This window comes from Candidatus Nitrosopumilus salarius BD31 (assembly GCF_000242875.2).
GTDB lineage: Archaea > Thermoproteota > Nitrososphaeria > Nitrososphaerales > Nitrosopumilaceae > Nitrosopumilus > Nitrosopumilus salarius.
In genome coordinates this window covers 1-43032 of sequence record NZ_AEXL02000098.1, presented here as the reverse complement: position 1 = coordinate 43032, position 43032 = coordinate 1, and the positions used below count along the sequence as shown (strand labels likewise).

At 33.7% G+C, this 43032-nt stretch carries 50 protein-coding genes; 23 read left to right on the top strand and 27 right to left on the bottom strand.

Annotated features, from left to right (window positions below; all coding sequences use genetic code 11):
* Positions 1-280: 280 nt before the first annotated feature.
* Complete coding sequence (locus BD31_RS05785; RefSeq protein WP_008299763.1) at positions 281-1909, bottom strand: collagen-like domain-containing protein; 1629 nt, start codon at positions 1907-1909, stop codon at positions 281-283.
* Between the two features lie 125 nt (positions 1910-2034).
* On the opposite strand from BD31_RS05785, the gene BD31_RS05780 reads away from it, so the two are divergent.
* Entirely contained in the window at positions 2035-3159 is a 1125-nt protein-coding gene (locus BD31_RS05780; protein ID WP_008299715.1) for a tetratricopeptide repeat protein, read from the top strand.
* Here BD31_RS05780 and BD31_RS05775 read toward each other — a convergent pair whose 3' ends face one another.
* Together BD31_RS05775 and BD31_RS05770 are read right to left on the bottom strand one after the other, a co-directional pair.
* Positions 3160-3957, bottom strand: coding sequence for a sulfurtransferase (locus BD31_RS05775; RefSeq protein WP_008299731.1), 798 nt, complete (start codon positions 3955-3957; stop codon positions 3160-3162). It abuts the gene before it with no gap.
* Entirely contained in the window at positions 3954-5762 is a 1809-nt protein-coding gene (locus BD31_RS05770) for a nitrite/sulfite reductase (protein WP_008299757.1), read from the bottom strand. Before BD31_RS05770 ends, BD31_RS05775 begins: the two co-directional genes overlap by 4 nt.
* Positions 5763-5953: 191 nt before the next feature.
* Here BD31_RS05770 and BD31_RS05765 point away from each other — a divergent pair, with 191 nt between their 5' ends.
* Genes BD31_RS05765 through BD31_RS05755 form a run of 3 tightly spaced genes read left to right on the top strand, consistent with a single transcriptional unit; the run spans position 5954 to position 8032 of the window.
* Positions 5954-6772: a sulfide-dependent adenosine diphosphate thiazole synthase gene (locus BD31_RS05765; RefSeq protein WP_008299716.1), complete on the top strand. Its 819-nt coding sequence runs from the start codon at positions 5954-5956 to the stop codon at positions 6770-6772.
* Positions 6773-6832: 60 nt separating this feature from the next.
* Positions 6833-7567 carry a site-specific integrase gene (locus BD31_RS05760; protein ID WP_008299721.1) on the top strand — a complete coding sequence of 245 codons (735 nt, stop codon included), beginning with the start codon at positions 6833-6835 and terminating at the stop codon, positions 7565-7567.
* 3 nt (positions 7568-7570) lie between these two features.
* Positions 7571-8032, top strand: a complete 462-nt coding sequence (locus BD31_RS05755) for a hypothetical protein (protein ID WP_008299752.1) — start codon at positions 7571-7573, stop codon at positions 8030-8032.
* 446 nt (positions 8033-8478) lie between these two features.
* Here BD31_RS05755 and BD31_RS05750 read toward each other — a convergent pair whose 3' ends face one another.
* Both BD31_RS05750 and BD31_RS05745 read right to left on the bottom strand, forming a co-directional pair.
* Positions 8479-9117 carry a Yip1 family protein gene (locus BD31_RS05750; RefSeq protein WP_008299771.1) on the bottom strand — a complete coding sequence of 213 codons (639 nt, stop codon included), beginning with the start codon at positions 9115-9117 and terminating at the stop codon, positions 8479-8481.
* Between the two features lie 197 nt (positions 9118-9314).
* Positions 9315-9863, bottom strand: a complete 549-nt coding sequence (locus BD31_RS05745) for a hypothetical protein (protein ID WP_008299789.1) — start codon at positions 9861-9863, stop codon at positions 9315-9317.
* 54 nt (positions 9864-9917) lie between these two features.
* Here BD31_RS05745 and BD31_RS05740 point away from each other — a divergent pair, with 54 nt between their 5' ends.
* From BD31_RS05740 to BD31_RS05685, 13 genes are all read left to right on the top strand, one after another.
* A complete protein-coding gene (locus tag BD31_RS05740; protein ID WP_008299742.1) occupies positions 9918-10904 on the top strand; it encodes a queuosine salvage family protein in 987 nt (328 codons plus the stop codon).
* Positions 10905-10942: 38 nt separating this feature from the next.
* Positions 10943-11242, top strand: coding sequence for a hypothetical protein (locus BD31_RS05735; RefSeq protein WP_008299764.1), 300 nt, complete (start codon positions 10943-10945; stop codon positions 11240-11242).
* 28 nt (positions 11243-11270) lie between these two features.
* Positions 11271-11591, top strand: a complete 321-nt coding sequence (locus BD31_RS05730; RefSeq protein WP_008299765.1) for a DUF6364 family protein — start codon at positions 11271-11273, stop codon at positions 11589-11591.
* Positions 11588-12253: a 7-cyano-7-deazaguanine synthase QueC gene (gene queC, locus BD31_RS05725; RefSeq protein ID WP_008299748.1), complete on the top strand. Its 666-nt coding sequence runs from the start codon at positions 11588-11590 to the stop codon at positions 12251-12253. Before BD31_RS05730 ends, queC begins: the two co-directional genes overlap by 4 nt.
* 4 nt (positions 12254-12257) lie before the next feature.
* The gene (locus tag BD31_RS05720) at positions 12258-12611 is read left to right on the top strand and encodes a 6-pyruvoyl trahydropterin synthase family protein (RefSeq protein ID WP_008299726.1); all 354 of its coding nucleotides are present in this window, start codon (positions 12258-12260) and stop codon (positions 12609-12611) included.
* 43 nt (positions 12612-12654) lie between these two features.
* On the top strand, positions 12655-12804 hold the full coding sequence (locus BD31_RS10080; RefSeq protein WP_008299772.1) for a hypothetical protein: 150 nt from the start codon (positions 12655-12657) through the stop codon (positions 12802-12804).
* Positions 12779-13066: a hypothetical protein gene (locus BD31_RS05715; RefSeq protein ID WP_008299791.1), complete on the top strand. Its 288-nt coding sequence runs from the start codon at positions 12779-12781 to the stop codon at positions 13064-13066. Before BD31_RS10080 ends, BD31_RS05715 begins: the two co-directional genes overlap by 26 nt.
* Positions 12984-14081, top strand: coding sequence for a DUF6884 domain-containing protein (locus BD31_RS05710; protein ID WP_048097498.1), 1098 nt, complete (start codon positions 12984-12986; stop codon positions 14079-14081). The genes BD31_RS05715 and BD31_RS05710 overlap by 83 nt, the downstream gene beginning before the upstream one ends.
* A 332-nt stretch (positions 14082-14413) precedes the next feature.
* Positions 14414-16330, top strand: a complete 1917-nt coding sequence (locus BD31_RS05705) for a hypothetical protein (RefSeq protein WP_008299710.1) — start codon at positions 14414-14416, stop codon at positions 16328-16330.
* A gap of 8 nt (positions 16331-16338) precedes the next feature.
* On the top strand, positions 16339-19590 hold the full coding sequence (locus BD31_RS05700) for a DEAD/DEAH box helicase (RefSeq protein ID WP_238536083.1): 3252 nt from the start codon (positions 16339-16341) through the stop codon (positions 19588-19590).
* The gene (locus tag BD31_RS05695) at positions 19583-21361 is read left to right on the top strand and encodes a hypothetical protein (RefSeq protein WP_008299776.1); all 1779 of its coding nucleotides are present in this window, start codon (positions 19583-19585) and stop codon (positions 21359-21361) included. The genes BD31_RS05700 and BD31_RS05695 overlap by 8 nt, the downstream gene beginning before the upstream one ends.
* Positions 21354-22214 (top strand): phospholipase D family protein, encoded by an 861-nt coding sequence (locus tag BD31_RS05690; RefSeq protein ID WP_008299744.1) that lies wholly within the window; start codon positions 21354-21356, stop codon positions 22212-22214. The genes BD31_RS05695 and BD31_RS05690 overlap by 8 nt, the downstream gene beginning before the upstream one ends.
* Positions 22215-22347: 133 nt before the next feature.
* Entirely contained in the window at positions 22348-22560 is a 213-nt protein-coding gene (locus tag BD31_RS05685) for a hypothetical protein (RefSeq protein ID WP_008299753.1), read from the top strand.
* Between the two features lie 26 nt (positions 22561-22586).
* On the opposite strand, the gene BD31_RS05680 is transcribed toward BD31_RS05685, so the two are convergent.
* Positions 22587-22976, bottom strand: coding sequence for a hypothetical protein (locus BD31_RS05680; RefSeq protein ID WP_048097496.1), 390 nt, complete (start codon positions 22974-22976; stop codon positions 22587-22589).
* A gap of 44 nt (positions 22977-23020) precedes the next feature.
* Between BD31_RS05680 and BD31_RS05675 the strand changes: the two genes are divergently transcribed.
* The 3 genes from BD31_RS05675 to BD31_RS05665 are packed head-to-tail and all read left to right on the top strand — an operon-like array spanning position 23021 to position 24097.
* Positions 23021-23458, top strand: a complete 438-nt coding sequence (locus BD31_RS05675; RefSeq protein ID WP_008299786.1) for a ribonuclease H-like domain-containing protein — start codon at positions 23021-23023, stop codon at positions 23456-23458.
* On the top strand, positions 23415-23675 hold the full coding sequence (locus tag BD31_RS05670) for a hypothetical protein (RefSeq protein ID WP_008299736.1): 261 nt from the start codon (positions 23415-23417) through the stop codon (positions 23673-23675). The genes BD31_RS05675 and BD31_RS05670 overlap by 44 nt, the downstream gene beginning before the upstream one ends.
* A gap of 14 nt (positions 23676-23689) precedes the next feature.
* Positions 23690-24097 (top strand): RusA family crossover junction endodeoxyribonuclease, encoded by a 408-nt coding sequence (locus BD31_RS05665; RefSeq protein WP_008299728.1) that lies wholly within the window; start codon positions 23690-23692, stop codon positions 24095-24097.
* Positions 24098-24252: 155 nt separating this feature from the next.
* Here the strand turns inward: BD31_RS05665 and BD31_RS10075 are convergent, their stop codons facing one another.
* Positions 24253-24408: a hypothetical protein gene (locus BD31_RS10075; protein WP_008299784.1), complete on the bottom strand. Its 156-nt coding sequence runs from the start codon at positions 24406-24408 to the stop codon at positions 24253-24255.
* Positions 24409-24554: 146 nt separating this feature from the next.
* Between BD31_RS10075 and BD31_RS10070 the strand changes: the two genes are divergently transcribed.
* Complete coding sequence (locus BD31_RS10070) at positions 24555-24698, top strand: ribbon-helix-helix domain-containing protein (protein ID WP_008299738.1); 144 nt, start codon at positions 24555-24557, stop codon at positions 24696-24698.
* A 100-nt stretch (positions 24699-24798) separates the two neighbouring features.
* Here BD31_RS10070 and BD31_RS05660 read toward each other — a convergent pair whose 3' ends face one another.
* Complete coding sequence (locus tag BD31_RS05660; RefSeq protein ID WP_008299708.1) at positions 24799-25842, bottom strand: sialidase family protein; 1044 nt, start codon at positions 25840-25842, stop codon at positions 24799-24801.
* 109 nt (positions 25843-25951) lie between these two features.
* Positions 25952-26395, bottom strand: coding sequence for a nucleoside deaminase (locus BD31_RS05655; protein ID WP_008299769.1), 444 nt, complete (start codon positions 26393-26395; stop codon positions 25952-25954).
* 101 nt (positions 26396-26496) lie between these two features.
* Between BD31_RS05655 and BD31_RS05650 the strand changes: the two genes are divergently transcribed.
* A complete protein-coding gene (locus BD31_RS05650) occupies positions 26497-27132 on the top strand; it encodes a hypothetical protein (RefSeq protein WP_008299740.1) in 636 nt (211 codons plus the stop codon).
* A 255-nt stretch (positions 27133-27387) separates the two neighbouring features.
* Here the strand turns inward: BD31_RS05650 and BD31_RS10760 are convergent, their stop codons facing one another.
* The 14 genes from BD31_RS10760 to BD31_RS05580 form a co-directional block, all read right to left on the bottom strand.
* On the bottom strand, positions 27388-28761 hold the full coding sequence (locus BD31_RS10760; protein WP_238536082.1) for a cupredoxin domain-containing protein: 1374 nt from the start codon (positions 28759-28761) through the stop codon (positions 27388-27390).
* Positions 28758-28982, bottom strand: coding sequence for a hypothetical protein (locus BD31_RS05630; protein ID WP_048097495.1), 225 nt, complete (start codon positions 28980-28982; stop codon positions 28758-28760). The genes BD31_RS10760 and BD31_RS05630 overlap by 4 nt, the downstream gene beginning before the upstream one ends.
* The gene (locus BD31_RS05625; RefSeq protein WP_008299768.1) at positions 28979-29860 is read right to left on the bottom strand and encodes a hypothetical protein; all 882 of its coding nucleotides are present in this window, start codon (positions 29858-29860) and stop codon (positions 28979-28981) included. The genes BD31_RS05630 and BD31_RS05625 overlap by 4 nt, the downstream gene beginning before the upstream one ends.
* Before the next feature lie 12 nt (positions 29861-29872).
* Entirely contained in the window at positions 29873-31417 is a 1545-nt protein-coding gene (locus BD31_RS05620; protein WP_048097493.1) for a hypothetical protein, read from the bottom strand.
* 57 nt (positions 31418-31474) lie between these two features.
* The gene (locus tag BD31_RS05615; RefSeq protein ID WP_008299782.1) at positions 31475-31807 is read right to left on the bottom strand and encodes a hypothetical protein; all 333 of its coding nucleotides are present in this window, start codon (positions 31805-31807) and stop codon (positions 31475-31477) included.
* Between the two features lie 7 nt (positions 31808-31814).
* On the bottom strand, positions 31815-32489 hold the full coding sequence (locus BD31_RS05610) for a hypothetical protein (protein ID WP_008299733.1): 675 nt from the start codon (positions 32487-32489) through the stop codon (positions 31815-31817).
* A complete protein-coding gene (locus tag BD31_RS05605) occupies positions 32486-33640 on the bottom strand; it encodes a COG1470 family protein (RefSeq protein ID WP_008299755.1) in 1155 nt (384 codons plus the stop codon). The genes BD31_RS05610 and BD31_RS05605 overlap by 4 nt, the downstream gene beginning before the upstream one ends.
* Positions 33630-35042, bottom strand: coding sequence for a hypothetical protein (locus BD31_RS05600; protein WP_008299770.1), 1413 nt, complete (start codon positions 35040-35042; stop codon positions 33630-33632). The genes BD31_RS05605 and BD31_RS05600 overlap by 11 nt, the downstream gene beginning before the upstream one ends.
* A gap of 79 nt (positions 35043-35121) precedes the next feature.
* Entirely contained in the window at positions 35122-35409 is a 288-nt protein-coding gene (locus tag BD31_RS10755) for a hypothetical protein (protein WP_008299774.1), read from the bottom strand.
* On the bottom strand, positions 35387-35932 hold the full coding sequence (locus BD31_RS10750) for a hypothetical protein (protein WP_008299713.1): 546 nt from the start codon (positions 35930-35932) through the stop codon (positions 35387-35389). Before BD31_RS10750 ends, BD31_RS10755 begins: the two co-directional genes overlap by 23 nt.
* Positions 35933-36027: 95 nt before the next feature.
* A complete protein-coding gene (locus tag BD31_RS05590; RefSeq protein ID WP_008299722.1) occupies positions 36028-37467 on the bottom strand; it encodes an MFS transporter in 1440 nt (479 codons plus the stop codon).
* A 136-nt stretch (positions 37468-37603) separates the two neighbouring features.
* The gene (locus tag BD31_RS05585; RefSeq protein ID WP_008299705.1) at positions 37604-37771 is read right to left on the bottom strand and encodes a hypothetical protein; all 168 of its coding nucleotides are present in this window, start codon (positions 37769-37771) and stop codon (positions 37604-37606) included.
* Positions 37772-37830: 59 nt separating this feature from the next.
* Positions 37831-38097, bottom strand: coding sequence for a hypothetical protein (locus tag BD31_RS10745; protein WP_238536081.1), 267 nt, complete (start codon positions 38095-38097; stop codon positions 37831-37833).
* Between the two features lie 26 nt (positions 38098-38123).
* The gene (locus BD31_RS05580) at positions 38124-38975 is read right to left on the bottom strand and encodes a hypothetical protein (protein WP_008299778.1); all 852 of its coding nucleotides are present in this window, start codon (positions 38973-38975) and stop codon (positions 38124-38126) included.
* Positions 38976-39027: 52 nt separating this feature from the next.
* Between BD31_RS05580 and BD31_RS05575 the strand changes: the two genes are divergently transcribed.
* Positions 39028-39645, top strand: a complete 618-nt coding sequence (locus tag BD31_RS05575; protein WP_048097491.1) for a helix-turn-helix domain-containing protein — start codon at positions 39028-39030, stop codon at positions 39643-39645.
* Here BD31_RS05575 and BD31_RS05570 read toward each other — a convergent pair.
* The 4 genes from BD31_RS05570 to BD31_RS05555 form a co-directional block, all read right to left on the bottom strand.
* Entirely contained in the window at positions 39638-40306 is a 669-nt protein-coding gene (locus BD31_RS05570; protein ID WP_048097490.1) for a type II CAAX prenyl endopeptidase Rce1 family protein, read from the bottom strand. The genes BD31_RS05575 and BD31_RS05570 overlap by 8 nt on opposite strands.
* Before the next feature lie 21 nt (positions 40307-40327).
* A complete protein-coding gene (locus tag BD31_RS05565; RefSeq protein ID WP_008299761.1) occupies positions 40328-40972 on the bottom strand; it encodes a hypothetical protein in 645 nt (214 codons plus the stop codon).
* On the bottom strand, positions 40965-42026 hold the full coding sequence (locus BD31_RS05560; RefSeq protein ID WP_008299780.1) for a hypothetical protein: 1062 nt from the start codon (positions 42024-42026) through the stop codon (positions 40965-40967). The genes BD31_RS05565 and BD31_RS05560 overlap by 8 nt, the downstream gene beginning before the upstream one ends.
* A partial coding sequence (locus BD31_RS05555; protein ID WP_008299760.1) for a hypothetical protein occupies positions 42023-43032 on the bottom strand: 1010 nt, incomplete at its 5' end. The genes BD31_RS05560 and BD31_RS05555, both read right to left, overlap by 4 nt.

The window sequence follows — 43032 nt, the reverse complement described above, 5'->3', positions numbered from 1 at the left end:
AAAAAGACGATAACATCGTTAGCAAACTAACAATCGTCTTATAGATGACGAATTGTTTTCCTTTTTCTAAATCAAGTCAGTGTTAACTAAAGATATTTCAAATCATTAGCAGAGATGAAAAATTTCAGAATCAAGAAATTTAAGATAAACAAATTTTGAAACTAATTTTTAATAAATTTTAAACACGAAAAAAATCTCAAAAAAAGAAATTTCTAAAATAAAAAATAATACCCAACATTCAAATAAAATTAATCAACAAAGAAATTTTAAAAATAAAAAATCAATATAGATAACTCATTAATTTAATTTGTTCTTCAGTAGAAATAACATTTTTGTTTGTTAAGATTTCTAACAAATCTTTAAAGAGTGCTTTTTGCTCAGAAGACATTCCACCGGATGGTCCTTTTTCTCCAGGTGGGCCGGGTGGACCTCTAGGACCAGGTGGACCCACTGGGCCTTGACCTCCTACAGGACCTTGATCACCAATAGAACCCATTGGACCTGTTGGACCACGTTCTCCTTGTGGGCCTTGAATTCCCTGTGGACCTTGTGGACCTTTTTCTCCAGATGGACCAGTAGTTCCACGTTCTCCTTGTGGGCCTTGTGGGCCTTGTGGGCCTTTGTCACCTGGAGCACCTATTTGTCCTGTTGGACCTTTTTCTCCAATAGGACCCAAAGGACCTTTTTCTCCTTTTTCTCCTTGAGGTCCTGGCACTCCAGTTAATCCTTTAGCTCCTGCAGGTCCCTGTGGACCTTGTGGACCTTTTTCTCCTAGTGGACCTTCAGGACCTTTGTTTCCTTTTTCTCCTAGTGGACCAGGTGGACCTTGCTGACCTTTATCGCCGAGAGGACCTGTTGGACCTGTTAATCCTTTATCCCCAGATACTCCAGCTGGACCCACTGGGCCTTTATCGCCGAGAGGACCTACTGGACCTTTTTCTCCAATAGGGCCAGGTGGACCTTGAATTCCTTTTTCTCCTTGTACACCAGATAATCCAGTTGGGCCTTTGTCACCCGTTGGACCAGTTAAACCTGTTAATCCTTTATCACCAATAATTCCCTGAGGACCATCATCTCCTTTGTCACCTGGAGAACCTCTTAATCCAGTTGGGCCTTTGTCACCAGTTGAACCAGTTGGGCCTTTGTCACCTTTATCCCCTGGAGGACCTTTTAACCCATCTGCACCTTTGTCACCTGGAGGACCAGTTGGGCCTTTGTCTCCTTTATCCCCTGGAGGACCAGTAACTCCTTTGTCTCCTTTGTCTCCTTTGTCTCCAGTAATTCCTTTATCTCCAGTTAGACCTTTGTCACCTGCAATACCCTTATCTCCTTGAGATCCTCTATCTCCAGTAGATCCTTTGTCACCAATAGAACCTGGGGGACCTACTGGACCGTCAGGACCTTTGTCACCTGGAGGACCAGGTGGACCTTGTGGGCCTTTGTCACCTGGAGGACCAGGTGGACCGTCAGGACCTTTGTTGCCATAAGAATAAGAAGAATCAACACTTGTTTTTGCAGAACGCTTCACAGATTGATCATCGGCAGATTTAGTTTCAGATTTAGTTTCAGATTTAGTTTCAGATTTAGTTTCAGATTTAGTAGTGGATTTGGCTAAAGGAACATCAAACATAGAATGTAACGAAGAAAATAGATCAGTTACCACAATCCAAATTTTATCAAGATTTGCGATAGATGCTGGAAGAGGGTTTGATGGAGAACCAAGAGTTTCAGAGAACATCCCATCTTTTACTCTAAGATGGAAATTACCTCTCCACAACGATGAGAATTGTTTTGTTCGAAGTGCATCGTCTGAAGGCTTTATTTCAGTAATTGCGATTTGAGCTTCATAGACACCAGATTGCTTGAATGGTGCCTGTCCGTGAATTTCTATTCGTGGCTGAGATGACACAAACGATTGTGCATACTTCAAGTATTTCTGTATTTAGATCGCATAAATTCATCACAAGTTCAAGATATATGCAATTAGGCTCGATTAAGATGGTATTTATCTAGATAAAAACACAATTTGTCCTAGTGAAAAAACTATTTAGAGAAAAATCAAAGAAGAATGAAGAGAAAAAGTTAGAGAAATCTGTAAAAGAAGAAACAAGTATTGTAGATTCGGACTATAACCGTAAAAAATTATTCAAGCGTGGAATTAATTTGATGGCAGATGAGAAACTTGAAGAAGCCATAGAGATTTTTGAGCAGGCATTGAGAATTGATCCCAGTAACATAGAAACTTTGATGAAATTAGGATATGCCAGATTTCACATAGATGATTACAGTGAAGCTTTAAAAATTTATGATAGAATTTTAGACATAGATGTTACAAATCCAGAAGCTTGGAATCTTAAAGGACTAGTCCATTATGAACAGAAAAATTATTCTAAAGCTCTAGATGCAGTTCAGAAAGCAATTGAGTCAGACCCAACATATGGAATGGCATGGTACAATCAAGCGTGTTTCCTATCTTTGTTAAATCAAGTCCCAGAATCACTTGAAGCATTAAAGCGCTCCATTGAGATTGATGTTAAAAATGCAAGAAAATCAATTCGAGATAAAGACTTCATGAATGTTAGAATTGAAGAAGGGTTCAAGAGAATTCAAGAAGTTGTAGTGTTAGAATCAATAAGACAAGGATATCATACACTAGGTGCAATTGTTTGGACAACATTTCTAGACAAAGCTGATGCAGATAATGCATTGGAGAAACTTTTAGAAAAAGGGTTAATTGTTCAAAACGAAAAACGTGATGGCTTAAGTAAAATTCCAATATATGATCTTGCACCAAATGTTGCAGAAAAAATAGGTAAAGAAAAGAAAGGATTGTTTGGAATTACAAAAAAAACATTACCAAAACCTGTAAAAAATTTGAAAGAACTAAGTCAAGCTATACAATCAGTCAAAGAAGCAATTGAAGAAGGAGATGTTGAAAAAACTATTGAAATTTTTGATGTGTTCATAGACCCAACAAAATCAGGAGAACAAATGATTGAGAATTTCTTTGATGAGCACAGAGAAATCAGATTATGGAAAATTAGATTAAAAGATAGAGGAGAAGATTATTTGATTGATAACAAAGACAAGATGTTAGTTCTGTTTGACAATATAGAAGGCACAGTCACAAAGAAACTTAGAAACGAAATTTCTTCTTGATTATTCTGCAGATAAATCCCAATAACTCGCATCTTCTTGTTTTTCTGTAGGTTTATGAAGACTCTTCCATTCCTTAAAAGATCTAACATATAATTTTGTGTTGGGTAAGCCTACAGATTTCAAAGCATAGTATGCTAAACCTGATAGTGTTCCCACACTGCCACAATACGTAATAATTTCAGAATTTCCAGTAATTCCTCGATTATCAAGCAATCTTTTCATATCATCTTTAGAGCGTAGGATTTTATCATTTGAAGCAAGAGTTCGATAAGGAAGACTGATTGCTCCGGGGATATGCTGTTCAAGAAAATTCAATCGTTCTCTATTATCTATTAAAATCACATTATCTCTCGATTTTGCACTTTCCAAATAATCAGAAGTGGCCAAGATTTCAGAATGTAAATTCAAAGAGTGATCTTTATTTTGAACATCAGGTGTTTGAGAGTCATTTTCCAATCCAAGAGATTTCCAATGACCATAAGTAGTTTCAAGCAATGTTACATTAGAATGTCCAATGTATTCTAAAGTCCAAGCAACTCTGGATGCCAGAGCACCAAATGTATCATCGTAAACAACAACAGGAGTTTCATCGTCAATTCCCATGGAAGTTACAAGTTTTAAGACTCGTTCTGGAGTATCATCAGACAAAAGAGTTGCTAAAGGCAAATTAACCGCAGTTGGAATATGATCTTGTTTGTAATCATCTTCTCGTCTAACATCTATTACTCGTACGCTCTTGTCTCTTATTTCGGAGCGTAAAGAATCTACATCGGTTGTAATTTTACCAGATTCGGTCAAGCAGCACATTCACCTTTTCCAGTTTTTGTATGGTAACTTGTATCACTGCCATAGTCAAGATAAAAGTCAGGATCACTCTCTTTTGCAGGAGGAACGATTAGAGGTTCCAATATTTTTTTGATGTCATTGATTGATTTAATTTCAGAATCTTCATTCCCATTTACAATTCTATGAATCCACGATTTGAGAGTATCATCAGATTGCTTGTTTTGTTTGAATAGTTCGATGATTTTTAGAATTACAGGGATTACTCGTTTTGCAGGAATTCTAAGACATGTTTGACCTAACATAGTATCGCCGTCAGAGCGTCCACCTAAAGACATCTGATAGTTTGGATACATGTCTTTACCAACACGACCGCCACCTCCAAAGAATCCAATTGTTGCAATCCCATGTTGCCCACAAGAATTAGGACAACCGCTAATCTTAATGGATGAATCACTAAGATCATCATCTTCATCAAGTTTCAGTTCAAGGAATTTTCTTTGAATTTCTTTTGCTAGTCGGTGAGAGTTTGTCAATGCAAGATTACAAGAAGTGGTTCCAGAACACCCAATAGGAGCAGTCATGGTTAAAGCACCGGATTTTGCTAATCCAACTTGGAGAAGTTTAGAATATAGGCGTGGTAAATCGTCTTCGTGAACATATCGTAATGCAACATTTTGTACAAATCCACCTCTTGCCTTTCCCTCAGATGAAAATTCACGAACAATATCAGCCAATGCATTAAGTTGACTTGCAGTGATATCTCCTGCCTCCAATGTGATAAATGCAGAACGATAGTCATTTTGAGATTGCTTAACAGTATTGGTTTTCAACCATCGAGCAAATCCATCAGGAAAAGATGCACCACTTTCATCAGAAATTCTAATTGGTCGTTTAATTACGTTAGGAGTATGATCAACTTCCAGCTGAGTGATTACAGATTGGGTGGCCCTTACAATTGCACGTTCCTTGAAAACAAGATTCTGAAACTTTTCCCAGCCCATATCATTTACAAGGTAACGCATTCTGTTTCTTGCAAGATTTTTTCTATCACCTAATCTATCAAAGATTCTCATTACAGCAATAGAAGTGTACAATAAATCTTCTTCAGGGGTGAATTCCTCCAATTGATGTCCAACGTATGATTTGTTTCCAAGTCCACCACCAAGAAATATTTTAAAGCCACGTTGAGAAGCCCCGTCTATTTTTCGAATTTGCGGGATTAATCCAACGTCAACCATTCTCACCATCCCGTGTTTTTCACAGCATGTAAAATTAAATTTGAATTTACGTGGGAGGTTTTGAGCCATAGGATTTCTCAAAAAGAATCTTGCAGTAGCGAGTGCATAAGGAGTTGAATCAAACTCCTCATCAGGACAAACACCAGATAAAGGACTACACATTACATTTCTTACAGAGTTACCACATGCTTCTCTTGATGTCAATCCAACTTCCGCTAGACCTCTAAAGATTTCTGATACATCCTCAAGAATCACCCAATGTAGTTGGATGTTTTCCCTAGTTGAAAAATGTGCACTGCCTATAGAATATTGCTCACTGAGTTGAGATATTTTTTCAAATTGATTAGGATAAATTTCGCCTGCAGGGAGTTTTATTCTAACCATGGCATAATCCCCAGTCATCCTGGTACCATATGCACCATGTTGAAGTCTAAACCGTCTAAAGCTGTCCTCATCATATTTTCCTTGGCGGAACAATTTTACAGTTTTAGCAAAATTATCGGCTTCCTCAATTCTTGCCCAATTAATTTTAGGTTTAACAGAATCAGAGGCAGATTGCTTAAGATCAGATATGGTCAATACAATGAAATTCCTTTTGGTTTGGTTATAAATTTTTGATATTTGGATGTTTTAGGAGAAAAAATTTCTATAACGTACATAATTTTCCTACTTCTACACATGTAGACATAAAGTAAAATTATTAGTGCAACCTAATTTTTTAAAAAAAAGTTGTGGGAAAGTATTAATTGTTCACGAAAGAAACCAACGCCATGCAAGAAGCAACCATTGCAGAACAATCATCTAAAATATTCACAGATGTACGTGAAGTTGAAATCACACGTGCAATTGCAAACGAATTTCATGACGTGTTAATTGATAGAGCAGATTCAGACGTCATCATTATTGGCGCAGGTCCAGCAGGATTAACAGCAAGTAGAGAACTTTCCAATATGGGTTTCAAAGTTCTTGTCATTGAACAAAACAACTACCTAGGAGGAGGTTATTGGTTAGGAGGATACATGATGAATCCAGTTACAGTTAGAGAGCCAGCACAGAAATTTTGGGATGAATTAGGAGTACCATACAAAAAGGTTGCAGATGGATTATACTTAACGCCAGGACCACATGCAGTATCAAAATTAATTGCAGCAGCTTGTGATGCAGGTGTAAAATTTCTTCAACTTACAAAATTTGATGACTTGGTGTTGAAAAATGGCAGAGTAACAGGAATTGTTGTGAATTGGATGCCAGTTTCAGCATTGCCACGAAACATCACATGTGTTGATCCAGTTGCATTAGAAGCCAAAATGATCATTGATGCTTCAGGTCATGATTCTGTAGCTGTTAAAAGATTAGTTGACCGAGGATTAGCAAAATGGAAAGGAATGGAACCAATGCATGTCAATGATGGGGAAGAACATGTAGTTCACAAAACAGGCGAGGTTTATCCAGGACTAGTAGCAGCAGGGATGTCAGTTACAGAGACCCACGGATTAGCAAGAATGGGGCCAACGTTTGGTTCAATGCTATACTCTGGAAAAAGAGCAGCTGAAATTACAGCATCTAAAATTAAAGAGTTAGAAAGATAACCTTGTGATTTTCTAAAGGGTTAGGTTTTCTTTTATACTGCGATCGTACTATCATACCATATGATTGAACGTGAAAGAATTGACGAGTTAGGATATCTCAATGTGTTGAGATCCAGAGATAAATTCCTTACAAACAAGTTCAACAAGTCAAAGTCTACTAGTACTGTTGACTTTTGCAAGGGAGCACTGCATAGCTTTGACAAGTTTGCGTTTGCAAAGTTTGGAAAAGACTCCACAGAGCAAGTAATTGAGGACATCAAGAAACTTCCAGAGTCAAGACATGAATCAGTGATGATTGACTTGTTTCAAAAGTATCTCCACTGGAAACACGAGGATTCAAAGGCAAGCACCTCAGTTGCATATTACCAGACAGTAGTAGAGTATTTTTCATATCACCAGTTGAGGATAAACCACTACAATCTAAGACGAGACATTACACTACCAGAGGATCCAAAAAACATGAGACATGCCCTAACCCTTGCAGAAATTAGAAAACTAGTTGACAATTCAAAACCGAAGAGAAAAGCACTGTATACTGTTCTAATTAGCTCAGGAATGCGAATTGGTGAGACAATGGGGCTAAAAAAGCGAGATTTTGACTTTTCGCAAGAAAGAATACGAATTACAATTCCTGCAAAACTCACAAAGAAAAACACTGAAAGGCAGACCTACATTTCAAAGGAAGCTGAACACTATCTTTTACCAATAATTAAAAGAATGAATCAGGACGACTTGGTTTTTACCACAAACAAAGACAACAGAAAGGCAGTTGACAGAGAAATACTGAATTTCTGACATTTGAGGAAAAAAACAGAACTTGACACAAAATATGACAACTCTACAGTACACAAGATAACTTTGCATTCTTTTAGGGCATTTTTTGAGACACAAGCATCAAACACCCATGGACTGGAATATGCTCATGCATTGATAGGACACAGCGGATACATGGAACAGTATTATCGACTCAGCAACGAGGACAGATTAGAGAAATACATTGAGCTTGAGCCAAAGATAACAATCGGCGAGGACTTTAGAAATCAGATAAAAATAGACAAGCAGAGCAAGAAAATCTCAGAACTAGAAGAAAATACACAAAAGATAGAAGAGCTTGAAAGTACGATACAAACACTGCAAAATAATCTAAAAAATAGAGACAAAGATTGGGAGAGTTCAGTTGTCAAACTATTTGAGGAACAAGCAAAAAAGTTCTCAGATCCTAACTACATTAAAGAATTACAAGAAAAAGAAAAATTATAACAATATTAGGGTACTACAATAAATCACAAAGAAGAAAAGATAATTTCCTCTAGACATGCGCGTTATCAATTACATTAAACTAATTTAATCTTAATAAAAATAATTACAAGATACGAATTACAATATTTTAGACACAACCACCTCATAATATAGGGAAATTGTGGTTTGTCTAAATTGTGGTATTTTTTAGGCGTGAAATGCCACAAAAAAAAGCCACAAAATTAGACAAAAGTCCACAAAAATGTGGTTTTTGTCTAATTGTCTCAGGCACGAATGTGGTTTTGTTTGATTTCTTGAGATTGATGTGAAAAATTAAATTCATTTGAAAAAAATTTGCGATATTATAAAAAAATTGAAAGCCATTGAAAATAATTTAATTTCAAAGAAAATGTAAAAAATTTATTAATTTTGTATTGTTGAGATATGTTTTGAAATGAAAATCAAATCTAGTGATACAGAAATTGTAATGGAATACTTGTGGTCAAATCATAAAACATTGATTCCAAATACATTAAAAGAAATGCCAAGCCCAAAGTAAGAATTGTCTTGAGATTTGTAAAATTATTTGTAATTTTTATTGATTTGAAATATAGTATAATCGACCAAATAAAAAATGGAATGATGATAAAATTGCTCAACATGGGTGGAGAAAACATAAAAGTTGATGCATATGATGTAGATAACTCATCAAATGAGGGAATGCTAAAAAAGTAGAGAAAAGTACTCAATGCCAATGTCATTGTACCGATAATGACAGGAATCAAACAAAACGACATACTTGTGAATATTTGTCTAAAACTAGTACTGCCACCTAATTTTCTCCCAATGTAAAAAATAATCAAAATAATTACAAAATTATTCAATACAATTCCACCAAAATTTACTACATAATGGATCAAGTTTGGAAGTTCTCTGAGACCATATGATATTTGAAAGAATAATTCCGATATTTCAGCAAAAAATGAGGTAAAACATGCAAGACTAAACAAAATCACAGATAGTCTGAAATATCGTGGATTTTGCGATATTTTCTCAAATGCAATATTTGGTTTTGATAAAACTTCTCTTATGATGTACAATGTCATGTATAGAAGGATTCTAGTTGAGAACTATTATTGAATCATTTCTAATAGATTTACAATAAATCTCTGAAGGAGAATATCTTCAGGGTCAACGTCTCTGTATGTGCAAATCTGTCAAGGTTTGAACATTTTTCTCTTAAGGGGAGTTATCTGATTGGTTAAAATCTCTGATTAATGATTTATCTGGCAGAATGCTTATTCTACGTAATTGTTTTTCCTGGTGCCTGATTTTCAAAATCATTTTGAGCCTTTGTTAAATATATCCAGTATCCTCCTACAAAAATTAATCCTACTACGTCAAGAGTAATTAATTTCACAAATTCCTCCCATGTTAATTCTGATAGTAAAATAATATGTATTCCAACTATAACTGCAAAAAACAATGCAATTGTAATCCACCAATTTTCTCTATTAAGAAATGACACTTTTCCAGACATCCATATTTTTGGAATTACTTCTGTATCTGTAAATTCTAAAAATTCTTTTTCGATATTTGATATGATCCCCATATTACGTACAAACCAACTATTTGTAATCAATGATGAGATAACTCCTGCAAAACTGAAGATTGTCATGATGAATAGGAATCCAAATACTCCTATGGTGTCTATGGCTATTCCTAAACCTGCAAATAATGCTGTATATGCTGCAAAAATTTTCCATAATGAATCCTCTGCACGACTAACATTATTCCAACTACTTTCGTACATTTTTATCAAAAAATCTTTGCGAGTTGGTTCTTCTGCCAAGGTTAATTCTATTTCAAACCTAAATTATAAAACTTCACACATGGGTAATCTGTTATGACTCTGCTTGATGATCTTGGAATTAACGTCGAATTTTCACCAAAATTCCAAGTAAATGAATCTAAAGTAGAATTGCTTAGTTCGTCTCTCTTAGAATTGAGTCAAACTCACAAAGGCTATGATTGGATTGATGATAATTTTTGGTTGCCAAAAACAGAATCTGATGAATTTGTTTCACAATTCTTTACTTTAGGTAATTCAATAAATTTCAAATATTGGTCAAAAAATAACTCTGAATTAATCTATTCTAGTGGAAAAAAAAGTGGAATTGATGCTAGAGGTGCAATGTACATGTGGAGGTGTCTCAAAACTTGTGTTGATTCTGGAACCTTTGATATTCTTGATTCAAAAAAATTATCTGAAATAACATTTGATGAATTTAGAAAGATTTTCCAAGATGATTCTAGAAATGATGTGTTACCTTTACTAGAAGAAAGACATAGAAATTGGATTGATTTGGCAACAAAACTAAATGATTGCTGGGATGGAAATATGATTAATTTGTTACATCATTGCAAAAACTCTCTAGTTGAATTTACAAAATCCTTGAAAACGTTTAGAGCATTTGATGACCCAATATGTAAAATGATTATGGTTAATGCAATTATGCATCAAGGAAGGGGATTAGTGACTTTTGATCAACCCATAATTCCTGGAATTGATTACCAAATACTCAAACAGTTATTGAGACTGGGTGTTATTACAACTAATTCTGAGATTGAAAATAAACTTGAACATTATCACTTGTTGGATAATTCTGATGCTCTAGATATTAGAAAAGCTGGTTTATCTGCATTGTTTGAAATAATGGAAAAAACTAAACTTCCTGGAGATTATATTGACAACATGATTTGGGGAAATAGAACAAAATGTGAAGAAAACAATCCTATTTGTCTAACCGATGAAACCGCATGCCCCTTTCACAAATTCTGTGATAAAAAAACTAGATTATTGATACCATTAGAAGACACCCGATACTATTAACCTGAAAAGATTAATTCTAGAACTTCTGAATCTTTGTGATGTCAAAATATTCTAAACCTGTTTGGCAAATGATTGTAGACACTTTTCAAAACAACGATTCCCAAGAATATGCTGATCTTAAAGAAATCTCTTCTCGTGTAAAGATAGAATTTCCGTCTGATGACGTAAACAAGATGACTTTACGCCTACAAACCATCTTTCATTGTGTAAATCATCCTGGAAATAGACATGATGCATCCAAAAGATTTGAACGTAATCCTCAATTTCATTTTGATGGGAAATCTGGATTTCGATTATTGGCTCCAAATGAGATCAAGAAATATACAAAATCATCTTAAATAATAGTACATAAAAATACATAACATTATGGCAAATGGTAAAGTCAAAGTTACCTTAAACATTGATGAAGATGTAATTAAAAAGTCTGAAAAAATTCTTAAAGAAAAAAATATTCCTCGATCAAGGATCGTTGAATCTTTCTTACATTATGTAGGTGACCCTCATCTTTACTGCTTTTCATGTGGTGAAAAATTTTATGTCAGTAAAGCTAAGGTTTGTCCAAAATGTAGTTTTGTTAAATGCACTAAATGTAAAAATTGTAGTTGTAAATTAACTGAACAAACATCAGGCGCAGTTTTCTACATGCGTAAAGTCTATGAGGATTTAATTGGAGGCCGAGTCAAATGAAATCTATTTTAATTTTCTCTGGTGGCTTAGATAGTACTACTCTATTATACAAATTACAACATGAAGGTCATGAAGTTTTTCCTATGACTTTTTTGTATGGTCAAAAACATTGTAAAGAATCTGAATCTGCAAAAGAAATATGTCAAAACCTAACTCTTTCACATAAAGTAATTGATCTGTCTCCTTTACAAACTGTACTTGATTCTGCCTTAACTAATCCCAATATTTCTATTCCAGCTGTTCCTTCTAGTGCACAATTTTATGAAACATTAAAAACAACTGTTGTCCCAAACAGAAATGCAATTTTCCTATCTATTGGTGCAGGATATGCTCAAAGTATTGGAGCAAAAAATATTTTCTTTGCAGCACATTATTCTGATAGAGGGATGTATCCTGATTGTAGAGAGGAGTTTATCTCCGCATTTGAAAATATGACCAAACTATCTTTAGGTGATGATGATGCTTCTGTCTCATCACCTTTTGCTACAATTAAAAAATCTGAAGTAGTAAAAATTGGTCATTCTCTAAACGTTCCTTTTGAATTAACCTGGTCTTGTTATGAGGGAAAACATAGGCATTGTGGTAGATGTAGTGCGTGTAGAGAGAGAAAAACTGCTTTTAAAGAGGCAAACGTGACTGACCCTACTGAATATTCTGAGTAATATTATGAAAACTAAACTAGGTGTAGAATTTGAAATTGATTTTTCACATATTCTAAAAGGACATCCTAAATGTGGTAAACTACATGGGCATACTTCTAGAATTCAAGTTGAAATTATGGGTGATTTAGTTAAAGGCAGTACATATCAAGATAACATGCTTATGGATTTTGCTGATATGAAAACTCAATGTTGGAATGTAATTTCTCAACTAGATCACAATGACTTGAATACTATGTTTGAATATCCTACATCTGAAAATATTGCAGGATGGATATTTGAAAATCTTGAAGATAAAATCCCTCTCTCTTCAGTAAAATTCTATGAAGGTAATGGAAAATGGTGTATTGTTGAAAAGTAATCTCATTCGATTTGGTTATAAAGACTAGATCTCACCTCAGTACATGGTAGTAGGTAATTTACCCAAAAATCCTATTCCTTTCTTGGTAGCTGACAGACAAAAATCCCTTGAATTATTGAGATATAGTGGTGTTCACAGACAATCTTCTCCAATTGGTTTGATGGGAAATGCAAATTCTACTCCTAATTTTTAGAAAAGCATTCAAAAAATTTACTGGTAAAAATATTGTAAAAATTACTGATTCTGGAATTTTTACAAAAGATGGTGGTTTATCAAAAAATTATTCTGAATTGTTTGAAAAATATGAAGAGATGGGAACTGACTATGGGATTATTTTAGATGTTTTAAAAAATAAAAAGAAAACAATTCAAAGTGCAAAAAAATGCAATCAAAGAATACAAAAAGAAAAAAAGGTCATTCAAATTAATTGGGGTTGCTCAAGGAAAAACTGTTAAAGAATACCTTGAATGTTATCGTTCTCTAAAAAGAATGGGTTACAAGAATATTGCAATAGGGGGGTTATTGGCAAAAAAAGAAAACACTGCCCGATTTGTAACTGTACGAAATGAAAGCTTTTTAGAAAAAGTTACTGCTGAAATTCGCTCAAAATATCCTAAAGATTGGTTATTTTTGCTAGGTTGCTTCCATTCAAAGCGCTATGCGTTACTAAAAAAATATAAAATTTTTGGTGCCGATTTTAAGGGGTGGATATTCAATTATAAAAATCCTGCAGAAAAACGTGGAAGATTGATAAAACATTTAGAAAAAATTGAAGAGGAAAATTTTGTTAAACCTCTAAAAACTATTCTTTCTAAAAATAAATTTCATAATTTGGATACCGATGATGCTCATGAAGAATTTTTAGAACTTTTAAAATATAAGAAAAAAATTTCGAAGAGACTAAAAAACAAAGAATATGATGAAAAACTAAATCAACTTCTACAATTAGAGAAAAATTCGGAAGACGAATTACGTGCAGAAAGATTTGAAGAAGTAAATCGTTTCTTACATAAAAAAATCTACAGTCTTATGAAACCAAAAAAACTTCTTGTTGTATCTTGTTCTCAACGTAAAAAAATAGAAATGAATCGTATGCCTGCTGTGGAGATGTATGATGGACCGATGTTTAGGATGATTCGAAAACATAAACCCTTTAACTATAATGGAGTAGATTTATTGATAGTATCTGCAAAATATGGATTAATTCGTCCTACACAACAAATAACAAATTATGATAAACGCCTTTCATCTGACCAGATTCCTACACTTCAAAAGAAAACTCTAATTAAATTAGAAAAATTTACAAAAAATGAAAATTACAATGAAGTAATGCTATCTATGGGAAAAGATTACCTCTGTTTGTTTGATGGTATTGATAATGTTCTCCCAAAGAAATGTGTTGTAAAGACTACTAAAGGAAAGATTGGTCAAAAACTACATAGTACAAAGATTTGGCTTTCAAAAAAATAACTTGAAAATACTTGAATAGGAGTTGAACTGGTAATTCATAACTTATGATAAATCCACCTGATTTTGACACCTATTTTTCATTGAAATGTTCAGAAAATGATATGTGGCAATTTTTTTGATCCTGCAAACCGAAAATGGGTTTTTTTTAAATATAAAAAAAAGACGGTTCTCAGAGTTATTTTGTTATTTTTCGAAATGGATGGATTGTTAGAAAAGTTCATCGAAAAAGATCTCCTTATTATTTTCAAATTAAAAAAAACAATCTAATTTCTATTGGTTCAAAAAATGCAAATTCTACTATTCATTCATTTCCAACATCATCTACAATTAATTTGAAATGTGTAGAAGAATCTGGTTATGTGATGATTAATTCACATAAATTTCATTTTCAATCCGATGAATATTTTGAAATAATGGATATTGAAGGCGTAATTACATTTGAAGGGAAAATTTCTGTCCCTATTTCAAAATTTTCTACGTTGCAATCCATCATGTCAAAAAAAAATGTGATGATTTCAATTGAAAGTTCTGACACTGACCAAAACCCCGATGATGAATCTAAAATATTGCAATCTGAAATATCTGAATTATTAAAAATTCTTTATAGTGAATTTTTAAAAAAAGAGTCTGAAATTGAAGAATTACAATTAGCATTACTTATGAAAAACACTGAAAAAATTTCTAAACCCGAAGTTAAACAACTTTTAGATTCAATTTTTAAAAAAGAATTTTCATCATTTGATGATATATTATATGATTTTTTGACTGAAAAATTAGTAAATTATTTTGATTGGAAACAAATGGACAATTTTTCTGTACCTTCTGATATTGTAAGTTTACTTTTATCTGGAAAATCTAAGAAATTTCAAGGTCATTGGACTTCAAATGAACTTTCACTCATTTTACCAAATTTTGAATTACCTGTACATCTTCAAACGACCCTTGCACCATATAATCAATCTGTTGGTGAACTAGATCCAAACAAAATTCGATTTAAAAAAACCCGATTACAAAAATGGCGTTTATTCCCATTTCTTGGGAAATTGAAAAACACTGGTAAAAAGAATGAAATCTTCTTTGAAGATACCTCCCATGAATTCATTGAAACTTGTTTACGAACAATCGTGGGAATTCCTACAATTGAAAAAATTTTGAGAGATATGTGTTATTTAGATAGTTTTACTTTAGATTTACAGGAGTGGAGAGGTTCAGATAATTTAAGTAGATTTTTTATTACCTATGTAAAAATTCTAGAGCCTATAGATTATAGTGGAAAAATTCCATGTATGATTGTAGAAGACTTCTTTGGAAATATATTCAAATTATCTTGGGATTTTGATACTTATGAAAAAAATTCTGATGAAATTCATAAAATTTCCAAAAATGGATATTTGAGTATCGTTTTAAAAAATTTATTAGATAATAAACATAATTCAAGAGATGATGTAGATTTTTCCTCTGTATCTGGAATATCATTTAGATTCATCAAAAAAGAAGATTTTATTCTAAAAAATATTCTTGCGTTAATAAAATATGTTGGATATGTGGATAACAAAATTTTAAAAAAATTTGTTAGTTTATTTCATGAAATTAATTTTGATAATCAGATGTCTTCATTATTGAATGATGATGATGTATTGGAAAAAAATAATACTTTTTATTATAAATATAATGCTTTAACTAAAAAACAATATTCTTTTCTTTTGAGTATTATGGATGACCCTTCATTATTACCAACTCGTGAAATTTTTAGGGAACGTTGGTATGTCTTGTGGTCATTAATGCGTGAAAATTTATCCTTAATTCATCCTTTATCTTATTCAATACCTGTAAACTTGAAAGACAAACTACATGACAATTTAAAAAATATTGACGTGATTTTTGATTTTGTTGCTTCTACCAAAAAATATCATAAACAACAAATCATTAATCGAAATAAGTCTCGAACTAACTTTATTCTAAATGTGTCAACGGACTCTAAAAATTTCCAAGAAACTTTAGTTGGGAAAAAAGATAAAGAAATTTACATTAACCATTCCAGAAATATCTTTCGAAAATTTGGACAATCATGTGTAAAATCTAGAGGTAGATGGGTACCAAAAGCACATTATGTTGCAAATTTTGTTTCTAGACAATTTGCTTTTATGGAACCTCGTGTGAAGAGAATTGATAGAATAATCGTTGACAAAACTGGGCGATCAGTTAAAGAGGTAGAGTTCTATATTGAAGCATACAAGATTGAGGATTAAACATGTTTGTGACTAATACTAATTTGGAACCTTGGATGGATGAGATTTTAGACCACATATCTCCCGCTTCTGATGATCAGGAAACATTGAATTTAATGTCAAAACGACAGATAATTGATTCTTCTTATGTTGAAAATGAATCTTTAGGAAATGCGTTTGATGCTAATTATTTAGTCCCTCCTCAATTATATCGGTTAAAATTAAATCAAGTCTGGAGATTTCCTCCTCATATTTTTTATGAATTTCTCGTTAAGGGAAGTTCTGAGACAAAAATCAAATTAAAAATCAGATATGCTGTTCCTAGATTCATCAGATATGGAGAAAGACGATTTGTCTCTGGCGAAAAATCAAGTCATGTACGAATAATTCATAGTGTAAGTAATCCTAAAGTTAACTTACCTCCTACGTTTGGCAATGTTAATCTATTTGGAAAAACATATGGTCTAAATTTTGATAGTGAATTTAAACCAAAAACAGTTGAACCAAAATTGTTTGAACATGATGTTGAATTTTCATTAAATGAATTATTACAGAATAATCCAAAACAAATTGATCTTGCTAATTCTACTGATTCAATCTCTGTAATTAAAAAATATGATGCAAATACTGATACTTTAAATGAAATTAATCAAACTTCTATGGATGCCTTAGATTATGAACCCACTCAAAAATGTGATCCAGATAAAACTTCTATAGGTTTTATTGAATTAATAACTGGTGATACAAAAACCACTTTAGAAATTTCTATTTCTAAAACAAACCAAAATGATGTTTTTAAAATAGGTGTTGAATTTTTAAATGCAAATTCTTATTCTTCCAGCCCTCCAAGAACTTCTGAGTGGACAAAAAGATGTATTCTTATGCCTTTTATTATAACTAAAATTTCTAATGGGGATTTACTTTTACCTCCTCAACAACATTTTGAATCATTACAACATGTATTAAAAAATGGTGAAGATTCTTTAGCAGAAGAATTCGATAAAAATCCATATTCAAACACTAATGGTGTTTTGACTGCATCTGTTAAAGAAAAAAATACTCTCTGTTTTTCAACATTTGGAGTTTTTGATACTATTAGAGAAATTCCTGTTTTAGGAGCAAGTTTAGATGTGTTAGAATCTGATGAATCTTTTTTGGATTCTTTGAACCAACTTTCTATAAATGACAAACAAATTTTACAACAAAAAAATCTTGTCGGTCTAATAAGAAATGTTATTTTAGCTGCCTCAAAATCTTTCAATGTAGATACATCCTTTTTTAAATTTCAATGGGATTCAATACAAAACAGGATTAAACAAATCGCTAATGATGAATTTGGAACAACATCTATTATTAAAGCGCCTACTGGGTCAGGAAAAACTTTGGTGTTTATGGTTAATGCTGCATTACATTCTATAATTACTAAGCAGAGGTCTGTTTTGATTTTCCCTACTAGGATTCTTAATCAAGATATGTTTCAGCGACTTACAAAATTTGTATATGAAATTCGACAATTACTTAAATCTCCTGACGTTACAGGTGGAATCTACATTGGACTTTTTGATCCTTTGTTTAAGGCTTTGGCAAATCCTGTTGTGGGGAAACAAATGGTTCAATTTGACGCCTGTCCATCATGTGGAAAAAGAAATTCTATTCTTGCCAAAGAAAGTAACCACAGAATCATTGGAAAATGTTCATGTGGTCATGAGATTTCTTACATGTTTTCACCTAAAGAATCTGGTGATTACTTACCTTTGATTACAATAGCTACTCCTGATAACATGTTCTATAATTCAACTGCTGCAAGATTTGAACAATATACTATGAGGTTTTTTGGTGGGCATTTTGTTAAATGTTCTTGTGGATATCATGCTCCTGCATTAGGTGATAAATTCACTACCTTATCTTGTAAAGCATGTGGCACATCATTAGATTTAAAGAAAAAACAAAGTTCACCTATTGGATATTTGGTTTTTGATGAAGTACATTCCCTTTATGGTTTGACAGGAATACTTCTATCGATTTACATAAGAAGTCTAAATGTCATTTCAAATAAAATTCAAAAGTGGGATGTTCGTGATCCTCTCCCATTTCAAATAACCTTTGAAACAGGAACTGCAACTATTGCTAATGAAAGTGAGTTACTTTGTTGTATTACAAGAATGAAATCAGATAAAATCATCACCATCCCTGAAAATTCATCATATTCTTCTTATTTTGAACCCAAACCTCGCCTTATCAAATATAGAACTGTAGTTCAATTACCTGTAGCTCGCTCTTCTCGAACTTCGATGTCTAATTCTATGATGAAAACATACAATGCAATATATCATGACCCAAATTTTAGTTCAAAATTAACAAACAAAGTTGGTGATGCATATAATTTCTTGCTTGGTTATGTGTACCGTAAAAGTGATGGATATACTATTAGAAAGTCATTACAAGAGCTATTTGGTCAAATATTCAATGAAAATAAATCCATTGAATTTCTAAGTGGTGATGCCTCTACAACTCAAGTTTCAAGACTTTTCCAACGTGCAATAAATAAAGAAATTGATATTCTGCTGGCAAATCTGGTTATTTCATTAGGATTGGATATTGGAAATTTGAATAATATGATAATGATGGGCATGCCAAAAAGTATGACTGAATTTTCACAAACTGCAGGACGTACAGGAAGAAAAAATACTCCTGGTCATGTCAATATCCATTTACTTCCATCTGTTCCAAGAGATGTATTTGTCTATGAAAATTTTCATAGAATCTTTTCTGATGTAAGTGGTTATTATGAAAGAAAACCTATTCAAAGCACAAACGCATATGCTTCTAAATTAATTTTTCCAAATATTTTAAAATTTTTAATAAACATCATTAGTTATTATCAATATCTTTTAACCGCTCCCTCAATTAATAGAGCATTAATTACTCAACCTAAACTAAAACAAAGATTACTGTATGATTTGTTAATATGTTTACGTGATGATGTTTTTGCTCCGAATTCTGTTAATTTACAAATTGCTAATCAAGCAAAGACTGAATATAATGAATTTGTTTCTGAATGGAGGAAACTTAGTGGACCAGGTCATTATTTGAGTGAGTGGTTTTTGAGTCATGGTAATTCTCTTACTACATTACGAGCTAACAAAAATAAAGAAATCAAAGTACATGTTGACGATGATAGATTATTAAGTTTAATTCAATCTCAATATCTTCCCCCATGGATGACTTTCCCTGAAGAAGAATTAGATGAAATATCTATAACTGGTGATAATGATGAATGAAATACCTGATTTAACCGAATGGCAAGTTCTTTTTAAAAATTATGAGGGTGCAGTTTGGACAAGTGATAATGTTACATTACGAACATCTAAAATTATTGGAATTGTTGAAGAACATCCTGATAAAGAAATTTTAAAAGCATTGGCAAAAGAAATCTCTGATTGTAAAAACCAATTACAACGCCATTATTTTGAAAAACAAAAAAATAATGCAAACAAATTTGCTAAAGACACTAAACAAGAAATCATTTTTTCAGAAAATACCGATATTGATAAACAACTGAAAGAAATGCTTGGCGAACAACCTCAAGTTATTGATAAAACTTCTGATGATATTGTAAATTATACTGTAAATCCTTCACAAATTAATTTATTTTATATTAATGAAAACACAAGATTGGATTCATCTGTGTTCCCATTATCTTTTCGATGTTTTAAATGTGGACATTATGAATTGGTGAACCCTCAAAACCCTAAACTTACTTGTCCTTGTTGTAATGAAGGTTTTTGTGGGGATTGTCAAAAACCTATGCCTCATGTTGATGGCAAATGCTCTGAATGTGATAACCCAATTAAAAAGAATTCTTTAAACCAATTTTCATATGTTTTTGCTTGTCCTAGATGTGCCAATTTAGAGGAATTGACTCCTAGGATGGCTAGATTATCTGAAGTGCAAGGTTCTTCAATTCCTTGTCAAAGCAAGGACTCTTGTTCTGGGCATATGCATTTTCATATGTATGGTTCTTTTTTGAACTCATATTGGAAATGTGAAACCTGTAATTTCAAAGAAACTGTAGATAAGTTTTGTAAATGTCACATCCGAAAAGATCCTGATGTCGGTTATGATGGAAAACCTTCTATAATGAAACCTATAGTAACATCAGCTCCTTCTATTACTTCTCCTATGATCAAAACTTATCTTTATTTAGGCAACAGCAATGTCTCTTGTAGTATTTTAAATAAATCCTATGAAGATAGTAAGGATGATGATTCTGATAGCTGGAGTCTAAATGATCTTCACGATGTTGAAACTAAAATAATTCATGAGCAATATGGAATTGAAAAATCATTCACAGTTCCAAAAATCACTACGCTGACAGTAATTTATGGTTACAAATCTGCGGTTTCTTCTCATCCTGTAGTGATTCCTGACAATGAACGAATGGCACGATTATTTCAATCGGGAGATACATACAATGCATATGTTGTCAAAACTGAAGGTAGAGGATTAGTTCTTTCTCTTGATAAAAAGAAAATTATTAAACTTTTGAAACAAACCAATTCTATAACTGAGGATTCTTATGATGATTTAGCAAATAATACTCTTAGTTTTGCAACACAATCCAACTTTCAAACTTTAATTGAAAATAAAAGCAATTTACCTTTAATTTCACTACTTCATTCAATCGAACATGCTTTATTGTCATCATTAATGGAAATTACTGGTCTAGAAGATTTTGGTAGTAAAATTTTGATTTCTGATGGATGTATAATTTTGTATGAAAGAGGAGACCTTGGAATAGGCGGTATTACTCAAATAACAAAATCTTCAAATGCAACTGAATTCAAAAGATTGCTTAGATTAACTGAGCATAATTTAAAATCATGCTCACAAAAATGCTCCGACTCCTGCATCGCATGTATATTTATCAATGATTTTAATTGTCAGCCTTATTTACCAAATGAAATTTCTAGGTGGATTCCAGCAAATTCTTTGTTAGACAGAACTTTGAGTGCAAAATTATTTGAAATTTTAAGTGATTCTGATGAATAGTGAAAAACTTAACCAGTGGGTTGTGGACACGTTTGAAAAAAATGGTCAAATTGGTAATGAATTAGATAATGTTTCTTCTGATGATCGTGAAAGCATTAATTTCCTCCTGAACTATTTAGTCAGCGCTGGTTTTGTAAAATCTGAAAAAATAGGAACAAGAATTAATTATGTTGTACAAGATTTGGATAAAATTAAAGAATTTTTAGGACTAAATAAAAAAACTGAAATAATTTCATCTTTACAAGATTCTACAGTAATTAATTTGCCTTTATCTATGCACGAAAAATTGATTTCTCTTAAAAAGAATTATTCGGATTTAAATATTATTGAATTGAAAGATGTTTTCAAAAAATTATTAAATTCTGCATCTGATGAAGTATTGATTGCATCTCCTTTTATTGAAATTGATGGGATTGCATATATCCTTGATGAATTAATAGATAGTGCTTCTCGTGGTGTTTCTTTCAAAATTCTTACTAGAGATGTTTTAGTAAAAAAATCATATAATAATACACACACAAAAAAAATTAAAGCGGTTCTAAAATTATATGAATTATTTGACCAATACCAATCAAACCCTAATGCATTTATGGAAATTCGTGATTTTGGAGAAGAAGTTTCTGATTCTCATTTAAATAAATTACATTATGAAGGGATTCATCAAAAATTAATGATTGTTGATAAAAAATATGCATATGTTGGAAGTGGAGAAATCCGTTCTCCTTCATTTCTAAGTAATGGTGAATCTGGATATTTAACTACTGGACGTCAAGCTGAATTTTGGTATGATTTCTTTGATATATTTTGGTCTAATTCTAAACCTGTATCTAAAGACTTCAGTTTTACTTTGTAATCTAAAAATTGAGTTGATTCTCAGAGTAATGGTTATTTGATAATCCCATAATGGAAAATACATTGATGAATTATATTTTTTATGACTATTAAAAAAGCAATAAAAATTTTGGATTGGACATAAAAAACAAACAATGGAACAACTTAGAAAAGAATGGAATTATGATGCCCTTGATGAAGCAATGGGTGTATCAAAATTACTCTTCAATGCGGATAAAGTCACAATTTCAAATTTGGAGGCAATAAGAAGTGAACTTATTCCTAATTGTAAACATCCAAAAAAGATGCAAGATAGGGCATCTAATGGACAATTATATTGCATGAATTGTAATTTTGACCTTGATTAATTCAAATTAATTAAGAAAAATATTCTTCATTCTTTGAGAATCTTTCGAACCATTCTAATTTTTCTATATAGTATGATTGTGTCTAGCCTGTTGAGATATTTTACCGGCTTGGTTATTTTATAGAGTTTTCCTCTTTCTAACTCATGAACTGGGATTGATTTTGATAATGCGTAATTGATTTCTTTACCTACTCCTGCTGTTATATAATTAAAGAATTTTGTAAAAATTACTCCTTGACATTTCTCAATTAATTTGAAACAGTATTCCATACCCTCTTTTTGTTTTTCCAGATTGTCTTGAAATGAACCCGGATCTACAATTTCTATCTCAGGGAGATTTCTCATGATATGTTCTTTTTCTCTCATCTCTGTCTTTGTACCGTAAATTGGCATGGCATGTGCATAATAAATTTTCATATTCTTTCCCAAAGTATATCTTCTATCATTGTAATGATATTCTTATGGATAAAACTTTGGTATTGGATATTGAAACTGAGAATCTTGGATATGATATAATGAATGATAACAAACGAATTATTTCAGTTCAACTCAATGATGGATCAAACCAAAATTTGTTTTATGATGGTTCAACTGATAGTCCACTCACTGAAGGTAAAAAAATCATTCAGTCAAAAATAAATGAAGGATTCACTTTTGTTGGATTCAACATACGTAATTTTGATGTCCCCTTCTTAAACAAGTTTTTAGATATTGAAATTCCTTCTGAACAAATTTTAGATATTAGTGAAATGTCAAATTTAATTCCTATTAAAGAAAAAATTGGTAAAAAACGACCAAGACTAGTTGAAATATGTGATGCAGTTGGAATAGACTGTTCTCACAAAAATATCATGGATGATTCTGCAGAACAATTCAAAAACTCTTCCAAATGTTATTGATTTAGCAAAAGAAGGAGCTAAAAAATGGAATATTGATCTTGGATGGGGTTACAATTTCTCTTATACTTTGGCTCTAAATCGAATTGCGGGTGGTATGGCAATAATGAAGGCATTTGATGATTTTATAAAAGATGGAGGTTCATCGGATTCACTATTCTACAAATATGCGATGGGGGATGTTTTTTCTGAATATAATTTGTATCAGAATTTATGCTAAGTTTTGGTGACTGAATGTTGGAACCAATTTCAGTTAGGGGGTTTGAGCCTAAGACTGCCAAACCTGGGGAAGAAGTTGCCCGCAAAATTACTCTTCGAGATTTCATCTTAACAACTCATGAAAATCTTGACAAATTAAGAGAAAAATATCGTGGCAAAAATCTCTCATTAAATGTAATTTTTTATCTATATTCTGGCAACATTGCTGATTCTAGTCGATATGTCAAAGACCTTGATAACTTACTGAAAATTGTGTTAGATATTTTACCTGATTATATGGATTCTGCAAAAAAAGAATCGGGCTTAGGAATTATTGAAGGCGATAGAGATGATTTGATTCATGAAATTCATACAAAAAAGGAATTTGTTCTTGATCAAGACAAAGAAGGGATGGAAATTGAGATTTCTGAGGTAAAGAATTGACTATAAACAAGCTTTTCAACATCTCATATCCCTTAGTACCATGTATTGACTCTTCAAATAATTTCAAAATTAAATCTCTCATAGAGATTTACATTATAGGTGCAATGCTATGAGAGTTCAAATCTGTTGAGTTTCACTCGCCAAAAAATCAATTCTTAATTTTGAATATCGTCTATCCCTTTAACAATATCCACAACATGGATTTTGATGTGATGCTCCAAATCATCCATAGTTATAACGTCATTACAGCCATCAAAAATACAAGTCATTTTGTAGTATTTTGACGTCTTTTTAGATATTAATAATGCCACAGTGTACGACCTTGTAATACCTTGTAGTACTTGCTTAAAAATACTAGCTAGTGGCACTGGGTATTACAGCATGAAAGACTTCCATACTTGGAACATTCGCACAGAGGTTTTATCCAGATTATCAAGATTAGGAGTGGAGTCTTAGGATGGCAAAAGAAAAATTTTCAATATCTATGGACGATACACTTGTGAAATGGATTGACAACGGTATCAAAAAGAAAAAATTTGCAAATAGATCACATGCATTAGAGTATGCAGTAACGGCACTAAAAGATGCATCTAATTCTTAGAGATCAAAATCAAAGTAAATCCATTAAGATTTGAACCGAGAAATTAAAGACTTACACGGTCAAGGCTCGAATCTTTTACTCTTCGTTGGAAGAATAAGACCTAGTTTTCATTTCTTTGTGAACCATTCTCATCACAGGTAAAGTCTGTCAAATATTTTGAGATAAAACTTCCAGGTACATCAGTTTGTAATTCTCTATTCAGATAACATTTCAAATTGATATAGTCTAGTTCATCGTTTTCATCAAAGTACAAGTTCATTCTAACTTTGAAACCATCATCACTTCCTGCAAAATAGGAAATGTGATCAATTCTGACTTCTTCATGTGCATCAGGATACTTTGCATAAAATTCATCAACCAGAGGATGATTTTTGAGGTCTTCTAAACCCTCATGTTTGGATTTCAACATAGACAAGGGAGAATCCTGGTCTATAATGAATGCAAAATCTTTACCATTGGATTCCCATACTATCTTAACAATATTATTATCAACAACAAATTTTGGTTCTGGTTTGAGGGCATATGGACTAAATTCTTCTTTTGGTGCAAAAATGACTTTATGTTTCTCAAAGGATTCACCTCTGTTATCACTTGTCGTATACAATACCTGACGAGTTTCTAAATCAACCCAAGTTAGATACAGTACATTATTGTAATGAACAATGTCAGGACGAGAACCATGCCACAAGTATTTTTTCTCTAGAGTTTCTCCATGATCATCACTTTTTGCAAATGATAGGGTATGCACGGGAGGAATCTCTTCTTGCCAGACTAGAATTACATCATCGTCCATTAAGATCATTTTTGGCTCACCAGTCCAAGTGTTCTTAGACATGCTGATGTCTTTAGATTCTGAAAAAGTTGTCCCATAATCGTGACTATATGAGAAAAATACTCTATCAAACTGCTGATCTTTTTCATTTTTTATTGTAGTCTCTCCAAATCTGTATTGATATTTTCCATCAGATCCTTGTTGGTCTAATTGATGTTTCCATATTTCCAAACAATTCTGCAATGTTGGACTTCTAGGAGTTTCCATGAATACTGGCAAAGTTCCGCATTGATACATAATGGATTGATATGTACCAAAAACTATTGTTGCTACAACTATTCCAATTATGATGAACTTGAGCCTAGTTTTCAATTACTCAAGCATGAATTATGATGTTCATAAGTAATTCGAATCATTTACTCTTGCAGGATAAAATGAGACGTTTTATTCTTTAGCCTAAAGCATAATCATCGATAAAAAATTAACATCCGATATCTTCATTCCATAATTTTGGATTTTTCTTGATAAAATCAGACATAAGTTGTATACATTTTGAAGATTTAATATCCAAAATTTCGACTCCATGAGATTCCATGAATTCTTTTGCACCATCAAAGTTCTCAGATTCCCCAACAATCACTTTTTTTATTCCAAATTGAACTATAGCTCCAGCACACAAATAGCAGGGCATAAGCGTAGAATAGATTGTCGTATCTTTGAATGAGCCTATTCTACCTGCATTTTGCATACACACTATTTCAGCATGGGCCAAAGGATCATCGGATTGAACTCGTTTATTGTGACCTCTGCCAATTACCTTTCCATTTTGAACAAGAATGGAACCAATAGGAATACCTCCTTCTTCCAATCCCTCTTCAGCTTCTTTAATCATTTCAGAAACAAAGGTGTCATTTTTTTCAAGCATGGATGATAGATCTTTAAGGATTATAGCATATCAAGTTTTTTACATTAAGAAAACAGTACAAAATAAGGAACTTTCATATTTGAATATAATATGAAAAATTCATGGGAGAGTCACCGCAAGAAAAAACATTAAGTTCTATGCGAAAAGACACTTTTCTTCCACTTTTAGTAGGTTTTGCAATTGCATCATTTGTTACAGGAGTAGAATCTTTCAGAGTACTGGTGGCAGGAAATTATCATAATCAAGATTTTGATTTTAATTTACTAATTTTTCCAATAATATTTTACATGACAAATATGCGATTTGTCATAGGAAATCTTCTACACATTACAGCATCAGAGCAAAATGAAGGGCATTCATGGGCAAGTAGTTGGACAGTAATGATTGTTCAACATACAATATTGGTAGTTTTAGGACTCTTTATTTATCAGGGTTCAGAATTCTTCTTTTTACCAATTTTACTAATTCTTTTAGTATTTGACATCATTTGGGTAGCCAGCATGAACATCTACAAAAAAATAAGACATAATGAATCAGATTGGACTCCAAGTATCGGATGGGTTGTGATTAACAGTATCAGTACTGGAGTAATCTTATTTTTGATGTATAATCCATGGGTAAAACCATTTTCAGATTTTGGATACATGATACTATTATCAACATTTACTGTTGCGGCAGTAGCAGATTTTGTTTTAACAGTTAAACGTCACAAAAAGTTGTTTTCTAAAAATTCATAAAAAATCCAATTTTTTCACTATAACTTTCTAAAAAAGGTCAAACCTAGTCTCCTTGTCTATACCCCTTCATCATAATGCTCTCATTACAATTTGAACTCTAGGCATAAAAAATCCAAAAATCAATTGGGTTTGCACATACCTTTTTTGTAGAATTTGAACCAAGAAATTTGAAAAAATAAAGGGTTAAGGCTCGAATCTTTTATTCTTTAACAATCAAGAGTAAGATCTAGTTTTCATTTTTCCGAATTAATCATCTCAAATAAGACATGTTCCTATGACTTCTATTTTAGTTGAATTATCTGAAAATGCTATTTGCAATGTTCTGTGTATGGAAGTGGTTTGGATTTCATCGAATATGATTTCTTCTCCATCACGTAAAACAAAAAATGTGTCATCTAGAGGATTTACCTTACGTGGAGGACAATAATCCATTTTTGCGTCCAATAGATCACGTGGAATGTTTAATGTCAAATTTCCACCCATAATGGAATCTATCAGTATCAATAATGAATTGCTGTTGCTGAAAGTCATTTCTTTGACTGTACCTCCTTTAATGCTATAATTAACATCAAATGGTATGTTGTCTTTCATTACTGGAAATGTAGATGAAATGCCAGAATAAATTGGGCTGCATCCGTGAATTGGAAAATCGCATTGGGTCATAATCTGAGTTCCATTCTCAAAAACACCAAAACAAAAAGAAGGTTTTTCAGTGCAAGCATTGTTCATGTGCATTGTTTTAAAATCATAATCACCAGATGAGGGTAAATTTGATTCATCATAGTTTTCAGGTAAAACAACGACAGTACCAGAAATCCAAGGACCAGGTATTCCATGATAACTAAAAATTCCTGTATTGTTAAATATCACAGATGATGATTCGCCTGGCTTTACAAGTCCAGTCTGCCATGCGTTGTTTTCATAATTACTAGATAGTGCATGCGCCACATCATCACTGTTAATCCATGTTACAGTGTTGTTTTTACCCATTACAACAATAATTACTTCAGGATCCAAGGCTTTGTTCCCCTCAATAACTGCACCCTGTAGAATCGTCACAGTGGAATTGGATTTATCAGAAATTCCTGTAATCCACCCATCAAGAGAAGAACGAGGTTTAGGGTCCATAGTTTCAAGATAATTGGATTCACATTCACTCCCCGCACTGATGATACTAAGATCACATTTTTCAGAAATTATTTTATAAATTTTGACATTAATTTCATCCAAGGATTCATCAGGAATAAAAGTAGTTGACAAATAATAACGAGTGCCGTCGCTTTCAACTGCTTGAGTCACAAATGATTTGTGAAGTCCAGTTGAGTATGCAGGGTATGCAGCATGTACTTCTGAAATTATTTTGTAATCATCTAATTTTAGATTAAATGCAGCAGTTGCTTTTTTCTCCAGAAATTGCTCAAAAGGAGTTTGTTTTGGAAAAATACAACCGCCTCCAGGCATATTACATTGTGGATCTATCCAAATTGCATTGCATTGATAGTGACTGTCAAACCATCTTTCACATAAAAAAATAGAATAATCATCAAACTCTAACCAATAATTTGGTATAACGATACCCAGAATAACAATAACGGAAATCCCAATAATTATCAAAAGCCTAGTTTTCATTTTCTAGCAAATAATAGAATTCTTTTAGACAGTGCCTTCCAAATTCCAGATCCCAACAATATCCAACCAGAATACAAGATAATCATTGGGACAGGACTGTGTGGAGAGAAAATTCTAATATCAATCAACGATGGCATGACAGTAAATAAAGTAAGAAATCCAATTCCTAAAACAATAAGAAAAACCGAAAAGGATGGTTTTTTCATGTTGCTTGCTCTCATCTTCTGTCTCCAAACTCTGTAATGTAAATAATATAGTTCATCCAGTCATAGGACTCTCCGGTATCAGGATTGGCAGCTGACAGTAAAATTGATTCTACTCCGTCATACTCGTTTCCAACAAGCCAGTCATCCTCAGGGTCAAGCAATACTGTAAAATCACCTGTTCCAACACCTGTGTCTGGCATTCCCTCAATTTTGTAGGTAACAGAATCCTGATTTACAAAATGAATTGCAGTGTTTTGTTTTTCTGGATAATTTACAACAAAGTTCTTGCGATGCTGTATAGTTTCAGGAAGTATGACTATCTCAAATGTATCAAAGGAGGAATCGCATTCAACAAAAACCCAAATCATGGACTTGCCATCAGTTGGCTTGTCAAATGAATACTCTACGCCGTACGAGTTTTCCTTGGCAGAAAAGACCAGATCAATGTTTGTAAGAATTACATCAGTGGGATGCTCATATGCATACCATCCAGACTGGACTAGTTCTTGTGATGCAGGACAATATTCACTGACTGTGTTATTTTGTCCTGAGACTGTAGCTGAGGTAAGAGAGTCAAAGCTTTCGGCATATTCACGATGAATCAATTCTCTTAACGTGTATCCTGATGCGCAAAATGCAGTGCCGTCAGAGATCTTGTAGCTGCGATACAGATCATGGTTGCATCTTACTTTTTCAGGTTCTATTCCGTCTTGTTGTTGTGCATATGGCGATGGTCTTATTCGAACACAGTTCTCATTCCATACCATTCCGGGTCCACCTAAACAAAGTGGCTCATCTAGTTCGTATGTGCCAGTAACTTCTGCAGCACTAATCAGATTCACTGGAAACAATAAAGAAAATGCAAATAGCAAAATTAAGAATATAGTTTTCATTTTATATCAACCTCAGAGTATCGTAAACATATCTTCCACGTTTCTGGTGTTAAAGACTTTACCGGTGATTGCATCAACAAAAAATGATGAATATGTTTGGCACAAGTTGCATTCTCTGTAATCTACTTCCCATGCAACATGTCCGTGTTCAATTCGTTGAGATGGTAACCCAAGATAGTCTTTTTGAATCTCAGAGTACCACTGAGGTGTCCTGTAAAACCCTTCATTACCAAAGGTCATAATTTCAGTTGGCAATCCGGATTTTTCATCTATTTCAAGTGTAAGATGAGTTCCTTGTGATTTCACATATCCCAGACTAGATGTTATTTTAAAATCAGTATTGATTGGATCAGTGTTTAGTTCAAGATTCGTTTCATCAATGAAATCACCTACAATTTGCAGTGCCTCATCTCTGCTTTTTAATTTTGAGCTAAATTCATCTAGTACTTCAGGTATTGCATATTTTGTGTAAATGTCAGTTGATTTGTCGACCCACCCTCTGTCCCACAATGCTTGTGCGGTATTGTATGATACACATGCAGGAGAATCATCATGTTTGATGACAAGATACCAACCATCTTTGCAGGAAACAAGGTATGGCAAAACACCTTGCTTTGCTTGTTTGTGCGGAGACAGCGTTGCAAGATAATTTAGATTTTCATCAGCAAGAGTTTTTGTCAAACAATACTCTGGAACATCGCTGTCTCCATGCATTGGATCATTCATCAGATAGCTAAATGTGAATGGTATTTCGATTGTTTGATTCCCAGAAACTTGCATCCAAACATCATAAAAGCAGTCAGTCTTTGTGACATGAGGATTTACTTCTTCAGGTCCATCTGAAATTGCGAATACCTCAAGTCCATGTCCTGAATGCATAGAGTCATCATGGTCAGTGTATGGATAGTTTCGTGGTATTTTTAGTGCAAACATTCCTCCTTCGTTGGTGCTTATCTCAGCTACAATACTGCCTGACTGAGTATCAATGCTGTTTACTTTTCCGTTTACTGCAATGTATGGAATTTTGAATGTCTGTGGAGACTTTGGTGGATCTGAGCGATGATATTCTCCAAGCATATGCACCACATCCCAGTTTGTGATGTAAAATGGAAGAGGTTCTGATTTAGGAACATCAATCCAAGGTCTGTCAATTAATCTAGTTGTAATTTCGTGTACATCATAAGAGATACGTTCTAGGTTAACATAGATTCTTGTGTATGAAAAATCAGTCATGTTTGTGGCATAGTGTATTCCAAATGAGGGAAGATCCATTTTGCAATTTTCAGAATAAGGGCTGGATCTTAGACCAGTCGAGATAATTTGGTATGAATCATTGTTTGTTACTTCCTTGAATGCAGAATGAGTTTCTATCTTTAGCTTTGCCAAATCCATTATTGGTTCATAGTGTGTCCCAAACAAATCATACCGCTTTTGACATTCGTCTTGTGATAATCCTTCCCCTATGTCTTTTGAGAACACTGTGTTATCTGCATATGCATCATAGGTTGTTACAGTAACCAAAATAACAAATACAATTATCAAAAGTTTAGTTTTCATCACATATCCCAGCAAGGATTATCCATTATTTGTTTTTCAGATTGTACATCGCTTAACTCAAAAAAAAGTTGTTCGGTAATCAAAAGAAGAACAATGGTACATAAATGCCAGATGATCTTCTTGGAAATTACCAACAGCTAAAAACGCCATCTTTTGATCATGAACCATTTCAAAAACTATTGCAGGTTCTTGTTCCAATGCTTGAACGTATCGTATTTTGTTTTCAGGATACATTTTATCAAATGATTTTACAATATCAGAACTCATAGCTGTCTCAAGCATGTATTGATCAGAGTACATTAAGTGTAAAATTAGATTAGGATAAACAATAAAAATTCCAAAAACTGCAACTAAAACGATCCCAATAATAATCAAAAGTTTAGTTTTCATGTTCTAATCAAAGTCCAAAGTTATGTCCAAAACTATGCTGAACGATTTGAGGATAATCACAAGTTACCCCCTGCTCAGAATTTGCAAGCGTGTGCCAGGTTAGAAAATAATCAATGCCATCTATCGTGTCAACGCCCAGATATTGCACTATGGTTACTGAGGTTCCCTCATAATTATTACATTTGGCAATAAACGTATCATATTTTTCTATAATTGTATGAAACTCAAACTTGTCAGTTATTTCATAGGTTGTCCTGTCTTTGTTTCCAACGCGGTAATCATTGTCTGCAAATGTAAACAATGCAGTATTTTTGCCAATCATCTCCATATTCTTTATCGTAAAAATTCCCCCTTCAAGACCAACTTTATCAAAGTGTAGTTCGCCGTTAATCCCGTTATTTCCAGTGATAAAGGAAGTCAGATGGCCTCTATTTTGGCTGTCATGTATCTTTGGTTTTTCATAACAGTACTGATTCATCGACGGAGTAGTATAACAAGTGGAATCTTTGTCATCGTGCACATCTTGGAATTCATTTGGTTTGAGAGTAAAGTTTGGAATTATTGTGGCTTTGTTTAACGGGACAGAATATATGTAAAAATCAACTATTGCAGAATAATTAATTGAGATTAGAATAACTCCAACCATAATTACTGACATTGTTAAAAGTAAATTAGAATTCATTTCCTAATTCTCCAAATTACCACAGCCAAAACAATACCAATAGGTGCAACAATTATCATCAACAGTGGCACTCCCAGTATGCTCCAAGTCCAAATTGAACCACAATCTTCCCAAGCATAACCTAGAAAATGAATTACAGGACAACTGTCATTACCAGTTTGTTTATCAGTAAAGTCTTCATTTGGAATGGATGCTAATTCTTGAATTGGTTTTTCATCTTTAATCATCGAGTCTGTTATTTGCAATAGTTGTTGTTCGGGCATCTTAGATTCTAATCTGAGTTTTACATCATCAAGAAAAACAATTACACGAGAATCCACGTATGCATTGCCATCTTCTGTTTTAATCTCAGCAGACGATAAGATGCCATTTTTTCCATCTATCATAATTTGCTGTTCATTAGTGTTAAGGAATTGAAGATACTTATCATATGTGAAATACTCTTCTTTTTCAAATGTTATCAACAAATTTTCACCATCTGAAAATTCCGAATACAAGGTATTTTCAGAAAGAGGTTCTTTTGAATAAAACAATCTTGGCTCCTCTTTTGAGCCACTCATCACTTGAAAAGAATATTCATCAGGAAGACTTGGAGGTAACACATCATAGGGAATAATATCAAATGCCTGACTTTCAGACAGGTCAAATCGAGCATTCTTGGAAAACATCACCCCATCAGGCTCCATTCGTATAGGATCAGGTGACGGAGGAGTGATTTGCTCAGTTATTTCAACATAAAACGCAAATGATTTGGCACCAAAAGAAGTGCTTTGTGCTATCAGTGTGTGCAGGACTGTCAGTCCAGTATTTGCATCAGGACTTGCACTTACTGTAAGAATCGAAGTGCCAGTTTCACCAGATTCCAGTTGTAATTGGCTTGGCTCAAAAACAAAATTGCGGTCAGGTCGCGGAGTTTCTTTTACCATGTATAGATTGATTGTTTGTTCAGTGGAATCATTGTTTGAAACTTGTATTGTAATCTGTTGGGAATCACCTCTCTTCATTATCAAATAAGGATTATAGTTTGGATATGCCTCGTAAAAGTCATCACTTGTAATACCTAAATCAAATGGAGTGATGTAAATTGATGCATGAGCGGTTACAAAAAAACTCATCAAGAATATTGAAATTATCAAAAGTCTAGTTTTCATGTTCTTTTTCCCAATAATTTTCTAGCCACATACCAAGTTCACGAGTTGGTTCTACAAGTATTGCATCAGTCTTCCAAATTTTATAGCAGTCATCAGGCTTTATTTTGTCAACATACGTTCCAGTTATTTCAAAAGGTTCATAGACAAATACAGATGAAATGTAAAGTTCAGTGCCGTTAGATGCAATTATCGGAGAACATACACGGTTAACATCACGGAATCCAATGTCAGTATTTGAATAAGATTGCTCTTTTGGAGTAAATTCAATTCCATTTCTATGTAAAAAGCCATTCCATATGTATGGAAATACAGATTCTATACTAGTCGGAATTATCGCAACTGATGAATTAAACTCAATGTCTACTTTTTCACCAGTAATATCAGTTATTTTTTGAATGATTGACTTTCTATCTGCATCAGAGTCATAGTATTTTTCAAGGATATCTACAACTAAAAATCCATCACCTATTCCATAACCCACAATTACATCTTTGATGTTAAATGGACCTAAAGACGCATTAGCATGATATGCTTCTCGGAGTTTATTTCTTGCATCAATTAGATTCTGATGATCAACACTGATTGGTGGAGACTCTGGTTCAGAAGATATTAGATTTTCCTGTCCTCCTTGGACCCAACCAACACCAGGATATAGTTTGTATCCTGCATCTAGCATAAGATCTCTTTCTGTTTTTGATGTAATGATCAATTCCCTTTCAACTAATTTTAGAAGTGTTTGCTCCTTCACACATGCAGGAGTGTTGTTATTTTTTATTACAAGAATTAATGATTCGTTACATTGTATCTCATCAATTGGAATTCCAGACTTGAATTGTTTTAGTGGAGATTCTATCATCCACGGAACAGGATAAACAGTATGATCAAGTGATCCACCGGAATGATTTTGCCGTACTACAAATTGCCAATCCATTTCTTGAAGACCATTTTCCAAAACAATGTGATAATTTCCAAGTTTCCAATTGTTTGGAATGGTGAAATTAAAATTAAAACCTCCAAACTCATGTGATGAAGGAGACAAGGTCAATACTAGATCACGAGAATCTTCATAGTCTTTGAAAATATTTACAGTAAAGTCATCAGATTGTTGATTGAAAGTCCCATTTACAAACATGGTTTGTCCAGGGGGGATAACATTGTTGGAAATAGTCATTATGGATCCAGAAACTTTATTGTCTTTTTGGTAGGGGCTAGGCCATTTTTCAGAAGATTTTGAGGACATATTTTGTGATTTGTCAACTACACAAATGCCATTTTGCAATGTTGTTCCAGACCCACAATTTTCATTAGTGATATTGGATTCAGATTTAGGTTCAGGAATTGGCTCAGCAAATGCAATTACTGAAAAACTAGCCAAAAGTAGAAAAATTACAAGATACTTCATACAGTATGAAATCTTAATGTGTCATTGAAAAATGCTTCTGATATTTTGTATCTAGTTATTTTTGTGCACACCAGTTTCATCACATGTGTTTCTTTCCAAGAAACGCAAAAATACTTTCCTGTGCCACATCCATCTGATGGACTCGTTTGGCATAGCAATGAAATGTGATATTTTCAATGTCATAGTGTGAATCTAGTTCTAGATTCATTCTGACACTAAAATCATCCCCGTCTCCTGCAAAATAAGATATGGTGTTATCCTCAAAGACAGTATCGGCATCATCATACACATCGTAAAATGCTGTAACCTCAGGCAGTGTCTTGTAATAATCCAAAATTTGTTCATCAGAGAAAATGGTTTTTTGCAACCCATCCCCTCTTAACTAATTTTATAACAGATTCGTCAAACACACAAACAGCTTTGCTGTAATCAGGTTTTACCACCAACTCATGTTCAGGTGCACATCCATCCAGTGCAGCATCAGAATATTCTTCAAATAGTATGTACTCAGACTTTGATGTTTCAACTATCTCTCCGTTGACTTTGCCAACAATCAATATGAAAAACCTTCCAACATCGTCAAGAAAATAATCCTGATGAGCACCAAAACTTTTTCCAACAGACACGTCACCTGAATGCTTTTTTGCATCCCAATAGTTATTCCCATCTACGTTTTCAAAAACATACTCTATTGATGCAGTTGTGCTGTAATTGTTTGGATTGTTTACTGAAGCGTGTATTGAAACTGGATTTCCAACCTGGCCGTAAAAGGTCCCATACTTGTCCTCAATGCTTTCGGCAAATACAGAAGGCATAAAAAACAGCATAAAGACAAACCCAATTCCAAGAATTACCACACCTACCATGAAAAACAGACTAGATTTTTCCATATAACAGACACTGATAAATCATTAGTAAAAATCAAAGTTTTACGAATAAATGAATCCATAATCAATCATTGAAAAGTGCTTCTGATGTTTTGCATTTAATGTGAATTTTCTACATTTGGTACTGCTAATTCATTTTTGCTAGTCAGTAACGCCAACAATACCGAAGCAATTGAGATCAGCGCAGCTGTGATAAATATAACATCATATGAAACATGAGTTGGAAAATATCCTACAACACCATCAACAGTCCCCTGGTACAGTTGTTGTATTATTCCCGACACTGCAGGTCCAACTGACATACCTACTAAATTAAGCAATAATGTCATTCCAAGTGCAACTCCAGTGATCGATATAGGAACTGAAACAAGAATTGTGTTAAATCCGCCAGTAATTGAAAGAGACAAACCAACTGCCAGGATGGTCAAGCCTACTGAAACCATTTCAGAAGTTGAGCTAAATAAAAACAAGAATGCAAATCCCATTGTGCTAATTACAGTTCCTATCAAAGTAAGTCGCGTGTTTTTGATTTTGTTTAGAACAAAACCAGACATGATGGTACTAATTAAAAACACAATCATAAATGGTAACTGCACTTCAGCTACTGCCAGTGCATCTCCCCCAAATCCTAGAGGTTTTGGGCTTCGTACCAACACTGGGATAGTTATGTAAACCATAAAAATTGAAAGAAAAGTTAACATCAGAACTATTGTGGGAGGCAGAAAACTTTTGCTACGCATCAAACTAAAATCAAGCAGGGGCGACGCAGCTCTTTTTTCTATAAGGATAAACAGTACCAAGGATGCCACAGACGCTGCAAAAAGTGTGGCAATCAATTCAAGTGCGCCGGATTCCAAAAATGTCACTCCTGAGAGAAATAATATTATGGCAGATGCAAGAGACATGGTTCCTGTAATGTCCAGTGTTTGACGTTGTTTTAAGATAGAATTTTCTTGCACAAGTGACTTGACATGTAAAAACTTGAAGATTATTACCCACAATACAATTGCAACTGGCAATATTGCCAAAAATGTTGCAGACCATCCAAAATTTTGGATTATAGCAGCACCGCCAATCAGACCAAGTATTGCTCCGGCGGGAAATGTAGAACTAAATATTGTCTGACCCGTTGCAAATTTATTTTCAGGCAATACTTCTCTGATTACTCCAAACGCGATTGGAAACATCGCCATGCCAATTCCTTGCAAAGCTCTGGCTACAAGCATGAATTCTATGTTAGTAGCAAATCTGCCAAGTACAATACCAATCGTGTATGTTGCCATAATTGCAAGCAAAATTCTTTTTTTGCCGTAAATGTCTGACAGTTTTCCACCTATCGGAGTCATGACTGCTGCTGCAATGATATATGCAGACAGCAACCATGACGATGTGCTGTAGGAAATGTTGAAATTCTGAATAAAATCAGGAATGGCAGGAAGGATCATTGTTTCATCAAACATTACAATCAATCCCAAACACGATAAAATTCCAAGTATTGCCCACGAGGATCTGTTCGCAGTCTCTTTGCCTACTGACAATTCAACCGGTTCAATTTGAAATAAGTAAAATATCTTTGGATTAAATCAGACACATTATAGGGGCTATTTTTTCCATTCATGTTCATTTTTGAGATGTCCACATCTGTATTGTTGAAACTCAATGTCTTTCATTTTTTCAAGGATGCAAAACTCCAACAATTTCAATTCTTGTATTGTTGTTGACATTAATTTTTAACGTATCATCAATCACATGATATCCAATTTCTTCATTGTCTACAAGAATTATTAGCCCATCCAGTTTTACATCAAATCTTTTTTCTAAAACAGGTAAAGGATCACACATTAGAATAATTTCCAAGATAATTAGTGGGAATTAAACTGGCAACATATTTTTAAAAAAGATCATATGGGCATGCTTGATTTATTCCTTGGAATCAAGTAGGATTCTCCTCTGTTTGTTTTGTATCCACCAGCAGAATTGCTAGTCTCATAGGCAATCAGATGGGCAGGATCCACACCTGTCTGACCCTCATTCTTGTCTTTCTTTAGTTTCCTGTTACTGATAACAAACATCACTACACCTCCAATTGCTGCAAATCCTGCCATACCATACATTACAGTTGCAGGAAATTCATTAGTGTCAGGGTCGGTACCAACTTTAGTTTTCAAGCTAGTCAAAAACACCTCATCTCCATCTATCCTAGTTGTATCGACATATCCTTCAAAAGAATTGATGCATCGTCACTTGATTCAATTACTCTTATCGTGTATTTTTTATCAAGATCAATTTCCTGAACCCACAGTCTATCATCACATGGACCAACATCAATGCTACACTCCCCCATGGAGTAATGGGTGATAACATTTTTTCCAGTGTACTTGTACTCTACAGCACCTGGAATAATTGCAGTGTTATCAAACATGGAATGCCATTTGTGTAATGGTAGATCCAATATACCGCTTGCGTCAATTAATGGCAACTGTATAATGGACACATCTTGCAGTTTTTCAGAAACATCTGGAATCATTACATCAAGTGCTGATTTTGGATTATTCACATCAAATGATCCATAAACAGTTTGAAGAACCACTGGCTCATCAATTGACATACCTCTCCAGTTTGCATCAACTACAGTCTTTTCAAAGGATGTTGTAAGTACATGATTTGTAATTGTTGGAATTAATTGTACCTTGTATTCAATTACTGCAGAGTTTTCATTTCCTTGTAAAATCACATGATAAATTATCTTGGCATCAGTTACAATAGCATTACTTGAAATTTCCTTTAGGTTTTTGTTTAGTTGTACCACAAGTTCATCCATGCCAGGAGTGTCAGAGTCTGCAACAAAAGAGAGAATTTGATTTGTTTTACGTAGTGATTCTGAGAGAGCACCGTCATTTGGATATTCAATGTAAATCACTCTCAAAAACTGAAAAGATGGCTCTGTTGGATTCTCATCAGATAGTATTGCAGCATCAAGTTGTACGGCTGACGCGTATGGAACAAGTCCTGTAACTAGTATTATTGCTAAAAGTATGTGTTTCATACTAATATATCCATAGAAATGGATATATTCATTATTATCAAATACATAGAGTATGGCGGATATATCCACGGCAGCACATACTTCGATGGATATATTCAAGGCAATAATGGACCATGGACCACTTACACTCTACTCTGCAAACAGCAAGACAAGAATACCAATAGGCACAATTCACAGGCATTTTAAGCAGTTAAACAAATCAGGCAAGATTCGAGTGTACGATTCAAAAGACAACGGTAGGAAAAAAATAGAATACGGACCTACAATGTACGGAATTGTAAGTTTTTACAAGCAAGACAAAGAGTTTGCAGAAAAAATTGAAAACTATTACCTGATTTGGATTGAAAACAAAGAATTCCAAAAGGATCTAGAAGGTGAAGGCTTTGACGTATCAAGTGAGAACCTAAAAAAATCAAAACATGTGTTTAGAAAATATATGAATTATTTTAGTGCAGTTGAAGAACAGATTGAGAAGATAAGAAGTGGAGAAGATTCAGTGTCTCGAGACATGCAGATATTTTTTAGCTCAATGATGTTATCAACAAATCCCAAATATCAAAAACTCTGGACGGAGTTATACGGTGAGCTTCCTGGAATGCAAAAGAGCCTTGAGGAATACATGGATACAATGACAAAATCATACAAAGAGTTTAAGAAAAATCTCAAATGATATCATTATAGTATGTAATGGCAATTGCAAATATGATAAGAACAGTTGGTACAAGATAAAAGAATCGATTTACATGTTTTTGCTTGTTAATGTATGCAAGATACAAAATCACGCCAACAGAGATTGCCATTAATACATTTAAGACATCAGACATGTCATTTACAATACTGCATTGGCGCAATCCCCACATACAGTATGACATCAAAAAGACAAAGTTCCATGCAGAATGAAACAGAATTGCAAACCAACCTTTTTTACTAATCCAAGTCCTTACGCTAAAAAATATGTGTGGGATTGTAAGCAAGAATCCCCCATATGCCAGTGTCTCAACTGTAAAGTTACCAGAGCTAAACAGATGTGCAACAGACCAAACAATTCCAGTTCCAAAAAGTATAAGCGGATTGCCAGACAAAAAATATGGAATTCCAAAAAATATGGATTCCTCTAGCAGCCCCGAGCTTAGTGCAAGTGAGATAGATACTGGGAATTGGGGAATTTCATACTCAGAGATAACATTTGTTGCAAGGTAAGAGCCCAAATACATCAAAATCAGGCTCAATCCATGGTAAAACAAGCCCATTTTCAATAGGTAAGAAACGCTTGATTTTTGGAATGGCTTTAGCCATGTCTTTGGATTGATATCATGAATTTCAGGAATCATTTTTTTATTGTCATCTCTTATCTAATAATTTTGATTTTTACAATCGATTATCTCACGGGTGACATAATCCCTTACTTGTTGGGAGTTTATTACATCTAATTTCCCATCATAGACAACTAATTCATCACAGCTTAACTTGCTGAATTTTGAATATTCTTCAGTGGATTTCATTTCTTCGTCACACTCTTGTAATCTTTTTTTAACAAACAATCTGTTTGCTTTGGTAAGATAATCCCCGCCTAAGTTATTTCTGGATATTATTTCATCGCAAGACATTTTTTGTAATGTTTCAAGTTCTGCAGATTCATGGTCTGACAGATTTTTAGTTTCATCACTTTTAGCCACTAAATTAGATAGTCTTGATTCTTGTTCATCAATACATTCATGCATTCTTGTATTCCAAGCATCTGCAACTTCAACACTTGGAAATTCAGGGTAAATATGATTTAGATCTTCGCAATCCATTTTCAGAAATTCTTGTGCAGATGGAATGGATGAATTAATATCACCTATTAACTTAGTTTGTTCAGATTCTGAAACATTATCAATCAGACTTACTACACCGTAAAACGCAAAGAGTATAAGAACTGCGATGCCAACATTTCTTGCAAACTTTTTCTTGTATTCAGGACCAACCGGTGTAAAAAAATAATTAAAACTATTCATAGGCATCGGATTCCAAAACAAATTCTATCTCGTTATCAATTATGGAATATGTCAAGACATCATTACAACTTTCCATAGTAACACCACTGGCACCTCCAGAACTAGTTTCAATCTTACAGTACTGTGTAATCATGCCAGATTCTATTAGAAAGTAATTTGTTGCCCATGCAGGGAGTTCTCCACCAAGCCCTATCACAAAGATGCATTCATTATCATGAAGCAATTGACCTTCGAGGCACTGGATTTCAGTCAGAGTATAACTAACAGATTCAACTGTATACTCAATTTCCACTGGAGGAGATAGAGCAGTTGGATTGTCAATGCTTTCCCATACAAAAAACACTGTCCTATACTCACCAGTAGCTTGGGGAATCCATGAAGTCGATGGACTAAAAGATGAGCGAGGGTTTATTGTGCCATTAATCCAAGACAAAAATTGAACTTTATTTTGAGAGTCAATTGTTTGTGCAATCCAGATAAATTCCTGAGGAGTGTCTTGTTGGCTTGCAATATCAGACATTAGCAGTATCTGCTCTCCAACTACAGGATGGGTTACAGAGTCGCCATCCAAGCCTATAATTCGTGCATTACTTGTAGGAACGCGCTCAAGTGGAGGACCAGTTGTTCCAATTAGAGTTGTTTCCATCAAATAAATCTCTGAGAAAACATGATCAAAAGGCAATGTGTCATCAGCATATGTGACAATTGCAGTATCCCCTTCTCTGACATACAATACACCTGGAGCAGAACGCGTATCACTTAGAGAAAAGGTCCTCTCAAAGATTCCAGAATTTTTTTCTGTCTCATAAAGTGTCAGATTAATTCCTTCAGGAAAGCTGTCTGAATAAACAAAGACTGTTACTGTATCAATGTAATTTGGAATATTTGGAGCATCAAAATCAGTCAGAACGATTTTTGCAGTTCCGGTTCCGTTAATTAGTCCATAGTTGAATTTACTCCATTCTAGTTTTGCTTCAGTGTATTCAGGGGAATTTTCCGCAAAAACCAATGCAAGTGGAATCAACAAAATAATCAGCAGAGTTATAGTTTTCATTTTGAAAGTCCTTCAATTATTATTGGAATATCAAATGGTATCAACTGCTCGGCTCTATCTTGGTAATATTGTATGGCATCAGGTAACATTTCATAAACAGCAGGTCTTAAACTAACTTTCAGAGCATGATCTGCATTACCTACCCCCATACCACCATAAGGAATCTCAGAATTCATCAGAATTGCTCTGCCCATACGCAATCTATCTTCTAATGGCAAATCATCTACATAATCATCTAAAACTACAATGTCACCTCTAGCATACGAACCCCACGATAATGGGTTCTCAAGTGTGGGGGCTTTTCGTGCATCCCACTCGTAAATACCTGGCTTTTCAAAAGTCACTTGACCATTTCCAAAAGGAAGTATGACAGGCCCAATCCAGTTTAATTCATGCGCTCTTGTTATCTCGCCAGTACCTGACTCTTGTATCCGTATAGTTTCAGGAGTATGATTAACAAAATCTACTGCGTTGTCATTAACATGGATAATCAAATCAGATGGGTCTGCCTTTGATTTATGCCCATCTTCAGTAAAGACATGTATTGTTTGTGGATAACTAAGAATATCCACTAGAGGTAATTCTTTTGCAGTATCAAAAAATGTCAGTTGTGTAATAGCATAATAATTAACACGATTAGAATGGGCAGAAGCCTCTATGAGATAAGAATTGCCATCTGTCGCGTTAATCACAGACGTAAATCCAACGTGAGGAGGCAGTGACAGTAAAGAATAACCTTGATGCACATTAAAGTCATCATACACATTGATGATACCAACTTGATTCATTACACGTGTTATCTCATTTTTGACTAACAGTCTTCCAAGATTTTCATAAAACTCGTCTTTGTAAATTTCGTAGTTAGATTCTAGTTCCCAGTCCCAAGCATCTTGCCACTGCTGTACGTTCTTACCAAGATAGGTATCATCTATTACTTGAGTTGTTTTATAATATTTCAAAGACTCATAATTTGGATTTACAAATTTTGTAGAGCCATGACTGAATA

Coding starts and splice junctions, on each gene's coding strand:
- BD31_RS05600 (WP_008299770.1), bottom strand. CDS start 35,042: ATGAAGTATCTTGTAATTTTTCTACTTTTGGCTAGTTTTTCAGTAATT.
- BD31_RS05575 (WP_048097491.1), top strand. CDS start 39,028: ATGGCGGATATATCCACGGCAGCACATACTTCGATGGATATATTCAAG.
- BD31_RS05655 (WP_008299769.1), bottom strand. CDS start 26,395: ATGCTTGAAAAAAATGACACCTTTGTTTCTGAAATGATTAAAGAAGCT.
- BD31_RS05750 (WP_008299771.1), bottom strand. CDS start 9,117: ATGACATTGTACATCATAAGAGAAGTTTTATCAAAACCAAATATTGCA.
- BD31_RS05735 (WP_008299764.1), top strand. CDS start 10,943: ATGTCAAAATATTCTAAACCTGTTTGGCAAATGATTGTAGACACTTTT.
- BD31_RS05605 (WP_008299755.1), bottom strand. CDS start 33,640: ATGAAAACTAGACTTTTGATAATTTCAATATTCTTGATGAGTTTTTTT.
- BD31_RS05760 (WP_008299721.1), top strand. CDS start 6,833: ATGATTGAACGTGAAAGAATTGACGAGTTAGGATATCTCAATGTGTTG.
- BD31_RS10070 (WP_008299738.1), top strand. CDS start 24,555: ATGGCAAAAGAAAAATTTTCAATATCTATGGACGATACACTTGTGAAA.
- BD31_RS05740 (WP_008299742.1), top strand. CDS start 9,918: ATGACTCTGCTTGATGATCTTGGAATTAACGTCGAATTTTCACCAAAA.
- BD31_RS05620 (WP_048097493.1), bottom strand. CDS start 31,417: ATGAAAACTAAACTTTTGATAATTGTATTTGTTATTTTGGTTACTGTA.
- BD31_RS05580 (WP_008299778.1), bottom strand. CDS start 38,975: ATGAAACACATACTTTTAGCAATAATACTAGTTACAGGACTTGTTCCA.
- BD31_RS05565 (WP_008299761.1), bottom strand. CDS start 40,972: ATGAATAGTTTTAATTATTTTTTTACACCGGTTGGTCCTGAATACAAG.
- BD31_RS05585 (WP_008299705.1), bottom strand. CDS start 37,771: ATGTGTGATCCTTTACCTGTTTTAGAAAAAAGATTTGATGTAAAACTG.
- BD31_RS10760 (WP_238536082.1), bottom strand. CDS start 28,761: ATGAAAACTAGGCTTTTGATAATTATTGGGATTTCCGTTATTGTTATT.
- BD31_RS05730 (WP_008299765.1), top strand. CDS start 11,271: ATGGCAAATGGTAAAGTCAAAGTTACCTTAAACATTGATGAAGATGTA.
- BD31_RS05625 (WP_008299768.1), bottom strand. CDS start 29,860: ATGAAAACTATATTCTTAATTTTGCTATTTGCATTTTCTTTATTGTTT.
- BD31_RS05690 (WP_008299744.1), top strand. CDS start 21,354: ATGAATAGTGAAAAACTTAACCAGTGGGTTGTGGACACGTTTGAAAAA.
- BD31_RS05675 (WP_008299786.1), top strand. CDS start 23,021: ATGGATAAAACTTTGGTATTGGATATTGAAACTGAGAATCTTGGATAT.
- BD31_RS05570 (WP_048097490.1), bottom strand. CDS start 40,306: ATGATTCCTGAAATTCATGATATCAATCCAAAGACATGGCTAAAGCCA.
- BD31_RS05765 (WP_008299716.1), top strand. CDS start 5,954: ATGCAAGAAGCAACCATTGCAGAACAATCATCTAAAATATTCACAGAT.
- BD31_RS05630 (WP_048097495.1), bottom strand. CDS start 28,982: ATGAGAGCAAGCAACATGAAAAAACCATCCTTTTCGGTTTTTCTTATT.
- BD31_RS05680 (WP_048097496.1), bottom strand. CDS start 22,976: ATGAAAATTTATTATGCACATGCCATGCCAATTTACGGTACAAAGACA.
- BD31_RS05715 (WP_008299791.1), top strand. CDS start 12,779: ATGCAAATTCTACTCCTAATTTTTAGAAAAGCATTCAAAAAATTTACT.
- BD31_RS05720 (WP_008299726.1), top strand. CDS start 12,258: ATGAAAACTAAACTAGGTGTAGAATTTGAAATTGATTTTTCACATATT.
- BD31_RS10080 (WP_008299772.1), top strand. CDS start 12,655: ATGGTAGTAGGTAATTTACCCAAAAATCCTATTCCTTTCTTGGTAGCT.
- BD31_RS05650 (WP_008299740.1), top strand. CDS start 26,497: ATGGGAGAGTCACCGCAAGAAAAAACATTAAGTTCTATGCGAAAAGAC.
- BD31_RS05695 (WP_008299776.1), top strand. CDS start 19,583: ATGAATGAAATACCTGATTTAACCGAATGGCAAGTTCTTTTTAAAAAT.
- BD31_RS05665 (WP_008299728.1), top strand. CDS start 23,690: ATGTTGGAACCAATTTCAGTTAGGGGGTTTGAGCCTAAGACTGCCAAA.
- BD31_RS10750 (WP_008299713.1), bottom strand. CDS start 35,932: ATGGAAAAATCTAGTCTGTTTTTCATGGTAGGTGTGGTAATTCTTGGA.
- BD31_RS05685 (WP_008299753.1), top strand. CDS start 22,348: ATGGAACAACTTAGAAAAGAATGGAATTATGATGCCCTTGATGAAGCA.
- queC (WP_008299748.1), top strand. CDS start 11,588: ATGAAATCTATTTTAATTTTCTCTGGTGGCTTAGATAGTACTACTCTA.
- BD31_RS05610 (WP_008299733.1), bottom strand. CDS start 32,489: ATGAATTCTAATTTACTTTTAACAATGTCAGTAATTATGGTTGGAGTT.
- BD31_RS05670 (WP_008299736.1), top strand. CDS start 23,415: ATGATTCTGCAGAACAATTCAAAAACTCTTCCAAATGTTATTGATTTA.
- BD31_RS05615 (WP_008299782.1), bottom strand. CDS start 31,807: ATGAAAACTAAACTTTTGATTATTATTGGGATCGTTTTAGTTGCAGTT.
- BD31_RS05560 (WP_008299780.1), bottom strand. CDS start 42,026: ATGAAAACTATAACTCTGCTGATTATTTTGTTGATTCCACTTGCATTG.